The 54,839-nt window shown below is 65.7% G+C and carries 53 protein-coding genes and 1 tRNA gene (1 of these 54 cut by a window edge); 20 read left to right on the top strand and 34 right to left on the bottom strand.

Features of this window, described 5'->3' with window-relative positions:
* The 8 genes from pheT to BLP95_RS05730 all read right to left on the bottom strand — a co-directional run.
* On the bottom strand, positions 1 to 2,154 hold the 5' portion of the coding sequence (gene pheT, locus BLP95_RS05765) for a phenylalanine--tRNA ligase subunit beta (RefSeq protein ID WP_089677449.1). The gene continues 228 nt to the left of window position 1, outside the view; 2,154 of the gene's 2,382 nt are visible here — the first part of the coding sequence; the start codon lies at positions 2,152 to 2,154; the stop codon falls past the left edge of the window.
* A gap of 39 nt (positions 2,155 to 2,193) precedes the next feature.
* Positions 2,194 to 3,213: a phenylalanine--tRNA ligase subunit alpha gene (gene pheS, locus BLP95_RS05760; protein ID WP_089677448.1), complete on the bottom strand. Its 1,020-nt coding sequence runs from the start codon at positions 3,211 to 3,213 to the stop codon at positions 2,194 to 2,196.
* 126 nt (positions 3,214 to 3,339) lie between these two features.
* Positions 3,340 to 3,693 carry a 50S ribosomal protein L20 gene (gene rplT, locus BLP95_RS05755; RefSeq protein ID WP_089677447.1) on the bottom strand — a complete coding sequence of 118 codons (354 nt, stop codon included), beginning with the start codon at positions 3,691 to 3,693 and terminating at the stop codon, positions 3,340 to 3,342.
* 37 nt (positions 3,694 to 3,730) lie between these two features.
* Complete coding sequence (gene rpmI, locus BLP95_RS05750; RefSeq protein ID WP_023006837.1) at positions 3,731 to 3,925, bottom strand: 50S ribosomal protein L35; 195 nt, start codon at positions 3,923 to 3,925, stop codon at positions 3,731 to 3,733.
* A gap of 121 nt (positions 3,926 to 4,046) precedes the next feature.
* Positions 4,047 to 4,589 (bottom strand): translation initiation factor IF-3, encoded by a 543-nt coding sequence (infC, locus tag BLP95_RS05745; RefSeq protein WP_281187373.1) that lies wholly within the window; start codon positions 4,587 to 4,589, stop codon positions 4,047 to 4,049.
* Positions 4,590 to 4,601: 12 nt separating this feature from the next.
* On the bottom strand, positions 4,602 to 6,521 hold the full coding sequence (thrS, locus tag BLP95_RS05740; RefSeq protein WP_089677445.1) for a threonine--tRNA ligase: 1,920 nt from the start codon (positions 6,519 to 6,521) through the stop codon (positions 4,602 to 4,604).
* Positions 6,522 to 6,820: 299 nt separating this feature from the next.
* On the bottom strand, positions 6,821 to 7,477 hold the full coding sequence (locus BLP95_RS05735) for an OmpA family protein (RefSeq protein ID WP_089677444.1): 657 nt from the start codon (positions 7,475 to 7,477) through the stop codon (positions 6,821 to 6,823).
* Positions 7,478 to 7,732: 255 nt separating this feature from the next.
* The gene (locus tag BLP95_RS05730; RefSeq protein WP_089677443.1) at positions 7,733 to 8,200 is read right to left on the bottom strand and encodes a DUF2489 domain-containing protein; all 468 of its coding nucleotides are present in this window, start codon (positions 8,198 to 8,200) and stop codon (positions 7,733 to 7,735) included.
* Between the two features lie 128 nt (positions 8,201 to 8,328).
* Between BLP95_RS05730 and BLP95_RS05725 the strand changes: the two genes are divergently transcribed.
* Positions 8,329 to 9,789: an SLC13 family permease gene (locus BLP95_RS05725; protein WP_089677442.1), complete on the top strand. Its 1,461-nt coding sequence runs from the start codon at positions 8,329 to 8,331 to the stop codon at positions 9,787 to 9,789.
* Between the two features lie 70 nt (positions 9,790 to 9,859).
* On the opposite strand, the gene cyoE is transcribed toward BLP95_RS05725, so the two are convergent.
* From cyoE to BLP95_RS05705, 4 genes are read right to left on the bottom strand one after another with little or no spacing between them, the layout of a single operon-like run.
* The gene (gene cyoE, locus BLP95_RS05720) at positions 9,860 to 10,789 is read right to left on the bottom strand and encodes a heme o synthase (RefSeq protein ID WP_089677657.1); all 930 of its coding nucleotides are present in this window, start codon (positions 10,787 to 10,789) and stop codon (positions 9,860 to 9,862) included.
* Positions 10,790 to 10,805: 16 nt separating this feature from the next.
* Entirely contained in the window at positions 10,806 to 11,867 is a 1,062-nt protein-coding gene (locus BLP95_RS05715; protein WP_089677441.1) for a COX15/CtaA family protein, read from the bottom strand.
* A 23-nt stretch (positions 11,868 to 11,890) separates the two neighbouring features.
* Positions 11,891 to 12,439, bottom strand: a complete 549-nt coding sequence (locus tag BLP95_RS05710) for a hypothetical protein (protein WP_089677440.1) — start codon at positions 12,437 to 12,439, stop codon at positions 11,891 to 11,893.
* Positions 12,436 to 13,143, bottom strand: coding sequence for an SURF1 family protein (locus BLP95_RS05705; protein ID WP_245678693.1), 708 nt, complete (start codon positions 13,141 to 13,143; stop codon positions 12,436 to 12,438). The genes BLP95_RS05710 and BLP95_RS05705 overlap by 4 nt, the downstream gene beginning before the upstream one ends.
* 10 nt (positions 13,144 to 13,153) lie before the next feature.
* On the opposite strand from BLP95_RS05705, the gene BLP95_RS05700 reads away from it, so the two are divergent.
* The gene (locus BLP95_RS05700) at positions 13,154 to 13,345 is read left to right on the top strand and encodes a DUF2909 family protein (protein ID WP_089677438.1); all 192 of its coding nucleotides are present in this window, start codon (positions 13,154 to 13,156) and stop codon (positions 13,343 to 13,345) included.
* A 23-nt stretch (positions 13,346 to 13,368) separates the two neighbouring features.
* Here the strand turns inward: BLP95_RS05700 and BLP95_RS05695 are convergent, their stop codons facing one another.
* From BLP95_RS05695 to BLP95_RS05675, 5 genes are all read right to left on the bottom strand, one after another.
* Positions 13,369 to 14,226 (bottom strand): cytochrome c oxidase subunit 3, encoded by an 858-nt coding sequence (locus BLP95_RS05695; RefSeq protein WP_089677437.1) that lies wholly within the window; start codon positions 14,224 to 14,226, stop codon positions 13,369 to 13,371.
* Positions 14,223 to 14,816, bottom strand: coding sequence for a cytochrome c oxidase assembly protein (locus BLP95_RS05690; RefSeq protein WP_089677436.1), 594 nt, complete (start codon positions 14,814 to 14,816; stop codon positions 14,223 to 14,225). Before BLP95_RS05690 ends, BLP95_RS05695 begins: the two co-directional genes overlap by 4 nt.
* A gap of 24 nt (positions 14,817 to 14,840) precedes the next feature.
* A complete protein-coding gene (gene ctaD / locus BLP95_RS05685) occupies positions 14,841 to 16,475 on the bottom strand; it encodes a cytochrome c oxidase subunit I (protein WP_089677435.1) in 1,635 nt (544 codons plus the stop codon).
* A 68-nt stretch (positions 16,476 to 16,543) separates the two neighbouring features.
* A complete protein-coding gene (coxB, locus tag BLP95_RS05680; RefSeq protein ID WP_089677434.1) occupies positions 16,544 to 17,662 on the bottom strand; it encodes a cytochrome c oxidase subunit II in 1,119 nt (372 codons plus the stop codon).
* Between the two features lie 158 nt (positions 17,663 to 17,820).
* Positions 17,821 to 17,994 (bottom strand): DUF2970 domain-containing protein, encoded by a 174-nt coding sequence (locus BLP95_RS05675; RefSeq protein WP_089677433.1) that lies wholly within the window; start codon positions 17,992 to 17,994, stop codon positions 17,821 to 17,823.
* 135 nt (positions 17,995 to 18,129) lie between these two features.
* Between BLP95_RS05675 and BLP95_RS05670 the strand changes: the two genes are divergently transcribed.
* The gene (locus BLP95_RS05670; protein WP_089677432.1) at positions 18,130 to 18,459 is read left to right on the top strand and encodes a hypothetical protein; all 330 of its coding nucleotides are present in this window, start codon (positions 18,130 to 18,132) and stop codon (positions 18,457 to 18,459) included.
* 58 nt (positions 18,460 to 18,517) lie between these two features.
* Here BLP95_RS05670 and BLP95_RS05665 read toward each other — a convergent pair whose 3' ends face one another.
* The 3 genes from BLP95_RS05665 to BLP95_RS05655 form a co-directional block, all read right to left on the bottom strand.
* Positions 18,518 to 19,252, bottom strand: coding sequence for an LrgB family protein (locus BLP95_RS05665; RefSeq protein ID WP_089677431.1), 735 nt, complete (start codon positions 19,250 to 19,252; stop codon positions 18,518 to 18,520).
* On the bottom strand, positions 19,249 to 19,608 hold the full coding sequence (locus BLP95_RS05660) for a CidA/LrgA family protein (protein WP_089677430.1): 360 nt from the start codon (positions 19,606 to 19,608) through the stop codon (positions 19,249 to 19,251). Before BLP95_RS05660 ends, BLP95_RS05665 begins: the two co-directional genes overlap by 4 nt.
* 127 nt (positions 19,609 to 19,735) lie before the next feature.
* Positions 19,736 to 20,002 carry a DksA/TraR family C4-type zinc finger protein gene (locus BLP95_RS05655; RefSeq protein WP_089677429.1) on the bottom strand — a complete coding sequence of 89 codons (267 nt, stop codon included), beginning with the start codon at positions 20,000 to 20,002 and terminating at the stop codon, positions 19,736 to 19,738.
* 275 nt (positions 20,003 to 20,277) lie between these two features.
* On the opposite strand from BLP95_RS05655, the gene BLP95_RS05650 reads away from it, so the two are divergent.
* From BLP95_RS05650 to BLP95_RS05645, 3 genes are all read left to right on the top strand, one after another.
* Positions 20,278 to 20,354, top strand: a tRNA-Pro gene (locus BLP95_RS05650).
* A gap of 184 nt (positions 20,355 to 20,538) precedes the next feature.
* The gene (locus BLP95_RS16690) at positions 20,539 to 20,733 is read left to right on the top strand and encodes a hypothetical protein (RefSeq protein WP_143004409.1); all 195 of its coding nucleotides are present in this window, start codon (positions 20,539 to 20,541) and stop codon (positions 20,731 to 20,733) included.
* On the top strand, positions 20,730 to 21,338 hold the full coding sequence (locus BLP95_RS05645) for a DUF2335 domain-containing protein (RefSeq protein ID WP_176760232.1): 609 nt from the start codon (positions 20,730 to 20,732) through the stop codon (positions 21,336 to 21,338). Before BLP95_RS16690 ends, BLP95_RS05645 begins: the two co-directional genes overlap by 4 nt.
* Positions 21,339 to 21,409: 71 nt before the next feature.
* Here BLP95_RS05645 and BLP95_RS16685 read toward each other — a convergent pair whose 3' ends face one another.
* The 7 genes from BLP95_RS16685 to BLP95_RS05615 form a co-directional block, all read right to left on the bottom strand.
* The gene (locus tag BLP95_RS16685; protein ID WP_143004408.1) at positions 21,410 to 21,601 is read right to left on the bottom strand and encodes a hypothetical protein; all 192 of its coding nucleotides are present in this window, start codon (positions 21,599 to 21,601) and stop codon (positions 21,410 to 21,412) included.
* Between the two features lie 212 nt (positions 21,602 to 21,813).
* Positions 21,814 to 23,028: a DUF4236 domain-containing protein gene (locus BLP95_RS05640; RefSeq protein ID WP_089677428.1), complete on the bottom strand. Its 1,215-nt coding sequence runs from the start codon at positions 23,026 to 23,028 to the stop codon at positions 21,814 to 21,816.
* Between the two features lie 108 nt (positions 23,029 to 23,136).
* Positions 23,137 to 24,591 carry a DNA recombination protein RmuC gene (locus BLP95_RS05635; RefSeq protein WP_089677427.1) on the bottom strand — a complete coding sequence of 485 codons (1,455 nt, stop codon included), beginning with the start codon at positions 24,589 to 24,591 and terminating at the stop codon, positions 23,137 to 23,139.
* A complete protein-coding gene (locus tag BLP95_RS05630; protein WP_089677426.1) occupies positions 24,591 to 25,481 on the bottom strand; it encodes a DUF7281 domain-containing protein in 891 nt (296 codons plus the stop codon). The genes BLP95_RS05635 and BLP95_RS05630 overlap by 1 nt, the downstream gene beginning before the upstream one ends.
* 6 nt (positions 25,482 to 25,487) lie before the next feature.
* Positions 25,488 to 26,723, bottom strand: a complete 1,236-nt coding sequence (locus BLP95_RS05625; RefSeq protein WP_089677425.1) for a hypothetical protein — start codon at positions 26,721 to 26,723, stop codon at positions 25,488 to 25,490.
* Positions 26,720 to 27,346, bottom strand: a complete 627-nt coding sequence (locus tag BLP95_RS05620) for a condensin complex protein MksE (RefSeq protein ID WP_089677656.1) — start codon at positions 27,344 to 27,346, stop codon at positions 26,720 to 26,722. The genes BLP95_RS05625 and BLP95_RS05620 overlap by 4 nt, the downstream gene beginning before the upstream one ends.
* Positions 27,347 to 27,372: 26 nt before the next feature.
* Complete coding sequence (locus BLP95_RS05615) at positions 27,373 to 31,062, bottom strand: ATP-binding protein (protein WP_089677424.1); 3,690 nt, start codon at positions 31,060 to 31,062, stop codon at positions 27,373 to 27,375.
* Between the two features lie 492 nt (positions 31,063 to 31,554).
* Between BLP95_RS05615 and BLP95_RS05610 the strand changes: the two genes are divergently transcribed.
* Complete coding sequence (locus BLP95_RS05610) at positions 31,555 to 32,517, top strand: zinc metalloprotease HtpX (protein ID WP_089677423.1); 963 nt, start codon at positions 31,555 to 31,557, stop codon at positions 32,515 to 32,517.
* A 97-nt stretch (positions 32,518 to 32,614) separates the two neighbouring features.
* Here the strand turns inward: BLP95_RS05610 and BLP95_RS05605 are convergent, their stop codons facing one another.
* On the bottom strand, positions 32,615 to 33,085 hold the full coding sequence (locus tag BLP95_RS05605; protein WP_089677422.1) for a hypothetical protein: 471 nt from the start codon (positions 33,083 to 33,085) through the stop codon (positions 32,615 to 32,617).
* Between the two features lie 157 nt (positions 33,086 to 33,242).
* On the opposite strand from BLP95_RS05605, the gene nfo reads away from it, so the two are divergent.
* From nfo to BLP95_RS05560, 9 genes are all read left to right on the top strand, one after another.
* A complete protein-coding gene (gene nfo / locus BLP95_RS05600) occupies positions 33,243 to 34,094 on the top strand; it encodes a deoxyribonuclease IV (RefSeq protein ID WP_089677421.1) in 852 nt (283 codons plus the stop codon).
* A 105-nt stretch (positions 34,095 to 34,199) separates the two neighbouring features.
* Positions 34,200 to 35,195 carry a TRAP transporter substrate-binding protein gene (locus tag BLP95_RS05595; protein ID WP_089677420.1) on the top strand — a complete coding sequence of 332 codons (996 nt, stop codon included), beginning with the start codon at positions 34,200 to 34,202 and terminating at the stop codon, positions 35,193 to 35,195.
* Positions 35,196 to 35,717, top strand: a complete 522-nt coding sequence (locus BLP95_RS05590; RefSeq protein ID WP_245678691.1) for a TRAP transporter small permease — start codon at positions 35,196 to 35,198, stop codon at positions 35,715 to 35,717.
* Entirely contained in the window at positions 35,714 to 36,973 is a 1,260-nt protein-coding gene (locus BLP95_RS05585) for a TRAP transporter large permease (protein WP_089677419.1), read from the top strand. Before BLP95_RS05590 ends, BLP95_RS05585 begins: the two co-directional genes overlap by 4 nt.
* Positions 36,974 to 37,052: 79 nt before the next feature.
* Positions 37,053 to 37,247: a hypothetical protein gene (locus BLP95_RS05580; RefSeq protein WP_089677418.1), complete on the top strand. Its 195-nt coding sequence runs from the start codon at positions 37,053 to 37,055 to the stop codon at positions 37,245 to 37,247.
* A 120-nt stretch (positions 37,248 to 37,367) separates the two neighbouring features.
* The gene (locus tag BLP95_RS05575; RefSeq protein ID WP_089677417.1) at positions 37,368 to 40,079 is read left to right on the top strand and encodes a cation-translocating P-type ATPase; all 2,712 of its coding nucleotides are present in this window, start codon (positions 37,368 to 37,370) and stop codon (positions 40,077 to 40,079) included.
* Positions 40,080 to 40,169: 90 nt separating this feature from the next.
* The gene (locus BLP95_RS05570) at positions 40,170 to 42,869 is read left to right on the top strand and encodes a DUF2339 domain-containing protein (protein WP_089677416.1); all 2,700 of its coding nucleotides are present in this window, start codon (positions 40,170 to 40,172) and stop codon (positions 42,867 to 42,869) included.
* Positions 42,866 to 44,215, top strand: coding sequence for a DUF3999 domain-containing protein (locus tag BLP95_RS05565; protein ID WP_089677415.1), 1,350 nt, complete (start codon positions 42,866 to 42,868; stop codon positions 44,213 to 44,215). Before BLP95_RS05570 ends, BLP95_RS05565 begins: the two co-directional genes overlap by 4 nt.
* Before the next feature lie 1,054 nt (positions 44,216 to 45,269).
* On the top strand, positions 45,270 to 45,644 hold the full coding sequence (locus BLP95_RS05560; RefSeq protein WP_089677414.1) for a histone-like nucleoid-structuring protein, MvaT/MvaU family: 375 nt from the start codon (positions 45,270 to 45,272) through the stop codon (positions 45,642 to 45,644).
* A gap of 140 nt (positions 45,645 to 45,784) precedes the next feature.
* Here BLP95_RS05560 and BLP95_RS16680 read toward each other — a convergent pair whose 3' ends face one another.
* The 6 genes from BLP95_RS16680 to BLP95_RS05535 all read right to left on the bottom strand — a co-directional run bounded on the left by BLP95_RS16680 (position 45,785) and on the right by BLP95_RS05535 (position 51,887).
* Positions 45,785 to 46,372 (bottom strand): hypothetical protein, encoded by a 588-nt coding sequence (locus BLP95_RS16680; RefSeq protein ID WP_143004407.1) that lies wholly within the window; start codon positions 46,370 to 46,372, stop codon positions 45,785 to 45,787.
* Between the two features lie 495 nt (positions 46,373 to 46,867).
* On the bottom strand, positions 46,868 to 47,725 hold the full coding sequence (locus tag BLP95_RS05555) for a DUF3800 domain-containing protein (RefSeq protein ID WP_089677413.1): 858 nt from the start codon (positions 47,723 to 47,725) through the stop codon (positions 46,868 to 46,870).
* Positions 47,726 to 47,808: 83 nt separating this feature from the next.
* The gene (locus tag BLP95_RS05550) at positions 47,809 to 48,267 is read right to left on the bottom strand and encodes a hypothetical protein (protein WP_089677412.1); all 459 of its coding nucleotides are present in this window, start codon (positions 48,265 to 48,267) and stop codon (positions 47,809 to 47,811) included.
* Between the two features lie 85 nt (positions 48,268 to 48,352).
* Positions 48,353 to 48,976: a pPIWI-associating nuclease domain-containing protein gene (locus BLP95_RS05545; RefSeq protein ID WP_245678690.1), complete on the bottom strand. Its 624-nt coding sequence runs from the start codon at positions 48,974 to 48,976 to the stop codon at positions 48,353 to 48,355.
* A 352-nt stretch (positions 48,977 to 49,328) separates the two neighbouring features.
* Positions 49,329 to 50,252 carry a phage exclusion protein Lit family protein gene (locus BLP95_RS05540; RefSeq protein ID WP_218118523.1) on the bottom strand — a complete coding sequence of 308 codons (924 nt, stop codon included), beginning with the start codon at positions 50,250 to 50,252 and terminating at the stop codon, positions 49,329 to 49,331.
* 438 nt (positions 50,253 to 50,690) lie between these two features.
* Positions 50,691 to 51,887, bottom strand: a complete 1,197-nt coding sequence (locus BLP95_RS05535) for a Shedu anti-phage system protein SduA domain-containing protein (RefSeq protein WP_089677409.1) — start codon at positions 51,885 to 51,887, stop codon at positions 50,691 to 50,693.
* A 312-nt stretch (positions 51,888 to 52,199) separates the two neighbouring features.
* Here BLP95_RS05535 and BLP95_RS05530 point away from each other — a divergent pair, with 312 nt between their 5' ends.
* The 4 genes from BLP95_RS05530 (at position 52,200) to BLP95_RS05515 (ending at position 54,805) form a co-directional block, all read left to right on the top strand.
* A complete protein-coding gene (locus BLP95_RS05530; protein ID WP_089677408.1) occupies positions 52,200 to 52,649 on the top strand; it encodes a tyrosine-type recombinase/integrase in 450 nt (149 codons plus the stop codon).
* Positions 52,650 to 53,559: 910 nt separating this feature from the next.
* On the top strand, positions 53,560 to 53,913 hold the full coding sequence (locus BLP95_RS05525; protein WP_089677407.1) for a YHS domain-containing protein: 354 nt from the start codon (positions 53,560 to 53,562) through the stop codon (positions 53,911 to 53,913).
* Complete coding sequence (locus BLP95_RS05520; RefSeq protein WP_083970599.1) at positions 53,906 to 54,232, top strand: DUF5676 family membrane protein; 327 nt, start codon at positions 53,906 to 53,908, stop codon at positions 54,230 to 54,232. Before BLP95_RS05525 ends, BLP95_RS05520 begins: the two co-directional genes overlap by 8 nt.
* Positions 54,233 to 54,550: 318 nt before the next feature.
* Entirely contained in the window at positions 54,551 to 54,805 is a 255-nt protein-coding gene (locus BLP95_RS05515) for an SHOCT domain-containing protein (protein WP_023004667.1), read from the top strand.
* Positions 54,806 to 54,839 lie beyond the last annotated feature (34 nt).

The following is a 54,839-nucleotide window of genomic DNA, read 5'->3' as shown; positions in this document are numbered from 1 at the left end:
TACCGGCAGGTCCTCGTCGACCAGGAAGGCCAGGTCGCGGCGCACCTCGGGGTAGCGCGACAGCGGGGTGAAGGCCGGCACCCGCCCCTGGGTCAGGGCGTCGAGACGCACCTCGAACAGAACGGCGTCGACCTTGAGGCCCAGCTCGGCGCGCACCGCCGGGTGCAGGGTACCGATCCAGCCGGCCTCCTCGCCGCGATGCAGCAGGCGGGCAGACTGCCCCGGGTGCAGGGCCGGATGCTGGGCCGGCTCGAAACGCCAGGCGTCGGCCTCGCCACCCATGGTCAGCAGGCTCTCCAGGTCGCCCTTGAGGTCGAAGAAGTCGACCCGTTCGCGGCCGGCCGCCCAGCCCTCGGGATCCCGGGCGCCGCAGGCCAGGGCGCCGAGCATCGGCACCTGGGCCAGGTCATCGAGCTCGCCCCGGAACACCAGGCCGGTCTCGAACAGGCGCACGCGGCTCTGCTGACGGTTGAGGTTGTGCTGCAGAGCGCGCACCAGCCCCGGGAAGAGGCTGGCGCGCATCACCGAGAGGTCGCTGGAGATCGGGTTGGCCAGCACCGGCGACACCGCCTCGGGGAGCAGGGCCTTCTGCAGCTCCGGCGCGACGAAGCTGTAGGTCACCGCCTCCTGGTAGCCACGCGCCACCATCTGGCGACGCAGCCGCCCGAGCGGGGTGCGTGCCTCGTGGTCCGGCCGCAGCCCGAGGCGCGCCTGGGGGCGACGCACCGGCAGGCGGTTGTAGCCGTGGATGCGCGCCACCTCCTCGATCAGGTCCTCCTCGATGGCGAGGTCGAAACGCCAGCTGGGGACCGCTGCCTCCCAGCCAGACTCGCCCGCCTCGACCACCAGGCCCAGGCGCTCGAGGATCTCGCCGACCTCGGCGGCGGGCAACGCCTTGCCCAGCGCCTGCTCCAGGCGGGCGGCGCGCAGCGTGACGCGGCGCGCTGCCGGCAGGTGCTCGGCATGCGCCACCTCCACCAGGGGACCCGCCTCGCCGCCGACGATCTCGAGCAGCAGCGCGGTGGCCCGCTCGGCGGCCTCGCGGGCCAGCAACGGATCCACGCCGCGCTCGAAGCGATGGGAGGCATCGGTGTGCAGGCCGTAGGTGCGCGCCTGGCCGGCCACCGCCAGGGGCGTGAAGAAGGCCGACTCCAGGAAGATGTCGCGGGTCTCGGCACTCACGCCGGAGTGCTCGCCGCCCATCACGCCGGCGATGGCCAGAGGACCGCGCTCGTCGGCGATCACCAGGGTCGAGGCATCGAGGCTCACCTCCTGGCCGTCGAGGAGCACCAGGCGCTCCCCTTCCCGGGCCAGGCGCACGATCACCGCCCCGTGCAGGTTGGCGCGGTCGAAGGCGTGGAGCGGCTGGCCCAGCTCCAGCATCACGTAGTTGGTGACGTCCACCACCGGGTCGATGCTGCGCACCCCGCCGCGGCGCAGGCGCTCCACCATCCACAACGGCGTCTCGGCGGCGACGTCGACGCCCTTGATCAGCCGGCCGAGATAGCGCGGGCAGCGCTCGCCATCCTCGACGCGTACCGGGAAGGTCTCGTCATGGGTTGCCGGCACCGCGACGACCTCCGGCCCCGTCACCGGCAGGCGGTTAAGCACGCCGACCTCGCGGGCCAGCCCCTTGAGGCTCAGGCAGTCGCCGCGGTTGGGGGTGAGGTCCACCTCGATGGTGTGGTCGTCGAGCCCCAGCCAGGCGCGGAAGTCCTCGCCCACCGGCGCCGAGCCGGGCAGCTCCAGGATCCCCGGCGAGGTCTCCTCCTCCAGGCCCAGCTCGGAGGCGGAGCAGATCATGCCCCGGGACTCCTGGCCACGCAGCTTGGCCTTCTTGATCTTGAAGTCGCCGGGCAGCACGGCGCCGACCCGGGCGAAGGGCACCCGCTGCCCCGCGGCCACGTTGGGCGCCCCGCATACCACCTGCACCGGCTCGCCGCTGCCGTCATCGACCCGGCACAGGCTCAGCTTGTCGGCATCGGGATGCGGGGTGCGTTCCAGCACCTCGGCCACCACCACCCCTGCGAAGGTGGCGGCGACGGGGGCCACCGCATCCACCTCGAGGCCGGCCATGGTGATCTGGTCGGCCAGCGCCTGGGTCCCGAGCTGCGGGGAGACCCACTCGCGCAGCCACTGTTCGGAAAATTTCATGACGTATCCTATCGCTGTGTTCTGCGTTGCGGTGGTCGATCAGGCGAACTGGCGCAGGAAGCGCAGGTCGTTGTCGAAGAACAGGCGCAGGTCATTGACCCCATAGCGCAACATGGCCAGGCGCTCGGCGCCCATGCCGAAGGCGAAGCCGGTGTAGCGCTCGGCATCGATGCCGGAGTGGCGGAACACCTCCGGATGCACCATGCCGCAACCCATCACCTCCAGCCAGCCGCTGTGGCCGCAGACGCGGCAGCCGTCGCCGCTGCACATCACGCACTGGATGTCGACCTCGGCGGAGGGTTCGGTGAAGGGGAAGTAGGAGGGCCGGAAGCGCACCGAGAGGTCGTCGCGCTCGAAGAAGGCGTGGAGGAAGTCCTCGATGGTGCCCTTGAGGTCGGCGAAGCTGACATCCTCGTCCACCAGCAGCCCCTCCACCTGGTGGAACATCGGGGTGTGGGTCAGGTCCGAGTCGCTGCGATAGACGCGCCCAGGGCAGACGATGCGGATCGGCGGCTCGGCTTCCTTCATGGTGCGCACCTGCACCGGCGAGGTGTGGGTGCGCAGCAGGCGGGTGGCATCGAAGTAGAAGGTGTCGGCCATGCCCCGAGCGGGATGGTGGGCGGGGATGTTGAGCGCCTCGAAGTTGTGGTAGTCATCCTCGATCTCGGGCCCCACCGCCACGTCGTAGCCGATCCGCGTGAACAGCCCCTCGATGCGCTCCAGGGTGCGGGTCACCGGGTGCAGGCCGCCGCTGGGCTGGCCGCGGCCGGGAAGGGTCACGTCGATGCGCTCGGCGGCGAGGCGCGCCTCCAGGGCCGCCTTCTCGAGGGTCGCCTTGCGCCCCTCCAGCTCCTCGCTGAGAGCCTGCTTGGCCTGGTTGATGCGTTCGCCGGCGGCCGGGCGCTCGGCGGCGGGCAGCTTGCCCAGCCCCTTGAGCTGCGCGGTGATCTCGCCCTTCTTGCCGAGGTAGCGCACGCGCAGCTCCTCCAGGGCCGGAATGGTCTCGGCGGCCTGGATCGCCTGGCGGGCCTCGCTGACCAGTTGAGGAAGGTGGTCCATCCGTTGCGCTCCGAATTCGATACGTAAGTCACAGGGCTAAAAAAACAGGGGAAGAGCGGCTGCTCTTCCCCTGCGACGTCGGCGACCACGCGGCGGTTGCCGCGCGATCGGAAGTGACGCTGTCTCTTACTGGGCAGCCTTGGCCTTCTCGACGATAGCCGCGAAGGCGGCCTTCTCGTTGACGGCCAGGTCCGCCAGGACCTTGCGGTCGATCTTGATGCCGGCCTTCTTCAGACCGCCGACGAAGCGGCTGTAGGAGAGGCCGTGCTGACGAGCACCGGCGTTGATACGCTGGATCCACAACGCACGGAACTGACGCTTGCGCTGGCGACGGTCGCGGTAGGCGTACTGACCGGCCTTGATGACCGCCTGCTTGGCGACGCGAAAGACGCGGCTGCGGGCACCGTAGTAGCCCTTGGCCTGCTTGAGGATCTTCTTGTGACGGCGACGGGCGACGACGCCCCGCTTGACACGAGTCATGGCTTACTCCTGACGTAAAGTGTGGTCTTCCAAGGGGTTAGAGGTTGGGCAGCATCCGCTGGATGAGCGCCTTGTCCGCGTCGTGGATCTGCTTCATGCCGCGCAGATGACGCTTCCGCTTGGTGGACTTCTTGGTCAGGATGTGGCTACGGAACGACTGCTTGTGCTTGAAGCCGTTGGCCGTCTTCTTGAAGCGCTTGGCGGCGCCACTGTTGCTCTTGATCTTCGGCATGAGGAAAACTCCGCTCGAGGTTCTTGAGAAAACCCGCGGCCGACGCATGGCAGCTGCCATGCGCCCGTTGAACCGGCCATCGGATCACTTTTTCGGGGTACCGCTTGCCGGGCGGTACCGGTTACTGCTTCTTCTTGGGGGCGATGATCATGATCATCTGCCGCCCTTCCATCTTGGGGAAGGACTCCACGGTCCCGAGGTCCTCGAGATCGGCGGCGATCCGCTCCATCAGCTTGCGGCCGATGTCCTGGTGCGCCATCTCGCGGCCGCGGAAACGCAGCGTGACCTTGCCCTTGTCACCGTTCTCGAGGAAGCGTGTCAGGTTCTTCATCTTGACCTGATAGTCGCCCTCGTCGGTGCCAGGCCGGAACTTCACTTCCTTGACCTGAATCTGCTTCGTCTTCTTCTTCTGAGCAGCCTTCTGCTTCTTCTGCTCGAAGACGAACTTGCCGTAATCCATGATCTTGCAGACGATCGGATCGGCATTGGAAATCTGCACGAGGTCCATTCCGGCCGCTTCGGCGCGCTCCAGCGCTTCGCTGGTGGGCACGATGCCCAGCTGCTCGCCGTCGCTGTCGATCAGGCGGACCTGATCCTCGGTGATACGCTCGTTCATCGGGGGGCGCTTATCCTGGACACGCCCTCTTGGGTTGCTTCGCTTGATCGCTCAGTCTCCTTAAGACGATTGACGATGTCGTTGGCCGAGTTCGGCGCTGAAGCGCTCGATGAGGTCATCGACCCGCAGGGTACCCAGATCCTCACCGGTACGCGAGCGCACGGACACCGAGTCGGCCTCGACTTCCTTATCTCCTACGACCAGGAGATAGGGAACCTTCTGCAACGTATGCTCCCGGATTTTAAAGCCGATCTTCTCGTTCCTCAAGTCCGCCTTGACGCGCAGGCCGATTTTCTGCAGCCGACGCTCCAGATCCAGCACGTAGTCACGCTGGGCATCGGTGATATTGAGGATCGCCGCCTGCTGGGGCGCCAGCCACAGCGGCATGGCCCCGGCGTAGTGCTCGATGAGGATGCCCAGGAAGCGCTCGAAGGAGCCGAGGATCGCCCGGTGGAGCATCACCGGCGTCTTGCGGGCGCCATCCTCGTCGACGAACTGGGCACCGAGGCGGCCCGGCAGGTTGAAGTCGAGCTGCAGGGTACCGCACTGCCAGACGCGGTTGAGGCAGTCGCGCAGGGAGAACTCGATCTTGGGGCCATAGAAGGCACCCTCCCCCGGCTGCAGTTCCCAGTCGAGGCCGGTGGCGTTCAGCGCCGCCTCGAGGCCGGCCTCGGCGCGGTCCCACAGCGCGGGCTCGCCCATGTAGTCGTCCGGGCGGGTGGAGAGCTTGAGCTCCACGTCCTCGAAGCCGAGGTCACGATAGACCTTCAGCGTCAAGGCGATGAACGCCTCGGCCTCGGACTGGATCTGCTTCTCGCTGCAGAAGATGTGGGCGTCGTCCTGGGTGAAGCCGCGCACCCGCATCAGGCCATGCAGCGAGCCGGAGGGCTCGTTGCGATGGCAGCTGCCGAACTCCGCCAGGCGCAGGGGCAGGTCGCGATAGCTCTTCAGCCCCTGGTTGAACACCTGCACGTGGCAGGGACAGTTCATCGGCTTGATGGCGTAGTCGCGCTTCTCCGACTCGGTGGTGAACATCAGCTCGCTGTAATGGCCCCAGTGGCCGGACTTCTTCCACAGCGAGAGATCCACCACCTGGGGCGTCTTGATCTCCTGATAGCCGTTCTCCACCTGCACCCGACGCATGTACTGCTCCAGGGCCTGGTACATGGTCCAGCCGTTGGGATGCCAGAACACCATGCCCGGCGCCTCCTCCTGGAGGTGGAAGAGGTCCATCTTGCGCGCCAGCTTGCGGTGGTCACGCTTCTCGGCCTCCTCCAGGCGCTTCAGGTAGGCCTTGAGCTGCTTCTTGTCGGGCCAGGCGGTGCCGTAGATGCGGGTCAGCATCGGCTTCTCGGCGTCGCCGCGCCAGTAGGCGCCGGCCAGCTTGGTCAGCTTGAACGCCTTCAGGTGCCGGGTGTTGGGCACATGGGGCCCCCGGCACATGTCGGTGTACTCCTCGTGATGGTAGAGCCGGATGGTCTCGCCTTCCGGGATCTCCCGCACGATCTCCTGCTTGTAGGGCTCGTCGCGATGCAGGAAGGTGAGCATCGCCTTGTCACGATCGACGTACTCGCGGACCACCTCGTAGCCCGTGTCGATCAGCGCCTTCATGCGCGCCTCGATCGCCTCGAGGTCCTCCGGGGTCGCCGAGCGCCCGAAGTCGATGTCGTAGTAGAAGCCATCCTCGATGACCGGGCCGATGGCCATCTTCGCCTCGGGATATAGCTGCTTGACGGCATGACCGATCAGGTGGGCGCAGGAGTGGCGCACCACCTCCAGGCCTTCGGGATCCTTGGCGGTGAGGATGGCGACCTCGGCATCGCGCTCGATGACATCGGCGGCGTCCACCGGCACGCCGTCGATCTTGCCGGCCACGCAGGCCTTGGCGAGACCGGGCCCGATGTCCTCGGCCAGCTGCATCACGGTGAGCGGTTCGTCGTAGCGTCTCTGGCTGCCGTCCGGCAGGGTAACGATGGGCATGAAGGGGTCCTTTAGCGCAGTGGTGGCCCATACGAAAGACCACATGTCGCGATGAACGGGAGTGAATGGCACAAGCGCACTCGGCGAGCCGGTGACGCCAGCTCGGCAGGGCTCTCAGACATGGCCGAGCCGGTGAGAACCGAGTAGCACACCGCGCCGAATGACGCGCCACGATAGCAAAGCGGGACAACGGGCGCCAGCGACCTGGAACGAAACCGGGGCGGCCCATAACGCAGCAGGGGCGCCCGAAGGCGCCCCTGCCGGCGAGCCCGTCAGGGCTCGTCGCGATCGAACCAGGCTTACTGGCTCATGATCTCCACGCGACGATTCATGGCGCGGCCTTCGTCGGTCTCGTTGGTGGCGACCGGACGCTCCTCGCCATAGCCCACGGTACGCATGCGATCACCGGCGACGCCCTGGCTCATCAGGTAGTCGGCCACGGAATCGGCACGATCCTGAGAGAGGTCGAGGTTGTACTCGTTGCTGCCGATGGCGTCGGTGTGACCGGCGATGGTCACGCGAATCTCCGGGTTGTCGTTCAGGGTCGCCGCCACCTCGTTGAGCTCGTACTCGGCGCCGGGACGCAGCTCGGCGGAGTCGAAGGCGAAGGTGACGTCGCTCTGCAGGGTCACCGGCTCGAACTCGGGCTCCGGCTCGGGCTCGGGTTCCGGCATCGGCTCGGGCTCAGGCTGCGGCTCCGGGCTGTCGGCACACAGCATGGCACCGATGGTGGCACCCGCCGTGGCACCGATGGCGGCGCCGTCGTCCTCATCGGATTCGCCGCTGCTGGCATAGCCGATGCCACCACCGATGACGCCACCCGCCAGGCCGCAGACCATCGGGTGCTGGTACCAGGGCTTGTCGGAGGAGGTGGTGCTGGTGTTGGAGGTGGCACAGCCGGAGAGGCCGACCACCAGAGCAGAACCGAGCAGCAAGCCAGTCGTGGACTTCTTCATGGGGAAACTCCTTCTCTTTTCTTAGTCGCTCCAGGGCAGGCAACCGCTTACCGCCTTCCCAGATGATCCCGACGATCGGGCGCCGCGTTCGCACGTCGCGGCTACCATGTCGCGGCCCCGGCTCGTGATGGCTCGAGTGCCTGGCGACACGCCGCCAAGCTTGCAGCAGCATGACGGCGGTTTCAATCGCCTATCAGCAATTTAGCAGAATCGTGGCGAAAGCGCACAGTGTTCGATAAACCGCCAGTCGACCGGTCAGTGGAGGCTGGCCGGCCAGTCGCGACGGAATACCAGCACGGCCTGTGCCGCCTCGAGCACCGCCTGGCGGTGCGCCTCCTCTACCGCATGGCGCTCCTTGTCCTCCCGGAAGCGCTCCTTGGGACTGAGCGCCTGGCGGGCCTGGTGGGTATGCAGGTGGCGGGTCAGCGCATGCACCTCGCCGAAGGGGCGGAAGCTCTCCCGCTCCATCAGGCGCGGGTCGAGGATCTCGAGCAGCACCTTGCAGCGCCAGGCCCCCTCGGTGACGTCCACCTGCTCCTGGAGCAGCGCCGAGGCGACCAGCTCGAGGTTCTCCAGGCAGTTGTCGTGGGCACGACGCAGCTCCGCCTCCTGGCGCTCCTGGCGCCGGCGCACCTCGCGCCACAGGGTGAAGGCGTAGGCACCGAGGCCGGCGATGATCACCAGGCCCAGGCCGGCCAGGATCACGGCAGTGGTCGTCGTCATGGGGATTCCCCTAGTCGGAATGAGTCGCCTGGGATTCTACCCGCTCATGGAGAGTGACCCCAACGCCGAACGCTTGCATGCGGCCGGGTGCGGACTAGAATGCCGCCACCCGACGACAAGGAGCGATCATGGCCACCCCCGACCCTCATCCCGCCGACGACCCCTCGACACCGCCCCTCGCCTCACGCATCGGCCTGTGGCTTGGCCCCGCGCTGCTCGCCGCCACCCTGCTGCTGCCGCCACCCGGCGGCATGGCCTCCGCGGCCTGGGCCTGCATGGGCATGGCGCTGCTGATGGCCACCTGGTGGTCCACCGAGGCGATCCCGATTCCCGCTACCTCGCTGCTGCCCATGGTGCTGGTGCCGGCCCTCGGGCTCGGCAGCATGGGCGAGGCCACCGGCAGCTACGCCAACCCCATCATCTACCTCTTCCTGGGGGGCTTCCTGCTGGGCATCGCCATGCAGCGTTGGCAGCTGCACCGCCGCCTCGCCCTGCATGTCCTGAAGCTGGTCGGTCACCAGCCCCGCCGGCAGATCGCCGGCTTCATGGTCGCCACCGGCTTTCTCAGCATGTGGGTCTCCAACACCGCCACGGCGATCATGATGCTGCCCATCGGCATGTCGGTGATCAGTCTGCTCGATGACAGCGACCCCAAGGAGCTCAGGCGCTACGCCACCGCCCTGCTGCTGGCCATCGCCTACTCCGCCAGTATCGGCGGGGTCGCCACCCTGATCGGCACCCCGCCCAACGCCCTGCTGGCGGGCTACCTGGCCGAGGATCGCGGCATCGACCTAGGCTTCGCCCAGTGGATGCTGGTGGGGCTGCCGATCAGCATCGCCATGATGGTGGCCGCCTGGTGGTGGCTGACGCGCCGCGGCTTCGCCCTGAACGCCGCCGAGCAGAGCGGCACCCTGGTCGAGGACGAGCTGGGGCGACTCGGCCCCATGACCGCCCCGGAGCGGCGCGTCGCGTTGGTCTTCGGCCTGGCCGCCTTGACCTGGGTCGCTCGCCCGCTGCTCAACGACCTGGGCCTTGGCTGGCTGACCGACACCGGCGTCGCCATCGCCGCCGGCATCGCGCTCTTCCTGCTGCCCAGCGGCCAGGCGAGAGGCGAGCGCCTGCTGGCCTGGGAGGATGCCCACCAGGTGCCCTGGGGCATCCTGCTGCTGTTCGGCGGCGGCCTGGCGCTCGCCGGCACCATCACCCGCACCGGCCTGGCCGAGTGGATCGCCGAACAGCTCGGCGTCTTCGGCGCCCTGCCGCTGCTGGCCATGGTCGGCGTCGTGGTGCTGGTGATCATCTTCCTCACCGAGGTCACCTCCAACACCGCCACCGCCGCGGCCTTCCTGCCCCTACTGGGGGCCCTGGCCCTGTCGCTGGAGATCTCGCCGCTGCTGATCACCGTGCCCGCGGCCATCGCCGCCAGCTGCGCCTTCATGATGCCGGTGGCGACCCCGCCGAACGCCATCGTCTTCGGCACCGGGCACATGAAGATACAGTCGATGATACGCGCGGGCTTCGTACTCAACCTGATCAGCACCGTGCTGGTGACGCTGATGGCCTACGGGTTGATCCAGTTGCTCTGGTGACACCCTTCCCACCAATGACACGGGCCCGGCGATCGCCGGGCCCGTGTCATTGGTATCCCCACGCTTTTGCTTACGGCAGGGCCGGCGCCACCCACAGCGCCCAGGCCTGGGCGTAGTGGTCCAACAGCAGCACGCCGAAGAGCCCCAGGATATAGCGGATCGAGAACCAGAAGGCCGCCAGCGGGGCCTTCGGGTCGGCCCCCCGCCAGACCCGGAAGTTCCACACCATGAAGCGCAGGTTCAGCGCCATCACCCCCACCAGGTAGACGGCGCCGCTCATGCCGATCACGAAGGGCAACAGGGTCACCGCCACGGTGAGCCAGCCGTAGAGCCACACCTGCAGGCGGGTGAAGGCCTCGCCGTGGGTCACCGGCAGCATCGGCACCCCGGCCCGGGCGTACTCGTCGCGCTTGTGCAGCGCCAGCGCCCAGAAGTGCGGCGGGGTCCAGGCGAAGATGATCAGCACCAGCAGCAGCGGCTCGGGGCCGGCCTGGCCGGCTACCGCCGTCCAGCCCAGCAACGGCGGCGCCGCCCCGGCGACCCCGCCGATGACGATGTTCTGGGGCGTGGCGTGCTTGAGGAAGGCGGTGTAGACCAGCGCATAGCCGATCAGCGACCCCAGGGTGAGCCAGGCGGTCAGGGCGTTCACCTGCCACAGCAGCAGGCCGATGCCGGCCACCGAGAGCAGCGTGGCCCAACCCAGGGCGATGGGACTCGGCATGCGCTGTGCCGCCAGCGGACGACGCGAGGTGCGCAGCATCATGGCATCCAGCCGCCGGTCCACCACATGGTTGAAGGCCGCCGCCCCGCTGGCCGCCAGGCCGATCCCCAGCAGGCCGAAGAGCACCACAGCGGGGGAAGGCAGGGTCGGCGTGGCCAGCGCCATCCCCACCAGGGCACACACCAGCATCACCGCCACCACCCGTGGCTTGCCCAGGGTCACCAGGTCTCGCCAGCCCCAGGCGGTCGGTGCCACGACGGGGAGCTCGGCGACTCGCATCTCGCCGGTCAGCGCTTCAGACATGGGCCCACTCCTTCTCGGTCGGTTGTCGTATCGTGTCGGCCTGGGGCGGCAAGGCCCGCCATGCCCAGGCCGCGAGCGCCAGGCCGAGCACCAGGGCCACGGCACCGGCGGTGTGCAGCAGGGCCAACCACAGCGGCAGCCACAGCAGCACGTTGGCCACCCCCAGCAGGAACTGCATGCCATAGGCGAGCCCCAGGCCCGCCAGCCAGGGGCGCATGGCCCGCTCCCGCCAGGCGCTCAGCACCAGCGCCAGCAATGCCACCCCCAGCGCCAGGGCCCCCAGGCGGTGGCCCACCTGGATGGCGGCGCGCGCCTCGGCATGCAGCTGGCCATGCAGGTAGTTGGGCCCCACCGCCTGGGTCAGGTGGTACCCCTCGCTCCAGTCCAGGGCCGGCCACCACTCGCCGTTGCAGGTGGGGAAGCCCTGGCAGGCGATGCCGGCGTAGTTGCTCGACACCCAGCCCCCCAGCGCCAGCTGCATCACCAGCAGGGCCGCGGCGACGCCCCACAGCGGGGTGAGGCGGCGGCGAGGCGGCGCCACGCCCCCCAGGGTCAGGCGCCCGGAGGCGCAGCGGCGCAGGCGCAGGTGCAGCCACAGGAACATCAGCATCACCGAGAGCCCGCCGAGCAGGTGCAGGGTGACCACCTGGGGCCACAGCTTGAGGGTCACGGTGAAGGCACCGAAGGCCCCCTGGAGCAGGATCAGCGCCAGCAGCCCCAGGCTCACTCCCCACGGGTAGTCGGGGCGCCGGCGCAGCGGCCGACCCAGCACCACCAGGACGATCACCAGCAGTCCCAGGGCCGAGGCCACATAGCGATGGATCATCTCCATCCACGCCTTGGCGCCCTCCAGCGGCGTGTCGGGGCTATGTGCCAGGGCTCGCGCCTCGTCCGGCACCACCAGGGCACCGTAGCAGCCGGGCCAGTCCGGGCAACCGAGCCCGGCATCCACCAGGCGCGTCCAGGCGCCCACCAGGATCACCACCACCGTAGCCGCCACCCCCACCAGGCTGAGGGCCTTGAGCAGCGCCAGTCGTCCCTGTTGCTCGTGCATCGTCGTCTCTCCCTCCGCGGGCCTCAGCGCCCGGCCAGCTCCTGGCCACCCTGCCAGGGAGCCTCCGGATTCATGCGCAGCAGTTTTCCCAGGTCATCCTTCACCGCATAGGGGTCGACGTCCGCCGCATAGCCCAGCACCGGCAACCCCCGGGGGTCGAGCAGCCACAGGCGCTCCCCCTCGGCCCAGTCAGGCCGCTTGCGCCATTGCGCCACCACCTCGCCGGGCAGGGCCGACTCGCTGCCCCCGACCCGCAGCCGGCTGACCCGGGGCGCCTCGCGCCCCAGGGCCCGGTGCAGCCGCCACCAGAGATCGCCACGCTCGGCGCAACGCTCGCGACAGTCGAAGGCCAGCACCCAGTCGCCGGCCAGTGCCTCGTCGACCGGGGCATCCAGCGGCCACTGCGCCAGGCTCGGCACCCCGGGCCCCAGCTCGCCGTGCGCCGTGCGCCCCTCGGGGATCCCCACCCGGGTCAGCGCCATCACGGTGGCCACCAGCACCGGCAGCGAGAGGAAAAGCAGCAGGGCCGCCAGCTTCAGGCGCCCTCGGGACGCGGGGGATGCAGCGCTCATCGAGGCTCCTCCTTCGAGATGTCACGGCCCAGGTGGCGCCCACCCAGGATCATCACCGCCAGGGCCGCCAGGGCGAGACCCCACCACTGGATGGCATAGCCGACATGACGGCTCGGTGGCAGCACGTTGGGGGTCCACCAGGCAGGCAGCGCCCCGGGCCCTTCCTCCAGGTGCAGCCAGCCGGCATGGGCGAAGTCGAGCGGCCAGACCTCCAGCGCGATGCGCTGCAGCCGCGCGCCCTCGCGGTTGGGCCCGAACAGCGGCGCCCCCTCCCCCGCCGCCTGCCAGCGACCGCGCAGGGTCACCCGCCCCTGCGGGGTGTCGACGACGGGGTCGGCGCGGCTGGTACCGGTCTCCAGGAAGCCACGCTGGACCAGCCACAGCCGGCCGTCGTCGCCGCGCAGCGGGGTCAGCGGGGCCACCCCCAGGCGGCCATCATGGGTGCGGTTGTCCAGGAACAGGGTGTGATCCGCCAGGTACTCGCCGGAGAGGGTCAGCCGGCTGCCCTCGGGGGGCGCCTCTCGAGGAGCCGTCAGGGTCGGGGCACCGGCCAGGCGCGCCAGGTAGGCACGCTTCTCCGCGGCGCGTTCCCACTGCCACAGGCCGAGCGCCAGCCCCAGCACCACCAGCAGCGACCACAGCGCATACCACAGGCGTTGCCGCCATCGGCCGCGGCGGGCATGCTGAGAGGACGTGATACTCAAGGTGCTTGCCATGCTGCTCAAGATCCTGATCGCTATGGTGTTCCTGGCCATGCTGACGAGCCTGGCCGCCGGCGCCGGCTTCCTGCTGCGCGACGGCGGCGCCTCGCGGCGCCTGCTCGTCTCCCTCAAGCTGCGGGTGGCGCTGGCGGCCACCCTGCTCGCCCTGCTGCTCTACGGCTTCTACGCCGGCAACCTGGCCTGATTTTTTTCTCTGGAGCCCAGGCCTCAGAAGACATAGACGAACAGGAAGAGGCCGATCCACACCACATCCACGAAGTGCCAGTACCAGGCGGCCGCCTCGAAGCCGAAGTGGTGCTCGGGGGCGAAGTGCCCGCGCAGGATGCGGATCAGCATCACCGTGAGGATGGTGGCCCCGATGATCACGTGGGCACCGTGGAAGCCGGTAAGCAGGAAGAAGGTCGCCCCGTAGATCCCCGCCTGCAGGGTGATCCCGTAGTGGTGGTAGGCCTCGTAGTACTCCACCCCCTGGATGACGATGAAGGTGAAGCCCAGCAGCACCGTCACCAGCAGCCAGTTGCGGGTGGTGTCGCGCATGCCTTCCTTGAGCCCCTCGTGGGCCACGGTGAGGGTGATGCTCGAGCCCACCAGGATCAGGGTGTTGACCAGCGGCAGCTGCCAGGGGCTGAAGGTGTCGCGCGGCCCGGCGACGTCGCCCGGCGGCTCCAGCAGCGGCCAGCTGGCGGTGAAGTCCGGCCACAGCAGCGCCGCCACGCCCTTGGCACCCTCGCCGTCGAGCCATGGCAGCGCGAAGGTACGCACGTAGAAGAGCGCGCCGAAGAAGGCCGCGAAGAACATCACCTCCGAGAAGATGAACCAGGCCATGCCCTGGCGGAAGGAGCGGTCCATCTGGGCGTCGTAGAGGCCGCTGCGCGACTCCTTCACTACGTCGCGGAACCACAGCCCCATCACCGCCAGCACCGCCAGGATCCCGAGCCCCATCAGCGCGCTGCCGCTGCCGTGCACCAGCACCATGCCGGTGCCGATCATCATGGTCCCCAGCGCCAGCGAGCCCAGTATCGGCCACTTGCTGGTTGCGGGGACGTAGTAGCTGCCACCACTCATGCCTCATCTCCTTTGCCGGCAGTCGCCCGCGCCTGAAGCGGCGCCTCGTCACGGGTGACCGGATACAGGGTGTAGACCAGGGTTACGGTATTGACGTCCTCGGGCAGGTCGCGGGTCAGCTGGAACACCAGCGGCGCCGAGAGCCTCTCTCCCGCCTCGAGGCGCTGCTCCTGGAAGCAGAAGCAGGCCAGCTTGCGCAGGTGCGGGGTCGCCCGGGGCGGCGTCACGCTGGGCACCGCCCGACCCCTGAGCGCCGTCTCGGCCCGGTTGTGGAAGGCGAACTCGACCTCGGCGCTCTGGCCGGGATGGACGCGTACCTGGCGTGTCTCGACCTCGAAGTTCCAGGGCAGCCCGGCGCTGCCACGGGTCACGAACTGCACCGTCACCATGCGCGAGGCGTCGACCTCCTCGTGCACCAGGGCCTGGGCCGAGCCGCTGGTCTTGCCGTTGAGCCCGGTCACCTCGCAGAAGACGTCGTAGAGTGGCACCAGGGCGAAGGCGAAGAGGAACATCCCGGCCAGGGCGAACAGCGTCTTGGCGACGGTGCGACGCACGCCCTGACGGCTGGCGGCTTCCCGGGCATCGGACATGGCGGTCTCCTCCTGGCGCGGGCCTCACTCGCCATCGCGGCGGAAGGTGGGCGGATGCTCGAAGGTGTGCAGCGGCGCCGGGCTCGGCACGCTCCACTCCAGGTCCTCGGCGCCCTCCCAGGCCTTGGCCGGGGCCTTCTCGCCGCCGCGCACGCACTTGATGATCAGCAGCACGAACAGCAGCTGCGAGGCGCCGAACAGGAAGGCGCCGAGGCTCGAGGCCACGTTGAAGTCGGCGAACTGCAGCGCGTAGTCGGGGATGCGGCGCGGCATCCCCGCCAGCCCCGAGAAGTGCATGGGGAAGAAGGTCAGGTTGACACCGATCACAGAGAGCCAGAAGTGCCACTGGGCCAGCTTCACGTTGGGGTAGTGGCCGGTCCACTTGGGCAGCCAGTAGTAGGCGGCGGCGAGGATCGCGAAGAGCGCGCCGGGCACCAGCACGTAGTGGAAGTGGGCTACCACGAAGTAGGTGTCGTGGTACTGGAAGTCCGCCGGCGAGATCGCCAGCATCAGCCCCGAGAAGCCACCGATGGTGAACTGCACCACGAAGGCCAGCGCGAACAGCATCGGCGGCTCGAAGCTGATCGAGCCACGGAACATGGTGGCGATCCAGTTGAACACCTTCACCCCGGTGGGCACCGCGATCAGCATGGTGGTGTACATGAAGAACAGCTCGGCGGCCAGCGGTAGGCCCACGGTGAACATGTGGTGGGCCCAGACCAGGAAGGAGAGGATGGCGATGGAGGCCGTGGCGTAGACCATGGAGGCGTAACCGAACAGCCGCTTGCGCGAGAAGGTCGGGATGATCGCCGAGACGATGCCGAACGCCGGCAGGATCATGATGTAGACCTCGGGGTGCCCGAAGAACCAGAACAGGTGCTGGAAGAGCACCGGATCGCCGCCACCGGCGGCATTGAAGAAGCTGGTGCCGAAGTTGATGTCCATCAGCATCATGGTGACCACCCCGGCCAGTACCGGCATCACCGCGATCAGCAGGAAGGCGGTGATCAGCCAGGTCCAGCAGAACAGCGGCATGTCCATCAGGCGCATGCCCGGGGCACGCAGGTTGAGGATGGTAGCAATGATATTGATGGCACCGAGGATCGAGCTGATGCCGGCGATATGCAGCGAGAGGATGAAGAAGGTGGTGGACGGCGGCGCATAGGTGGTGGAGAGCGGCGCGTAGAAGGTCCAGCCGAAGTTGGGCCCGCCCCCCGGCATCAGCAGGGTGCTGAGCAACAGGGTGAAGGCCACCGGCAACAGCCAGAAGCTGAAGTTGTTGAGCCGCGGCAGGGCCATGTCCGGCGCCCCGATCTGCAGCGGCACCATCCAGTTGGCCAGCCCCACGAAGGCCGGCATGATCGCCCCGAACACCATGATCAGCCCGTGCATGGTGGTCATCTGGTTGAAGAACTCCGGCACCACCAGCTGCAGGCCAGGCTGGAACAGCTCGGCACGCACCACCAGGGCGAAGATCCCGCCGATGAAGAACATCGTCAGCGAGAAGATCAGGTAGAGGCTGCCGATCTCCTTGTGATTGGTGGTGAGCAGCCAGCGCATCAGCCCGCGGGGTGGCGCGGCGTGGGCACTCGCCTGGCCGCCGGCACTGGCGGTGGAGCTCTGCTCGACGGGGTGATGCAAGGGCAGCTTCGGCGCCATGGTCAATCTCCCTGATCTTCGCGGTTCTTGTGTCGTCGCTGGGGACGGGGGAAGCCCCGAGGGCCGGCCTAGTCGGCCAGCCGCTCGGCGATCTCCGCAGGCTGCACCAGGTCACCGGTGTCGTTGCCCCAGGCGTTGCGTTCGTAGGTGATCACGGCGGCGATCTCCACCGGGTTCAGGGTGCTGCGGAAGGCCGGCATGGCCGCGCCCGACACACCGTTGACCACCGTATCGATGTGCCGCTCGCGGTCATCCATCAGCGCCTGGTTGCCGGCCAGCGCCGGGAAGGCGGGCGGGTTGCCGCTGCCGTCGGGTTGGTGGCAGGAGGCACAGACGGCGTTGTAGCTCTGCTCGCCGCGCGCCATCAGCTCCTCCATGGACCACTCGCGATCGACGCCCTGGGCCTCCTGGGCCGCCGCCTCCTTGCGCTCGGCCAGCCAGGCGTCGAACTCCTCGCCCTCCATGGCGTGCACCACGATGGGCATGAAGCCGTGATCCATGCCGCACAGCTCGGCGCACTGGCCGCGGTAGATGCCCGGCTCGTTGATGCGCACCCAGTTCTCGTTGACGAACCCCGGGATGGTGTCCTGCTTGACGGCGAGGTCCGGCACCCACCAGGAGTGGATGACGTCATCCGAGGTGAGCAGGAAGCGCACCTTGCGACCCACGGGCAGCACCAGCGGCTCGTCGACCTCCAGCAGGTAGTGCTCGCCGCGCTCCTCGGCGCCGCTGATCGCTTCGCGGGAGGTGCCCAGGTTGGAGGTAAAGGCGACATCCTCGCCCAGGTACTCGTAGCGCCAGCGCCACTGCTGGCCGGTGATCATCACGTCGAGGTCGGCGTCGGAGGGGTCGTACATCTTCTTGAGGGTGGCGGTGGCCGGCACCGCCATGCCCACCAGGATCAGCAGGGGCACCGCCGTCCACAGCACCTCCACCAAGGTGTTCTCGTGGAAATGGGCAGGCTTGGCCCCCTTGGAGTGGCGGAAGCGGAACAGGGAGTAGAACATCACCCCGAACACCACCACGCCGATGACCACGCAGATCCAGAAGATGGTCATGTGCAGCGAGTGGACCTCGCGACTCACGTCGGTCACGCCCACCGGCATGTTCCAGCCGTTGGCCATGGCCAGCGTCGTCATCAGGGGGACGACCAGGCAACCTGCCATCCACACGATGAACGTGCGCATCGGCGCCTCCTCCTTGCTTGTTGTTGTCGTCACACGCGTGGTGACCTGGCGGCAACCACGCGCGGCGTGTCGGAAAAGTTCAGCGACCTCTCATGAAGGAGTGTAGACGGCCTGCCCGTGACCGGCTGTCGCAGCCGCCGCCGCAGCCAACGCCAGTTTCAACGGGCCACGGCCATGGCCACCAGGGCCACCACCACCACCAGCACCAGCGCCATGAGGATGCCTACCACGATGAACATCAGGGGGCGTCCCTGCTCGAAGTCTTCCCGCCGCCGCACCTCCTTCTGCACCCCGAAGAAGGCCGCCAGCACCGACTTGACCACGCTCCACATCGCCATTCTCCCGTGACATGAATCAAACAACCCATGACCGCCCCAGGCCCATCACGGGCGGCTCTCCTATACTCTAGACACACATCCCGGGCCCGAGGCGACAGCGGCCCAAACGACGTTCAACGGGAGGTCATCATGGCCCAGAATGCATTCACCAACCCGATGTTCGACTGGTGGCAACAGCAGTGGATGAAGGGCGCCAACCCCATGGCCAAGGCCCAACTCGCCTGGATGGAGAGCCTCGCCGAGGCGCTGCAGTTCGAGGCCCAGTTCGTCAGGGCGATCGCCGAGAGCGGCGAGCGCATGGCCAGGTGCTTCGATGGCGAGCAGCCCACCACCCCCGAGGAGGTGCAGGCGTGCTACGAGAAGTTGGTCAAGGAGGTCGGAGACGCCCAGATGAAGCGGCTAGAACAGGCCACCCAGCTCACCCACGATTTCCGCAAGCGGCTCTGGGAAGAGATCTGACGGCCCGAGCGAGAAGACAGCGACCGAGCGACGCCCCCCCGCCGGGGGCGTCGTCGTTTCAGCTCCCCAGCCCCAGCAGGCGGGTGATCAGCGGCAGCAGGAAGGCCGTCAGCAGGCCGGTCAGCCCCATGGCGAGGCCCGAGAAGGCCCCCGCCACCGCGCCGATACGGGCGAATGCCTGGGCGGTACCGAAACCATGGGCCGAGAGGCCCAGCGCGAAGCCCTTGACCGCCGGGTCCTCGATCCTCAGCAGCCGGAACACCCAGGGCGAGAGCGCACAGCCGATGGAGCCCGTGAGCAGCACCAGCCCCGCCGCGAGCGACGGAATGCCGCCGATCTGCTCGGCGATGCCCATGGCGATGGGCGAGGTCACCGAGCGCGGCGCCAGGGAGAGCACCGTCTCGAGGCGTGCCCCCAGCGCCAGCGACAGCCCCACGGTGCTGGTCACCGCCACCGCTATGCCCACCAGGCAGGCCAGCAGCAGCGGTACCAGCAGGCGCCGGATCCGCTCACGATGGTCGTAGAGGGGGATCGCCAGCGCCACGGTAGCCGGCCCCAGCAGGAAGTGAATGAACTGCGCCCCCTCGAAGTAGGTGGCGTAGTCCATGTCCGCCAGCAACAGCAGCCCGATCAGCATGGCGATGGAGAGCGTCACCGGATGCACCAGGGGCGTGCCCCCCAGCGCCTTGTTGATGCGAACCGCCAGGGCGAACACCACCAGGGTGCCCAGCAGCCACAGCAGCGGATTGCCCGAGAGGTAGACCCACAGCTGGTCGAGGCTCGCCAGGTTCATCGCCCCTGCCCTCCCCGCCGCCGGTTGAGGCGATCCAGTACCCAGGCGGTGGCGGCCAGGGTCAGGCCGGTGGAGACCATCAGGGTCACCAGGATCGGCACCAGATCGCGTCCGATCAGGGCGAAGTGCACCATCAACCCCACCCCAGCCGGCACGAACAGCAGCGTCAGGTAGCATAGAAGCCCCTCGCCGGTAAGCCGCAGGCTTCTGGGCACCTTGCCCCTGACCATCAGCCCTGCCAGCAGGATCACCATGCCGATGACCGGCCCCGGGATGGGCAGCGTCAGTCCCCGGGCGATCACCTCGCCCAGGAACTGACAGGTAAGCAGCACACTCATCCCCATGATCAACGGCATTGTGCACCTCCGGTGGTCGACACCCCCCACGACGGCGTCACGCGGACGATGGCGCCGCACGTCAGCCACTCACCCACTCGCCTGGTCTTGCACCTGACGGGACTGCTCTCCAGGAAGCCGGTGTGTCTCATCGCAGCTGGCTGTCCTTGCTACCCCTGCGGTTGTAACCCGCTGTGGCGCCCTGCCGCCTGTCGCGCTCGGCCTGGCAGGCGACACACAGGCGAACCCCGGGGATCGCCTCGCGCCGCGCCCGGGGTATCTCCTCATCGCACTCCTCGCAGCGCGCCAGGCCCTCGCCATGGGGAAGCCGGCTGCGAGCCCGCTCGACCGCGTCCTCGACACTGGCATCGATCTGATCCTGAACCGCTCCATCCCTGCTCCATCCACCCGCCATGTCATCTTCCTCCTCGCCCTTGCGGCCGACTCTGCCGAGGCACCCCACGCGGCCACGCACCGCCTCGGCGCCTGGGCTTTCGACAGAACCCCTGCGCGCTACACCATCACTGCCTGGGCCATAGCATAGTGCATCGCGCTGGCCGGCCACAGCGCCCAAGGGCCAAGCAATTGAAAAGAAAGTGCTAAAGGGGCTTTTCATTTGCCGAGGAAAGCGCTAGTATACGCCTCGTTCTCGGGGCACAGGCCGAACGGCCAGGAACCGGGAAACAGAGTCGGAGCGTGGCGCAGCTTGGTAGCGCGTTGCAATGGGGTTGCAAAGGTCGCAGGTTCGAATCCTGTCGCTCCGACCAGAAACATCAAGAGAAACCGCCACTTACGGGTCATGCCGGGTGGCGGTTTTTCGTTTGGGCCTTGCGCAGCAATACCCGGATGAGAGTCCAGCTGGAGGTTGAGTCATCCCTAACGCATAATGAAACGCGACATCGCAGTGCATATGCTTTCAGAGAGCATTGTCGAGAATTCAGGAGTTACCTTATGAAAGTTCGCACCAGGCCGTATCGCAAGATCCGCACGGCGGGATCTGTCATGGAGATCTGGCCGGCGAGCAACTACCTCGAGCATATGCCCAAGGGTACGCCCCAGCAGCGAATGGGGCAGTATTGGCAAAACGTGGGTAATCAGCTTTGCAAATCTATCAAGGCTTATGAACAGCTGAGTCATAAACCATGAGTGATGAGGTGCCACAGGGGCACAGCGATGAGGATACTTCGTCGCCACGCGAGAAGCACCCGCCAGAACAAGATCCCGTCGGTGAGTACCTTGATCCGGAGATAGACACCGACGCGCTACTTCAAGGCCTCAAGAGCGGCCAGCTGACCCCAGGCCAACAGGAGGCCTTGGCCGGCATGCTCGTTGAGGATGAACCCCACCAGCATGTCATGGCCATTCAACAGCAAACGACCATGTACAGCGGCTCCCTGCCTCACCCCGACCACTTCAACTCATACGACGAGCATACGCGCCGCACAATCCTGCAGATGGCCGTGGAGGATCAGAAGCATACCCACGATATGCAGAAAACTGGCCTGAACGGTGCCATCGAAAAGGACAAGCGTGGCCAGCGTTACGGACTGACAATCGCCCTTGGAGGCTTTGTAACCGCTGCCATCATCGCGCCATTCAGCCCTGCCGTGGCCGGTCTCATCGGTGCGCTGGACCTGTTTGGCATGGTCGCCCTGTTCGTCGCTCCAAGAGTACTGGAGGGACGAGCAGCCAAGCAGCAGGCTCGCAACCAGGAGTCCGCTGAGCCGGACCGGTCCGCCGAATCAGAATAAGCCTCACTGCCACCCCGCAACCGCGAGGCATTAAGCGTCTTGCTCCGTGCCCTGCCATCCTGCCCTGCTGCTTAAAACCACTCGCTCATCTGCCCGTAGCCGAAGACGAACGCCAGCTTGCGAGCGCGGGTAAGGCTGACGTAGAGCAGCGCGCGCTCCTCGTTCTCGCGCTGGCGGCGGGTCACGGCGTCGGCGGCGGAATTGACCACCGGCGCCAGTGGCTCACCAGGCTGGGCGCTGCCGGCGAAGTTCTCGGCAAGCAAGCCACTTGGCCTGGTGCATGGCCACCACCGTCTTGCCGGTGCCGCCCAGCACGCTCACCGGCCCATTCTTCTTCCCTTTGGCCAGGCTCCGCTGGGCCGGGTGCATCTACCTTTTCTCGATCTGGCGAGGACCGGCAGGCCAGCCGCCACATGATGGAGGATGTCTTTTCCGAGCTTCCGACTCGATGGCATCCAGCACCTCGTCGGGCACTCTACACCAGCTTCAGCGGCTCGATGTCGCGGAAGATGCCGGTCTTGGTCATGTCGCGGCGCAGGGTGAAGGCCTCCAAGGCGGCCACCGGGTCGACCTGGTCGAGGCGGTCGAAACGGATCGCCTGCCACTGGGTGCGGGTGACCTTGACGCTGTAGAGGTACTGGTCGCGCTCGGCGCCGGTGGCGGGGTCGACCACCTGGCGGTAGCCGGAGACCCGCGCCTCCTTGATCCCCGGCAGGCGGGCGAACACCGCCCCCAGCACGCGGAAGGCGATGCCGTGGACATGGTCGCGGTAGAGCTTGCGCTGGCGGGTATCGCTCAACCGGCGTGGCGAGAGCTTGAGCTGCTTGGGGGGCATACCCCAATAGCGATCGGGCACCTCCTCCTCGCCGGGCAGGTCGATGTCCACGGCGATGGTCGAGATATCGCTGCCCAGGTCGAAGTCGATCAGCGTCTCCCGGGGCCAGTCGATCTCCTCCAGCCGCTCACGCAGGGTCGCCTCCATCGCCTCCGGATCGTCCCAGACGCCCTCGCTCTCGCGGCGATGGCGGGCGAACTCGGCGGCATCGTGCTCCGCCTTGCGCCACTCCCAGGCGCGGTAGCGCTCGTCGAACTCGGCGCGCTGCCGGCGGTTCTGCGCCTCCCGGGCGCGGTTCGCCGGCGGCCACAGCGCATGCCACCAGGCCGGGGGCTGCGGCTCGAACGGCGGCGGAGGCGGCTCGGCGAAGTCGCGCATCGCGTAGCCCGAGGCCTCGGGCGCCGGCGTCTCCTCGTGGAGGCGCCCCAGGCGATCGAGATCGGCGTTGAGGCGCTCGCAGTGGGCCTGGAGCTGCTCGCGCAGGCTCGCCTCGGCATGTCGACGCACCGCCCGCGCCTCGGCGTCCGACAGGGGCGTGCCGTCGGCATGGAAGTAGCGGAGCTGGCCGCTCTGTTCGACCTCGAGGGTCAGCGCCAGGCTCTCGCCCTCGGCCAGCCGCTGAGCCAGAGCCGAGGCCGCGGCGTCGCGGGTACCACGTCGCTGCCGATCGGCGCCGGAGAGCTTCTGCCGATAGGAAAGGCCGGTGCCGGGAATCCCGGCATGGCCATGCACGCCGCTCGGCCCCAGGCTAAGGCTGGCACCGCGCGGGCCCAGCGAGAGGCCGAGGCCGCGCTTGCTGAGGTTGAGGCGCACCCCGGGCGCCAGGCGGATGCGACGCTGGAAACGAAAGGCCATCTCGACTCCCTGTCCTGTGGGCTGTCAGCGCTCATGGCGACGCCGGGAAACCACCGGCTACCCCCAGCTGACCAGAAAAGCGCCCGTTTTCCAACGCCGGCCGAGGCGTCAGCCTTGTTGCCGATCATCGCTCCGCTCATCACCCGGCGTGGCGGTTCCCACCTCGAGCCGGGCGCGCTCCAACACCTCGGCGGGCAGTTCCTTCTTCACCGCCACGCCGAGCTCGCGGAACTCGCTGGCCTGCTTGACCAGGTTGCCGCGGCCGTTGACCAGCTGGCCCAGCGCCCGGTCGTAGCTCTCCCGCGCGCCGTCGAGCTTGCGCCCCACGTCCTGCATGCTGTCCAAGAAGGTGGCGAGCTTGCTGTGGAAGCGCTCGGCCTTGCGCGCCAGCTCGGCGCTGTGGCGGCTCTGGTTCTCGAAGCGCCACAGCTGGCCGACGATATTCAGGCTGGTGAGCAGCGTGGTCGGGGTGGCCACCAGCACGTTGCGCTCGACGGCGCGCTGATAGAGGATGGCGTCGTGGCGCAACGCCTCGATATAGGCGGACTCCACCGGGATGAACATGATCACCACCTCCGGCGAGTTGAGCCCCGGCAGGTCGTAGTAGTGCTTGTCGGCCAGCTCCTCGATGCGCTCACCCACCGCCCGGGCGTGATCGGCCAGCGCCCGCCGGCGGGTCGCCTCGTCCTCGGCGTTGACGTATTCCAGGTAGGCGGCAAGCGAGGTCTTGGCGTCGATCACCAGGTGGCGCCCCTCGGGCAGATAGACCAGCGCATCGGGACGGCGCTTGCCGGCCTCGGTGGTGAAGCTCTTCTCGCGCTGGTAGTCCTCACCGGGGCGCAGGCCGGCGCTGTCCAGCACGTTCTCCAGCATCAGCTCGCCCCAGTTGCCCTGCACCTTCTTCTGCCCCTTGAGCGCCTCGGTGAGCCGGGCGGCCTGGTCGGTGATGTCGCGATTGAGCTGCTGCAGGTGCCTGAGCTCGGTGGTCAGGCTGGCACGCTGGGCGGTCTCCTGGTGGTGCAGGGTCTCGACCTTCTCGCGGAAACCCTTGATCTCCTCCTGGAAGGGCCTGAGCAGGCCCTGCAGGTTGCGCTCGGAGAGCGACGAGAAGGCCTTGCCCTTCTGCTCCAGCAGCTCGTTGGCCAGGTTCTCGAACTCCACCTTGAGCTGGCCCTTGCTCTCCTCCATCCACTCTAGCTGGCGGGCGAAGTGCGCCTCCTTATCCTCCAGGCGGGTGGTCAGCTCGCCGTGGGCCTGACGCAGCGCATAGTAGGCCTCGCGCAGGCGCTGCACCTCGCCCTGCTGCTCGCGGTTCGCCTCGCGCTGGGTCTCCACCTCGCCCTCGGCCACCTGCAGGGCCACCACCTGCTCGCGCGCCTCCAGCTGCTGGGCATGCAGCTCGCCACGCAGGTCGTCCCGCTCACGGCGCGTGGCAGCGATGCGGCGCTGCTGGAGGGCGAAGGCGATCGCCAGGCCGGCGGCGAAGGTGGCCAGGCCCAGGATCAGGTGGGTCGTATCGAGCGTCTGCAGGAGTTCCACGGTGGCGTCGTCCGGTTGGGGCATCAGGAATTAGTGCGAGCATGCAGCGGCACCACGACCCAGTCGTCGCCGCTGCCGAACCACTGCTGCAGCAGGCCGCGCTGCTCGCCGAGCAGCAGCGCGAGATAGCCGGCCAGGGGGTGCCCGGCGGGCAGCGTGGCGGCATGGTCGCGCAGCGCCGCCTGGTAGGCCTGCTGCTCGGCAGGCAGCTGCTGCGGGTTGGCACGCGCCGCCACCACCGCCAGTGGCGGCAGCAGCAGGTGGCTGGCAGCGCCGGCGAGCGCGATGCTCACCCCCTTGGCATCGAAGTCGCCCAGGTAGAGATGGGGCCGGTGGCTTGCCGACCAGGCCCTGGCGAGGTCGGCGAAGCCGCCGCCGTAGTGGCGATCGCCACGGTAGAGCACCAGCGGGCGCGGCCAGGGCGACAGCGCCGGCGGCTCGCCTTGCAGCGCGTAGAAGCTGTCGAGGTTCTCGACCTGTACCAGGACATCGAAGGCGGCGAGGTCAAGCTCATGCCAGTCGAGGTCGAGGTGGTCACGCCCCCGGCAAGCGACCCCGGGACGGTTTACCGCCGGCAGGCTGGCCAGCACTCGCCGCTCGCGGGGCGCCGACCGTACGCCCTTCGCCTCGCGGTTGCCGAGGGCAGCCTGCTCGACGCTGGTCAGGCCGCCGAGCTCGGCGGCGATGGCGGGCTCACCCAGGGCGGCCAGGGCCTCGTCGATGTGGGCCAGCAAGTCACGGTCCAGCACCAGGCGGCCATGGCTGAGCCGCGAGCCGAGCTCGATATCCTGCGCCTGGCACCAGGCAACCACCTCTTCCACGGCCTTGCCGCGGGGCTTCTCCACCCGGGAGGTGCTGCGAAGCGCCAGGTCGGTATCGCGAAGCAGGCGGCGGGCGCGGGACGATAGCGGCATGGGACCTCAGGCGAGCTCAAGGACGACGTCGTGGATCAGCCGCACATCATTGTAGCGGCCGGCCTGGCTCTCCTGCGGCCGCAGGCGAAAGGCACGCTGCTCGCTGCGGGGCAGGCCCTGGAACTCGGCGATCACCTGGAAGAGCCAGATCTCCTCGCCCCAGGCGAACGCGCCCTGGGCCAGGAACTCGAGGGCGCTGAGCGGCTCGCCGCCATCCACCACGGCCAGGTAGAAGCGCTCCACGTCCTCCTTGAGGGCCTGCTGGCGCGCGGCCACCAGCGCGTCCTCCTGGGGCGCGGCGACGCCGGCGGCGCTCACCGGCTCCGGGCGATGGACGGGGGGCGGCAGGTGCTTGAGCAGCTCGCCGAGCACGCGGCCGTCGGGGTGGTGGTCCAGGGCGGCGGCGCCGGCGGCGACCAGCGGGGCGGCGCGGTTGACCAGCCCCGGCACCTCGCTGCGCCGGGCGTAGTTGCCGGGCACGAAGCCCGGGTGCTCGCGCAGGAAGCCGGCCATGCCGGCCACCAGGCGGCTACGCGACTGCTGCTGGCGGAAGCGCGCCATCAGCTCCACTAGGCGCCGCTGCACCTCGCGCAGGCTGGTGTAGTGCTGGGTGAGCTGCTGCTGCAGGCCGCTGACCAGCAGCTTGCGCAGGGCCCCGTCGCTGCCCACCAGGGTGATCAGCTCGTCGAAGTCGATCAGCGCCAGGCCGTCGAGCAGGCGCACGATCTGCTTCTGGGCGCGCTCGTTCTCGCGGATCTTGTCGGCCAGACGGCTGACGAAGCCGAAGTCGCCGTTGAGGCGCCGCCACAGGCTGTCGATGGCGTCGGCGAAGCGGCCGTTGAGGTCATCCACCTCCTGGCGCAGGCGCAGCAGCTGCTGCTCCTGGCGCCAGTACTCCCCCGCGTCGCGCGCCTCGCGGTAGCTCTGCACCAGGCCGCGCAACAGCTCCAGGGTCTCGGCGACGTCGGCGTTGACGTGGCGGCGGCTCTCGTCGGCGAGCATCTCGGCGATCAGCTCGCGCACCTTGGGGGCGAGCTTGACCCCGCCCTGCTCGTCCGGCCGCCACAGGATGCGCGCCGCCAGCAACCGGTTGAGGGCGGTGGTGGTGAGCCCCTCCAGGGGCACCTCGTTCCGGGCATAGCCGGCCATCAGCGCCTCGGCGTGCTTGCCGAGCAGCGCCAGGCGCTCGACGCCGGTGGCGATCAGGCGACTCTCCAGGGCATGGGCCGGCGCCTGGCTCACAGCAGGCGCTCCTGGGCGCTCGGCGCCTGGTCGTCCACGGGCAGGTTCTCCTCGTCGCGGATGAAACGCACCAGGTCGAGGAGGTAGTCGATCTTGGCGGTGACCAGGTAGTACTGGCGGTCGGCGTGGGGCTGGAGCAGGTAGCCGTGCTCCTTGAGCCGCTTGAAGACCTGCTTGAGCTGGGCGTCGAGCTGGTCGCTCTGGGAACCGAAGAAAGGGTCGGTGGCCAGGCGCTCGAGGCGCTCGCGCAGCCCCAGGTGATCCTCGCAGCGCGAGCTGAAGTCGGCAGGCTTGAGCACGTCGCCGGGGGCCGGCGGCCCGTCGCGCCCGAGCGCCTCCTGCACCAGCTGCAACCACTCCAGCAGCGGCAACAGGCTCGCAACGGTCTCGCCCAGCTGGCGGGAGAGCTGCTCCCGGGCGGCCTCGTCCAAGGTGTGCCAGGCCAGGAAGTAGACCGTGCCCTCATCGTTGGTAGCCAGCCGCCGGTTGAGCGGGCGCAGGTAGGCGTCGAGCCGTTCCCGGACCTCCTCGTCCTGCAGGCGGCGGAAGGCGCCCTCGTCGCTCACCGCGCAGATGAACTCGCCGGCCAGCAGCCGCTCCAGCAGGGGACCGAAGGCCACCATGGAGGGCGTCGTCATCGTGGGCTCACTCATGACGCCGCCTCCTCGGCGCGGGCCTGCAGGCGCTGGGCCAGGCGCGACAGGCGCGGCTCGATGCGCTTGAGGCGCCGCTTGGCCGGGGCGGCCTCGTCTCGGTCGATCAGATAGCGGTGGTGGAACAGCAGCAGCACGTCCGACTCCGGGTTGGGGAAGGCGCCGACGATATGGATGCGGTTGTTGTCGCAGGCGTCGAACAGCTTCTCGACGTTGTGGTAGGCCAGGGTGCCGATCTCGTCGATGGGCCAGTGGATGGTGATCCCGGCCTGGCCACGCAGCAGCCGGGTGAAGGCGAGCAGGAACTTGCACAGGATCAGGTAGGCCATGCCGTGGCTGGAGGATTCCAGCAACTGGCGGTCGCTGCGGATCACCAGGTCGGTGCCGCCCTCGTTGAGGTGCAGCTCCAGGCGCAGCAGGCTCTCGAAGCTGTACTGCTGGTCGCTGCGCAACAGCTCCACCACGTCTGCCAGGGCGTCGAGGTAGTCGTCGCCGGGCAGCGGCTGGCCGGAGTCGCGCCACTCGCGATAGCGGCGGGAGAAGCGCTTGAGCGGCTCCCAGAAGCCCAGCTCGTCGATGGTGGACTGGATCCTCACCTCGGCGCGGCCGATGCCCTCGAGCGCCAGGTCGTCGGCCACCTCCTCGGAGAGGCGCCGGCTCTGGGCGCTGATGCGCCGGTTGAGGTCGCTGAACACGGTGAAGAACTTGTCGAGGTCGTCGGAGAGGTTGCGTCCCTCCTGCAGCAGCTGCTGCTGCTGCCCCTCGAGGAGCTGGAGCATGCCGGCGATCACCGGCAGCAGGCGGCGCGGGCTCTCGCCCTCGAGCCGGGCTCGCTCGGCGGCCAGGGTCGCCTCGAAGTCGGCGCTGGCGCCCTTGATCAGCTCCGCCTCGAGCCGCTCACAGCCGCGGCGCAGGGCCTCGAGCTCGCGGGCGTGGTCGGCCAGCGCCTGGCGCAGGCGCTCGATGCGCTCCTCCACGTCGCCCGGCGCCTCGCCGCTGGCCTCGGGGGCCGGCGCCAGGGCCAGTCCCTCGAGGGTATCGAGCAGCGGCGCCAGGGTCTCCACCAGTGCCCGGGCGGCATCGCGCCGGGCCTTGAGCTCGGCGAGCGCCGCCTGATGCTCTCCCCGGGCGGCCTGGAAGTCGGCCCGCCGCTGCTCGCGCTCCCGCTCCAGGGCGTCGCGCTCACGGGAAAGCTCGGCCTCGCGGGCCACCAGGCGCGGCTTGCGCTCGCCCCACTCCACGCGCATGAAGCGGGTGTAGGCGTCGAGCTCCTCGCGGCGCGCCTCGGTCTCGCGCAGGCGCTTGCCCAGCGCCTCCAGGCGTGAGCGGGTCTCGCGCACGGTCGCCGGGTCGACGCCCTGCTCCGCCAGCTCGCGGTCGAAGGCGGCGGTGAGCTCGTCGCGCTGGCGGCGGTGCTCCTCCTTGTGCTCGGCGAGCTGGCGGCGGTGCTGGGCGATCCGCTGCTCGAGGGTCTCTACCTTCCCCTGATGGTCGGCGGCGAGCTCCAGGCGCTGGGCATGGTGGCCGTCGGCGAGCGCCTCCAGCGCCCGGCGCTGCTCCTCCTGCAGCGCCTCCCGGGCGGCCTCCTGCTCGGCCAGCGCCTGGCGGCAGGCGGCCTGGCGCGCCTGGCGCGCCTCGGCATGGCGCTGCTGGCACTGGCTGCGCGCCTGCAGGGCATAGTCCACCTCCTCGGCGGCGCGACGCCGGGTGCGGCGCGCCTCGTCGAGACGGGCGTCCGCCTCCTGAACCTTCTGGTGCCGACCCCGCAGGGCCTTCTCGGCGGCCCTCTCCTCCTCGCGGGCCGCCTCCAGCGCCGCCTCGGCGGCGGCGATCTCGGCCAGCAGGTCCGCCTCCTCGCGGGCATGGTCGGGCGGGGCGATGGCGGCGAGATCCAGCGCCAGGCCGTAGAGGTCGTCGCTGGCGGCATCGTTGAGCTGCGGGGCCAGGTCACGCCGCGCCAGCAGCTCGGGGGCGATCACCTTGCCCAGCCGCTGCTCCCAGCCCGGGCGATGGTGGCGCAGGAAGTGGCGCAGGCTGCCCTGGGCGGGGTCGCGCTGGGCCTCGAGCGCCTCGAGGCGCGCATCGGCGCGGCCGCGCTGGGTGCGGACGGTCTGCAACTCGTCCTCGGCGGCTTCACGCTCCTCCTTGCGGGCGTCGAGTTCACCGCGCAGCTGCTCCAGGGCGGCCGCGGCGGCACCCTGCTCGCTCTGGGCCTGGTCGACCCGGGCCTGGGCCTGCTCGGCCTCGCGGACCTCCTCGGGGCTCTGGGCATGATGCTCGAGCCGTGCCCGGAGCTCGGCGAGCCGCGTGGTCACCGCCTCCAGCCGCGTGCGGTAGTCGTCGTCGAGCGCCTGGCGACGCGCCTGGTGGTCGGCCTCCAGGCGGCTCTCGGCCTCGCGCTGGGCCTCGCGGCACGCCTCACGCTCCTCGCCCAGGGCGTCGATCCGCGCCTGGAGCTCGTCGCGGCGCGCCTCTAGCAGGTCGCCGAGCTCCACCAGGCGCGCCTCCAGCCTGGCCTTGCTCTCCTTCACTACCTGCTGCAGCTGCTCCAGGTGGTCGCGCAGCTGTTGCTGCTGCTCGCGCCACTGGGGCAGTGCCTGCAGGTCCTGCTCCAGGGCCGGCATGTCGGCCGCCTCGAAGGCCTCATAGCGATGCTGCAGGTCGTCGAGGTCGGCGCGGGTCTGGGCCAGCTCGCTGTCGAGGCGGCTGGCACGCTCGTTGAGGGCGTCACGCTTCTCCTGGTAGGCCGCCTCCAGGGCCTGGACATAGCGCTGGCGGCGCTGGATCTCGGCGTCGTGGTCGGCCTGCTCACGCTCGGCGCGGTGACGGTCGGCGGTGAGCTGGGGGCCCAGCTGCCACAGCGTGGCCTCGAGCTCGCCGATCTCGCCATCCAGGCGCTCGAGCTCGGCAAGCGAGCGCTGCAGCGGCGCCAGGCGCATGGACTGGCGCATACGGGCGATCCACTCCCGCGCCTTGGTGTTGCGGATGCGGGTCACCGGCAGCTCGACGCCATCCTCCTCGAAGATCGCCGCCAGCATGGTCTTGAGGGTGTCCATCTTGCCCTCCTTGGCGTGCACCGCCGAGACCAGCTTCTCCATGTGGCGGATGCGCTGACCGGGGCGCACCAGGCTGAAGCGGGCCGCCACCTGGCGCAGGCGCAGCGCCTCCTTGCGGCTGCCCCGGGGCTGGGTCCCGGTCTGGGTCCCGGTCTGGGTGAAGTCGTTCTGGACCACCGCGCGATACTCGGAGGTGGCCCCCAGCTTGGGCGAGACCGATACACCCCGCCGGCGCAGGCCGTTGGCCCACTGGGCGTAGTCCAGGGCCACCACCCCGGCCTCGCTCTCCACCAGGTAGTCCTCGGGGCGGTAGGCGTCGCCGACGAAGCGGTACTCGACCCCGCCCTCGCCGCGCCGGGTCAGCACCGCCTGGCAGACGTCACCCTCCTCGCGGCGATACTCGTAGACCAGGTAGCTGTTGCGGTGCGGCAGGTAGAAGGCGTCGAACTTGAGGCGGGTGCGCGGCACCACCCGGTTGGGCAGCTCGCCATAGAAGACCGGCACCAGGCGCTGCAGGGTGGTCTTGCCCGAGGCGTTGGTACCGCAGATGTTGGTGTGGCCCTCCACACTCAGCTCGACCACGCCCTCGAGGTGGCCGTGGATCATCACGATGCGTAGCAGCTGGCCCATGTCGCGTCCCTGGTCGTTTGGCATGGCGATACCGACTCATCATCGGCGAGCGCACATAGTGCCGGAGCGGCGAAGCCTTCTCAATCGACAGGGGTCGCCCGCGGGACAGGACGCCGGCAATCGGGCCGGCCGCGGCGCGAAGCGCGGGAACGCGGGGAGGAGAGAAAAGAGGAAGGGGGTGGCCATCCCTGGCCGGGGGAGAATTTCAGCCGATGTAGGCAGCGATCGCCTCGCGGGCGGCCTTGACGGCCTCGGCCTTCTGCAGCAGGTATTCCATGACTTCGGGGGTGTGGATGGGCAGTGACATGGCGTGTCTCCGTGTTGGTTACCCGTCTAATAAAGCGCACCGCCGCACAGATTTCAATATCCGGCATGCATTTCCATAATTGTTTGCACGGTGAGACCAATCGTTACAGACGCGGTGGCGTCGCTGCGCCTTGGCTGTCATGGCAGGCGCCGGCGGGTTAGGCTGGTGTGGACAGGAGGCTCGCCATGCTCTCTCGCTTCGCCGCCCAGCGACTTCACAACACCCTCCAGCACCTGCTGATCCTGGGCGGCATGTCGCTGCTGCTCTCGGTGCCCGCCTGGCTGCTGGCCGGGGGCACCGGTGTGGTCTGGGCCTTCGGCCTGGTGCTGCTGACCCTCTACCTCAGCGGCCGGGTGCCGGCACGCCTGGTGCTGGCCAACGCCGGGGCCGGGGTGCTGCACCGCCACCACGCCCCGCAGCTCTACCGGGTGATGGACCTGCTCTACCGCCGCGCCGGCCTTTCCCAGCCGCCATGGCTCTTCTACGTGCCCTCGAAGGACCTCAACGCCTTCGCCGTGGGGGACGCCCGGGACGGCGGCATCGCGGTGACCGAAGGGCTGCTGCGCCGCCTCTCGCTGCGCCAGCTGGCCGGGGTGCTGGCCCACGAGGTGAGCCACCTGCGCCATGGCGACACCCGGGTGATGTCCATGGCCGCGACCATGACGCGGCTGACGGTGTGGGGCGCCTTCCTGGTACAGCTGGCGCTGATCGCCATGCTGCCCATGGTGATGGCCGGCGAAATCCGCCTGCCCTGGCTGGAGCTGCTGGCGGTGGGCCTGGCGCCCACCGCCAGCACCCTGCTGCAGCTGGCGCTGTCGCGCAATCGCGAGTTCACCGCCGACATGGAGGCCGCCGCGCTGACCCGCGACCCGGAGGGACTGGCCGATGCGCTCGGGGTGCTCGAGGCACACAACGGGCTATGGCTGACCACCCTCTTCGGGCGCCGTCAGCTGCCAGGCTGGCTGCGCTTCCTGCAGACCCACCCGGCCACCGAGGAGCGGGTCGGACGCCTGATGGCCCTGGCGCGACGCCAGGGGCCGCGTCCGCCCTCCTCGCGCCCCTACCGGCCGCGGGAGCCGCTGGTGGAGGCCCGCCCCGAGCGCCGCGGCCATCGCTACTGGCTGGGCCGCCCCGACGACCGGCGCTGAGCGACCCGCAATTCGCCCGCCACGACGCAGGACGGCACCCCGCAGGGTGCCGTCCTTATCGCGCCTCGGGTCCGCCAGGCGGGCCGCGCCACCCGGCTTACTGGGCCGGCGCCTGCTGCTGTTGCTGCATCTGCTGCTGCATCTGGCGCATCTGCTGCTGGCGCTGGGCGATCTGGCGCTCCAGCTCGTCGCGCTGCTCGGCGGTCAAGGCGGCCTGCATGCGCGACTGCATCAGCACGCTCTCGGCGGTCATCTCACCGGAGAGGTCGCCCAGCAGCTCGGCATCCTGGCGGATGGCGGCCTCGTCATACTCCGGGCCGGCGTTCTGCTGCAGGCGCATCTGCACGCTCCGGGCCTCGGCCTGCAGCGACTGGATGCGCTCGCGGGAGTCGCTGAGCAGGGTCACCAGCTCCTGCTCCTGCTGCTGGTCGAGGTCGACCAGCTGGTCGAGCTGGGCCACCTGCTCCTCGGCGCTGGGCGGCTGCCCCTGGGGCATCTGCTGGGCGAAGGCCGGCACGGCCATGGCCAGGCTCAGCGAGGAAACGGCGAGGGACTTGCGCAGGGTCATGGGATCTCCTGGTTGATCGAGGTGGCCCCCGACCCTAGCGGACCGGCGCGGGTGACGTCCACCGTCGCCACGAATGGACGCCCTGGGGTTCGCCGGCCGGATCGGCGACAATCCCGGGATCCGCCACCCCGGACCACCCGACAAGAGAGCACACAGGATGAAGTACATCGGAGCCCACGTCAGCGCCGCCGGCGGCGTCGACCAGGCGGTGGAGCGCGCCGTGGCCATCGGCGCCAACGCCTTCGCGCTCTTCACCAAGAGCCAGCGCCAGTGGAAGGCCAAGCCCCTCGACGAGAAGGTCATCAAGGCCTTCCGCGACGCCTGCCGGCGCCACGGCTTCGGCCCCGGCCAGATCCTTCCCCACGACAGCTACCTGATCAACCTGGGCCACCCCGAGGCCGAGGGGCTCGCCAAGTCGCGGGCCGCCTTCCTCGACGAGATGCGCCGCTGCGAACAGCTGGGCATCGACCGCCTCAACTTCCACCCCGGCAGCCACCTGCGCAAGAGCAGCGAGAGCGACTGCCTGGCGCGCATCGCCGAGTCGATCAACCAGGTGCTGGCCGAGACCCGCGGCGTCACCGCGGTGCTCGAGAACACCGCCGGCCAGGGCAGCAACCTGGGCTGGCGCTTCGAGCAGCTGGCCGAGATCATCGCCCAGGTGGAGGACCGCACGCGGGTCGGCGTCTGCCTCGACACCTGCCACGCCTTCGCCGCCGGCTACGACCTGCGCAGCGGGGACGCCACCCGCGCCATGCTCGACGAGTTCGACGCCGTGGTGGGCATCGACTACCTCAAGGGGATGCACCTCAACGACGCCAAGAGCGAGCTCGGCAGCCGGGTGGACCGCCACCACAGCCTCGGCCGCGGCAACATCGGCACGGCCTGCTTCACCGCCCTGATGCAGGACCCGCGCACCGACGACATGCCGCTGGTGCTGGAGACCATCGAGCCCGACATCTGGGCCGAGGAGATCGCCTGGCTGCGTGAGCAGGCCGGCGCCCAGGCGTAGGCGCACACCACCCGGCGCGAGCGTGAAATTGACCGACCTCCCCGCCACAGGGCATGCTTTCCGGCGCTGGATTCGCAACTCGCTGACACACAAAGGAAACGAATAATGAACGGTTTTCTCCGCAGCACGCTGGCTCTCTCCGTCTCGCTCGCCATGGCCGCCACCGCCCAGGCCAACGAGTTCGCCGACATGGACCCGGTCACCCTGCGCCTGGCCCATGTGGTCAACGAGCAGGACGGCTTCCATATCGCCGCCATGAAGTTCGAGGAGCTGGTGGAGGAGCGCACCGAGGGCAAGGTGGACATCGAGCTCTACCCCAATGCCAGCCTGGGTGACGAGCGTACCCTGCTCGAGGGCATGCAGATCGGCACCGTGGACATGGGCGTGATCACCAACGGCCCGGTGGCCAACTTCCTCGAGGAGATGGCGGTGTTCGAGCTGCCCTTCCTCTTCCCGAGCCCCGAGGCCGCCTATGCGGTGCTTGACGGCGAGATCGGCCAGGAGCTGCTGGACCGCCTTTCCGAAGTCAACCTCAAGGGGCTGGCCTACGCCGAACGCGGCTTCCGCAACCTCACCAACAGCGAGCGCCCGGTGGAGGCCCCGGCGGACATCGACGGCCTGCGCATCCGCGTGATGGAGAACCCGGTCTACGTCGACACCTTCCGCGAGCTCGGTGCCAACGCCGTGCCCATGGCCTGGACCGAGGCGCTCACCGCCATGCAGCAGGGCACCATCGACGGCCAGGAGAACCCGGTCAACGTCATCCACTCCTTCAAGCTCTTTGAAACCCAGGACCACATGACGCTGTCGCGCCACACTTATGCGCCGGCGCTCTTCGTGATGGGCATGCCGGTGTGGAACCAGCTGCCGGAGGCCGCCCAGTCCGTGATCGAGCAGGCCGCCCAGGAGGCCGCCGAGCATGAGCGCCGGGTCAACGCCGACATGGAGGCCGAACAGCTGGCCGAGCTGCGCGAGGCGGGCATGGAGATCGTCGAGGAACCCGACATCGCCGCCTTCCAGGAGGCCGTCGCCCCGGTCTACGAGCAGTACGGCGAGCAGTTCGGCGACTACCTGCCGCGCATACAGGAGGCCCTGAAGTAAGTGCCCGACCTTGCCCATTCCCTGCTGCGACCGCTGCGGTGGAGTGAGCGCACCCTCGACGCCGTCATCGCGCCCGTGGTCGTCACGGCGATGGCGGCGTTGATCGGTGTGATCACCCTGCAGATCGTCTCGCGCGTCTTCTTCACCGCGGTGGGCTGGACCGAGGAAGTGGCCCGCTTCCTGCTGGTGTGGATCACCTTCCTCGCCGCCACCCTCGCCTTCCGTCGCGGCCGGCATATCGCCGTGACCTTCGTGGTGGACGCCCTGCCCGGGCTGCCCCGGCGCCTGGCGCGCATCGCCGCCCTGCTGGTGGCGCTGGGCTTTCTGCTCGGTCTGGTGGTCATCGGCTGGGAGTACATGCAGGTACAGAGCTTCCAGAAGTCCGCCTCGCTGCGCCTCTCCATGACCTGGGTCTATGCGGTGATCCCGCTCTCGGCAGCGATCATGGCCTGGTACGCCCTGGTGGACGTCATCGGCCTGGTGCTGGGCGAGGCGCACGAGCCCGAGGAGGAGGCCCCATGACCGCCCTGCTCTTCGCGCTGTTCCTTATCTTCATGCTGCTGGGGGTGCCCATCGCGCTGGCCATCGGCGCCAGCACCCTGGTGGCGCTCCATGCCCAGGGGGTGCCGCTGATGGTGGTCACCCAGCAGATGTTCCAAGGCATCAACTCCTTCGCCCTGGTGGCGGTGCCCATGTTCATCCTCGCCGGCGACCTGATGGCCCAGGGCCGGGTCAGCGAGCGGCTGGTGGCCTTCGCCGACTCGCTGTTCGGCTTCCTCAAGGGCGGGCTCTCCATCGTCTCGGTGGGTGCCGGCATGTTCTTCGCCGCCATCTCCGGCTCCGGGGCGGCGACCACCGCCGCGGTGGGCTCGAGCCTGGTACCCGAGCTGCGCAAGAAGGGCTACGAGCCCGCCTCGGCGGCCAGCCTGATCGCCGCCAGCGGCACCATCGGCGTGGTGATCCCCCCCTCGGTGCCGATGATCATCTACGCGGTGATCGCCCAGCAGTCGGTCTCGCAGCTGTTCCTCAGCGGCATCCTGCCGGGCATCGCCATGGGCGTGGGGCTCTCGGCCATCGCCATCGTCCAGGCCTACCGCCGCCACTACCCCCGCGGCACCGCCCTCTCCGCGGCCACCATCTGGCGCACCTTCAAAAGCGCCAGCTGGGGCCTGATGACCCCGGTGATCATCCTCGGCGGCATCTTCTCGGGGGTGTTCACCCCCAGCGAGGCGGCGGTGGTGGCGGTCAACTACGCCCTGCTGGTGTCGCTGTTCGTCTACCGTGACCTGACGCTCAAGGATGTCTACGCCATCCTGATGCGCTCGGCCATCACTACCTCGGTGATCATGCTGGTGATCGCCACCTCGGCGGTGCTCAGCTGGACCCTCTCCAGCGCTCAGGTGCCCGGCGCCATCGCCCAGGCGGTGCTGTCGCTCTCCACCGACCCGCTGGTGATCATGCTGCTGGTGGTGGCGGTCATCCTGCTCACCGGGGTGTTCATCGAGACCGCCAGTGCTCTGATCATCCTCACCCCGGTGCTGCTGCCGCTGGTCACCCAGCTGGGCATCGACCCCATCCACTTCGGGCTGATCATCGTCATGGGGCTGGCCATCGGCATGATCACCCCGCCGGTGGCGATCAACCTCTATGTGGCCTCCTCGGTGACCCGCCTGCCGCTGGAGCGGATCACCCGGGCGATCGTCCCCTACCTGCTGGGCCTGATCGCGGTGCTGCTGCTGGTGGTCTACGTGCCGATCCTCGCCGGCTGGTCCGGGTAGGCCCGCCGGGAGACGCCTGACGCCCTGCCGGCCGGCGGCGACGCCGGCCGTCGCTTCTCATCCCCTCTGGAGAGCCCCCATGTTCATCGCTCGCCCGCTAATCGCCGCCCTCGCCCTGACGCTGCTCGCCGGCTGCACCACCTACACCTATCCGGACCGCGAGAGCGAGACGGTGTGGGGCGTGCCCGCCGAGGACGAGACCCTGACCTCGGAGGAGCGCCAGAACGCCCCGACCCGCTACCGTGTGCCCGGCGAGCTGCCCGAGACGCGCTGACGCCTCTCACGGCCGGCGTTTCAGCGGCTTGGGCACGGAACCCTGTCCCGTGTCACTGCAGCGCAGCATGAGATGTGATACATCTGCCGGCATGGACCATGACCGGCCGGAGATCACGGGATGAGCGAATCACAGCAGGAGGCGGGCGCCTGGCACGCCCTGACCGGCGAGGAGGCCCTGGCACGCCTGGAGGCGTCCGCCGACGGGCTTGCCGAGGACGAGGCCGAGGCCCGTCTCGAGCGATACGGCCCCAACCAGTTGCAGCAGGCCGAGGCACGCCCGGCATGGAAGCGCTTCCTCGAGCAGCTCGCCAACGTGCTGATGCTGGTGCTGATCGGCGCCGCGGTGGCGAGCCTGGGGCTCGGCCACACCCTGGACGCCATCGCCATCTTCGGGGTGGTGCTGATCATCGCCCTGATCGGCTTCCTGCAGGAGGGCAAGGCCGAGCAGGCCCTGGAGAGCATCCGCAACATGCTCTCGCCCCAGGCCCAGGTGCTGCGCGACGGCCGGCGCCAGACGATCCCCGCCGAGGCGCTGGTGCCGGGGGACATCGTGCTGGTGGAGAGCGGCGACCGGGTGCCGGCGGACCTGCGCCTGCTCACCGCCAGGCGACTACGCACCGAGGAGGCCTCGCTGACCGGCGAGTCCACCGCGGTGGACAAGGAAACCGCGACGGTGGAGGCCGAGGCCGAGCTGGGCGACCGGACCGGCATGGCCTACGCCGGCACCATCGTGGTCCAGGGCACCGCCCGGGGGCTGGTGGTGGCCACCGGCACCCACACCGAGATCGGTCGCATCTCCGAGCTGCTGCGCGGGGTGGAGAAGCTCAAGACCCCGCTGCTGCGCCAGATCGACCGCGCCGGCCGGGTGCTGGCGATGATCATCCTGGCGATCGCCGCCCTCACCGCCGCCTTCGGCGTACTGGTCCACGGCGAGCCGGCAAGCGACATGTTCATGGCCGCGGTGGGCCTGGCCGTGGCGGCGATCCCCGAGGGGATGCCGGCCATCGTCACCATCGGCCTGGCGCTGGGGGTGCAGGCCATGGCGCGGCGCCACGCCATCATCCGGCGCCTGCCGGCGGTGGAGACCCTGGGCTCCATCTCCACCATCTTCTCCGACAAGACCGGCACCCTGACCCGCAACGAGATGACCGCCCGGGCGATCTGGCTGCCTGAGGGCGAGGTCCGCGTCGAGGGCACCGGGTTCGCCCCCGAGGGGCGCTTCCACGCCGTGGCCGACGACGGCCGGACGGGCGCGACACTCGACCTCGATGACCACCACGCCCTGCGCCACTTCCTCAAGGTGGGGGTGCTGTGCAACGACGCCGAGCTGGCCCGCGAGGAGGGGCACTGGCGCATCCACGGCGATCCCACCGAGGGGGCGCTGGTGGTCGCCGCCGCCAAGGCGGGGCTCGAGGCCCGCACCCTGCGCGGCGATCATGGCCGCCAGGACGCCATCCCCTTCGAGTCCGAGCGCAAGTACATGGCCACCCTCCACAAGGTTGACGGCAGGCACTGCCTGCTGGTCAAGGGGGCACCGGACCGCCTGCTGGAGATGTGCCACCGCGTGCGCCTGGAGGATGGCGAGGACGGCGAGCTCGATCACGATGCCTGGGAGGCGCGCATCCATGCCCTCTCCGAGCAGGGGCTGCGGGTGCTGGCGCTGGCCGAGAAGCCGCTCGATGAGGTCGCCTCGCTGGAGGATCACCACGCCGAGGACGGCCTGACACTGCTGGGCCTGGTGGGCCTACTCGACCCGCCCCGGGACGAGGCGATCGCCGCGGTGGCGGAGTGCCTGGCCGCCGGCATCCGCCCGGTGATGATCACCGGCGACCACGCGGTGACGGCGCTGGCCATCGCCCGCCAGCTGGGCTTCGCCCATACCGAGCGGGCGATCAGCGGCCGCGAGATCGAGGCGATGTCCGACGCCGAGCTCGCCGAGGTGATCCTCGAGGTGGATGTCTTCGCCCGGGCCGCACCGGAGCACAAGCTGCGCCTGGTGCAGGCGATGCAGTCCCACGGCGGCATCTGCGCCATGACCGGCGACGGGGTCAACGACGGCCCGGCACTCAAGCGCGCCGACGTCGGCGTGGCCATGGGCATCCAGGGCACCGAGGCGGCCAAGGAGGCCGCCGAGATGGTGCTCGCCGACGACAACTTCGCCACCATCGTCGGGGCCATCCGCGAGGGCCGCAAGGTCTACGACAACATCCGCAAGACCATCACCTACCTGCTGCCCACCAACGGTGCCCAGGGCCTGGCGATCCTGCTCGCCGTGCTGGCCGGCAGCCAGTTGCCGGTGACCCCGGTGCAGGCGCTGTGGGTCAACATGGTGGTGGCGGTGACCCTGGGCCTGGCGCTGGCCTTCGAGAAGGGCGAGGCGGACCTGATGCGCCGCCGCCCGCGTGACCCCGGCGCCGCCCTGCTCGACCTCTTCCTGCTGTGGCGGGTGGGCTTCGTCTCGCTGCTGCTGCTGCTCGGCGTGTTCGGGGTCTTCTCCTGGATCCTCAACGCCCAGGGCGGCAGCATCGAGCTCGCCCGTGCCGGCGCGGTGAACATGCTGGTGGTGGGCAGCGCCGCCTACCTGATCAACAGCCGCTTCCTCACCGCCAGCACCCTCTCCCTACAGGGGATCTTCGGCAGCCGCCCGGTGTGGGGCTCCATCGGCGCGGTGGCGGTGCTGCAGCTGGGCTGGACCTACCTGCCCTTCATGCAGCTGGTGTTCGGCGCCGAGGGACTGGCCGCGAGCCACTGGTTGGCGATCCTCGCGGTCGGCGTGGCCATCTACCTGGTGATCGAGGCGGAGAAGTGGGTGCTGCGGCGGCGCCACTGAGCCAGCGGGAACAGGCGACAGCCGGGCGCGGGTGACCCATGCTGGGAAGGTCCCGGGCATCCACCGACACGCCGGCGAGGGAGGGAAGCCATGCCGCTGCTGATGACACTGCTGGTGATCCTGCTGGGGCTGCCAAGCCTGGTGGCCGTGGTCGCCCTGGTGCGGCTGTCGCGGCTGAGCCGTCGCGTGGCGGCGCTTGAGGCGGCCCTGTCCCGCCCCGCCGCCGACGGCGCGTCGAGCGAACGGGCCGAGGCGGCGCCTCGAGACCGAGCGGATCGACCGGGGCCCATGGCGCCGGCGCAAGAGGCACAAGAAGCGCGCGAGGCGAGAGAGACGAAAGGGGCGAGAGAGGCGCTGACCATGGATGCCTGGCGCGAGGCCGAGGCTACCGAGCGCCCACCTGGCGAGGGCCGGCGACGCGTCTGGCGAGGTGGGCCCGCCCGTCGGCTCGCCGCCGCCACTCGCCGGGCGCGTGGCGCCGCGGCGCGCTGGCTCAGCGAGGGCAACCTGCCGGTCAAGATCGGCATCCTGGTGCTCTTCGCGGGGCTCGCGGCGCTGATCCGCCACGCCTCCACCCAGGGCTGGCTGACCCTCTCCGTCGAGCTGCGCCTGGCCGGCATCGCCGCCCTGGCCGTGGCCGCCCTGGGGCTCGGCTGGCACCAGCACCAGGCACGGCGCGCCTTCGCCCTGAGCCTGCAGGGTGGCGCCATCGGCGTGCTGCTGATGGTGATCTTCGCCGCCGCCCAGCGCTTCGCGCTGCTGCCCCTGCCGCTCGCCTTCCTGCTCAGCGCGGTGCTGGTGGCGGGGCTCGGGGTGCTCGGCGTGCTGCAGAATGCGCTCTCGCTCGCCGTGCTGGGCAGCCTGGCCGGCTTCCTGGCCCCACTGTGGCTGGCCCGCGGGCCCGGCGATCCGCTGGTGCTGTTCGGCTACTACGCCCTGCTCAACCTCGGCATCTTCGCCATCGCCTGGGTGCGCCACTGGCGTCTGCTCGAGCTGCTGGGCTTCGTCGCCACCTTCGCCATCGCCACGGCCTGGGGCGTGCTGGAGTACGCTCCCGCGCACTTCGCCGTGGCCCAGCCCTTTTTGGCGCTGTTCTTCCTGCTCTACCTGGCGATCCCGATCCTCCACGCCCGACGCGGGGCGGAGACGCCGTCCCCCCGCGCCGCGGTCAGGCGGCTCGATGGCACCCTGGTCTTCGGCACCCCGCTGCTGGCCTTCGGCCTGCAGGCCGCGCTGCTGGAGGGCGAACGGTTGCCGCTGGCCCTGTGTGCCCTGGGGGTCGCCCTGCTCTATGCCCTGCTCGCCGCCAGGCTCATCCGCCGCGCCCCCACCCGGCCGCTCGGCGAGGCCCATGCCGCCCTGGCGCTGGGTTTCGCCACCCTGGCGATCCCGCTGGCGCTCTCGGCCCGGGTCAGCGCCGGCCTGCTGGCCGTGGAGGGCGCCGCCCTGGTGTGGCTGGGCCTGCGCCAATGCCGCCTGCTGCCGCGCCTCGCCGGCCTCGCCCTGCAGCTGGTGGCGGGCCTCACGCTGCTCGCCAGCCTGCTCTTCGCCTGGACCACCGATACCCCGGTGGCCAACGCCGCCTTCATGGCCGGCGTGCTGATCGCCGCCGCCGGGCTGGTCAGCGCCGAGCTGCTGTGGCGTGACGGCCGACGGCGTTGGGCCATAGGCGCCTTCGCCTGGGGCCTGGCCGGGTGGTTCGGCATCGCCGCCCGGGAGATCGAGCGCCACGCCCCGCCGAGCCTGGCGGACGACTGGCGCCTGGCGCTGCTGGCGTTCACCGGGCTGGCCCTGGCCGAGTGCCATCGCCGCCGGCCGGCCGCGGCGCTGGCCTGGGGCGTGGCCGGCGGGCTGCTGCTCGCGGCGCTACTGCTCGGCGGTGCCCTCGAGCAGGCCCTTATGGCACCGCTCGCCGGCGGCCCCCTCGCCCCCTGGGGCTTCGCCCTGGTGATGGCGCTCGGCTATCACCAGCTCCAGGGGCTGGCGCGACACCCCGAGGCGCTTATCGGGGAGCCCCTGCCGCCCGCCGCCTGGGCCCAGGGGGCCTGGCTCGCCGCCACGCCACTCTTCCTCAGCACCCTGCTGCTGCAGCCGCTGCCCCTGAACCTGGCGCCGGCCTGGCAGCTCGCCGCCGCGCTACTGCCCTGGCTGACGCTCGCCGTCCTGCTCTGCCGCCGCCCCGACTGGGTGCTGCGCCCCCTGGTCGAGCCGGCCAGGGCCTGGCGCGTGTCGCTCGCCACCGGCGTGCTGCTGGCGCTGGCACTCGCCTGGGTGGCGCTGCTGCCGCGCCCCGGCGATCCCTATCCGCTGCCCTGGCTGCCGCTGGCCAATCCCCTGGCCCTGGCGCAGTGGACGACCCTGCTGGTGGCCTTCCAGCTGTGGCGAGGCGGCCTCTGGCCCGCGGCGCCGGCACGTCACGCCACGGCCCTGCTGGGGGGCGCGGCCTTCCTGCTGCTCACCGTGGAGCTGCTGCGCGGGGCGCACCTGGCGGGCGGCGCGCCCTGGTCGCCGGCGATGCTGGAACTCGGCCTGGTGCAGACCGGCCTCACCCTGCTGTGGAGCCTACTGGGGGTGATCGGCTGGGTGCTGGGCTCGCGGCGCCGGCAACGCACCCTGTGGCGACTCGCCGCGCTGCTGATGGCGGTGGTGCTGGTCAAGCTGGTGGTGGTGGATCGCCAGCACCTGGGCAACCTGCTGGGCATCGCCTCCTTCATCGGCTACGGGCTGCTGTGCATCGGTGTGGGCTACCTCGCCCCGGCGCCGCCGCGGCGGCAGGAGGAGACGCCATGAGACGCCTCGGCTATCTGGCACTGCTGGCCTGGCCCACGCTGCTTGGGGCCGGAACGCTCGAGGAGGAGTGGCGCCATGCCTGGCCCCTCGAGGTGGAGGCGCCGGCGGCGGCCTACCGCCTCACCCTGACCCCGGAGGTCTACCGCTCGCTGCATACCCCGGCCCTCGCCGACCTCCAGGTGGTCGACGCCCGCGGCCGGGCGGTCCCCACCCGGGTTGAGGAGGAACCCGCCCCGGCGCCGAGCGAACGCCTGCAGCCGGTGGCCTGGTTCCCGCTGCCGCCCCCACCGAGCGATACCTCGCGCTGGGAGCTGATCGGCGAGACCGATGCCTCGGGACGGCTGCGGCGCATCGAGAGCCGCGGCTCGGCGGGCGATGACGCCGCGCGCCGTGACCGAGACGCCTCCGGCGCCGCCCTGGTCGACCTGAGCGGCCTTGACGGGCCCGTCGCCGCCCTCTCCCTGCACTGGGACGCCGAGGCCCCGGTGGACAGCCTCTACCGCGTGGAGGCCAGCGACGACCTCGAGGAATGGCGGCCCCTGCTGGCCCGGGGCCGGCTGCTGGAGGTCGCCCACGACGGCCAGCGGCTCGTCCGTCGCCGCCTGGAGCTCGGCGCCACCTCGGCCCGCTATCTGCGCCTGCGCCCGCTGCCGGGCCAGCCGCCGATCGCTTTCGATGGCGTCGAGGCGGTCATGCCGGCATCCCCGGCGGCCCGGGAATCGGCCTGGGCGCTCCTCGACGGCGAGCGCCTCGCCGATGGGGAGTTCCACTACCGGCTGGCGGGGCGGCCGCCGGTCAGCCTCGCCGATGTGGTGAGCGACACCCCCTACGCCGCGCGCTGGCGGCTGGAGAGCCGCGAGGCGCCGGACGCCCCCTGGCGGACGGCGACTCGCCCCTGGACGGGCTATCGCCTAGGGGAACCCCCGGGGGAGCTGCGTTCCCTGCCCCAGGCGCTTGACGAAACCCGCCGCGACCGCCACTGGCGGCTGCTTACCGATACCACGCGCCCGGGTCCGCCACCCCGGCTGCGCCTGGGCTACACGCCGGAGCGGGTGGTGTTCCTGGCCGAGGGCGAGGCCCCCTGGCGGCTGGTGGCCGGCAGCGCCCAGGCGGTACGCCAGCCGGCCGCGGTGGCAGCGGTGCTCGAGTCGCTGCGGGCCCGCCACGGCGAGGCGTGGCAGCCGGCCGGCGCCTGCCTGGGGGCGCGCGAGACCCTGGCCGGCGAGACCGCCCTGACCCCGCCCCGGGACTGGACCCGCTGGCTGCTGTGGGGGGTGCTGATCGCCGGTACGCTGCTGGTGGGCGGCCTGGCGCTGCGGCTACTGCGTCGAAGCGACGCCACCTAACGCCGCTTGGTGCGGGCGGTGGCCTCGGCGGTGGCGGGATCCTCGGGCCAGGGGTGATTTGTATCGAATAACATCACCCTCGTTGACACTGTGATAAATACGAGATGAATCTTTACAAAACAGCATGTTATGCATCGACCAGTGCTGCTAGGCGGTATCTGTCAACAGAGTGACCAAATATGGGGCTTCAGGTAAATAAATTGGCCATTCGTTGACACCTGACTGACCACAACACGCTGCTCATCAGGCATCACTGGCATGCGGTAGAGGCTGGTTGTATTGGTGCAGCTAGGTCGGCGGCGGCCAGAGGCACCCTCGAACCGGCCTTTACCGCTCGGCGTCATGTCTTATTCTCTGACAATTGACGTCCGGACATGACATAAATTGAAGAAAGCTGTATATCGTCAGGTCAGATGGGTGCCTGAGGCCGCATTTGTTCGGGCCAGGCCAGACTGGGAGTTTTACCAGGCGCTTCAGCGAGTATATGCACTTAGTTGGTTTGGTGGGTGCTTAAGATCGCATTTCCGAATCAGACCTCTCCTGAGCCTGCAGCCCGGGGAGTCCACGAGTGTAAGCACCTAGCTAGCTGTCCAGGTCGGTTGGGGGTTTGAAGTCGCGCTTCTACGTGCGAAGCGGCCTATGGCTGGCGAGGCACTTGTATGTTGATGTCGAGCTTATCGCCAGCAAAAAACGATTGGTGCTGCCTGGAAGTATGTCCACATCGCGGATTCTGCTTCATTCAGGTTTTGAAAAAATCGATTCATTATAATAATTGTTAGCATCGCGAAAGTTTGCGCTGCACACGGTCCTACGAAACATTCGTGAAACTCATTCGATCATTGCCTAGCTAGGTTGCACTCTCATAAAAAGAGATCAGGAAATGAATAGTCTGTTTGTTAGAAACAACCTATGACTTTAATCAAAATAATTCGACGGCATTCACCTGCTGTATCAAAACTGAACATTTTCTGGATGTAGGTGGTGAGGTCTATTGAATCATATAGAAAATACTACCATACTACTTACCTCCATCCAGCCCATAGAGAGGAAGCCCATGTCAATTCTCACCACCTACATACAGAAAGAACAGCAGCTGAAGCAGCTCCAGGAGGAGCTGGACAGGCTGAAAAACGACGATCGCCTGAAGACAGAGCTGGAGTTCAAGAACCACCTTGAAGACCTAATGCGCGAGTTCGATAAGTCAGCCACTGAGGTTATCAAACTACTGAATCCGGCATCGATTTCTGACAAGGGATCCAACAGCACCAGGAGTACCGGCCGCGCCAAGCGCAAGCTGAAGATCTACAAGAACCCTAACACCGGTGAAGTCGTCGAGACCCGCGGCGGTAACCAGAAGACACTGAAGCAGTGGAAGGATGAATATGGCGCTGAGGTGGTGGAAGGTTGGCTGGTGAGGACTGAGAATTAAAATCTCATAGCCTGCCTGCCAACGTGTTGGCAGGCAGCTTTTGGCCAGAAGCGGCCATTGAGATTATCCTAACTTACAACGCCACCAGCAGAGGCGATGGCAGCCCCCTCCACCTCTGACTGACTTTGTTATGCAATTAACTATGTAGCGACGTTATTGCTGTAATCTTCCGAACACGCTCTAACCAGATCCATGTTCACTTCTTCGCAGACAAGCCTTTTTCTGTCAAATTTTTCTGAGAAATATTTCTTCGCTAACTTTTCAGGTATTAATGCAGTGCCATACCAGTCATATAGCCAGCTTATAAGCTGTTTGTCATTTTCCACCACATAGACAGGGGTTTCAAACAACTCTCTTAGGCCATCAATGCTCCTTTTGCCACAATATGGACGCGGTTCTCTAACTTCTCTCCCTAGCTTGTCCCACCCGATCCATTGGCTATAGAACGCAACTTGAATAGCTTGTATACCTTGAGAAGCATAAAACTCAACATAATTTTCATCCAAGCTGGGCTTTGCCGCTTGGCAATATTTCCGCATTAATTTTAGAGAAACTTTACCAAATCGATCTTCAGGTAATTTATGTAGAGTACTTTTTAAATGATGGTAGTTATTGAAGCCGAATTCTTGGCTACAGAGGTCAAGCTTCTGGCAATGAGACTTGTCTTCGAAAGTGGATACCTTTGCAATATATTTAAGACTATCTAAGCACTCTTTATATGCAAACATCTTTTTACTCCGACAGCCCTATGTTAATCATAGTTAGCATGCTGCTTGCTTGGCTTCAAAGTAAATTTTGGAAGGTCAATTAGGTATTTCCCAACGCAGCAGGGAGGCTACCTATGCCTACTCAAATTATTAGGAAACAGCTTGGATTTGTCAATACTTTTAAGGTCCCGCATGCTCGATATTCGACTTGAGCGCGCACGCGCTTTCAAGAATGCTTTTCCACTCACTCAGTCATCTCTTATCTCACCGAAAAACAAGCGTGTTAAGCCTAGACTGTTAATATCGCATCGCCTATATTGCATATCCCATAGAAACGGGATCGTGACTGGTTCCACTATAACCATGTCGGCTTTGGGTCGTCAGTGACTGCCCGATCAAGGCAGCCTAAAGATCAGCTTCCGGCCAGAAGCAGCCGTTGAGATCATTCTGATATATAACGACCAAGCTCAGCCGAGGAAGGCCGCAGCGCGGCCTGACGTCGGCTGGAGCGCCATGTTAGTTGCGCTGTATGCCATATGCTCTTCGCCACTGAACTCTTGGCTTGCATTGTGACGCCTCCAAGTGGGAGTTCAACTGGCCTAAATTTCGTCCCTTCCGCTCAATCAGCCTCCGCCCTTTAACTCTTGAATCAATGATGTCAAAACATTCGGCATAGAACTGGACCACCGCAGCCGGCATGTTTTCTTTGTATCCCTTTTCTATTTCTAAAAATCGTCTTATACACAGCACGACCAAATCAGAGAGCTGAATCATAGGATTCTTTCGGGAATCTACCGGGTAGCTGAACTCTACAATCCACTTAACCTTTTGGTTAACCGGAACTTCGAACCTGCGATTATGGATTATTGCCTCGACGCTATCGTGATGTTCTTCTTTCTCGTCCATGACAATCATTCCACGTGCTGATTGCCCAAGATTCTCCTTCACATGCCAATTCATGTATGTTATCAAGTAATCGAAGGAAAGGAGATATGGGTGATTGCTGTTGTATACGGTCGGGAACTGGCATTCAACATTGATCAGGGCAGTTTTTTCAATGGCGAAGTAGTGAGCGTGATGACCCAGCTCGCCCATAAGGCCAAGTAAATCCTTTGCGAGCTGCAAGCGTTCGCTGATTGGGTGACCCGCAAATGGCCCTTCACCATTCGGTGAAAGCAACTCATTCGAGTGGACCTCGAAGCCGGCGGGTACTTCGCCATCGAAATAGGCCGTTATTATTTGATCGAGGCGTTCCTTTGTGTTGTTCCATTTCTTATCGGCGACACTGAGTCCGCCCAGTACGAATATTGACTGCTGAGGATCTTCGAGATTTTCCCCAGTATCGCCACTTTCATCCAAGTAAAAGAAGTGCATCTACTCCTCCATGAAGCAACCAGCTCCTGTGGTAATGGGCACCAACGGAGCGCAGCGTAGTTGACGTCCCGTTGACCACAGTGTTAACCATTTTTCGGACTTTTGCGCATTTTCGCCAGCATTTGGCGATTAATTTCGAGTTTTTTCGCTCTCTGCTTCGGAGTAAGGTTTCGTTTCCGCAAGTTGTCAAAATAGAAGTTCTTCTCCCACTCGTTGATCCACCCGCTGCGATACGCATGGTCAATCGCCTCAGCGTTTAGCGATTTCTCCTGATCCTTTCGGACCCGTTTCACGGCCTGGAAAATTTTGTCTGACGGGAGGCCGATAAACTTTTTTACGCAGCAATTTCCGACTGTTGCAGAGCTGCGATTCAGCTTGTTCGACAACACGCAGCACTCAATTATGGGATAGTGGCCACAAAGGCAGGTCTCGGACTCGTCAGCCTCATAGACCTCACTCAGCTCCCATTCCAACTTTGCCTCATCCCAGTTGGATGACACGGAACGGTCAATGATTTCCTTTGTCAGCCTATACTCAGACATGATCTGCCTTCTTGGTTAACGCCCGCCATCACCGGTGGCAAAACCAGAGCGAAGCGGAAGTTTTGGCATCCGGTACATGGCTTGGTTATGCATGACGACAGACTGAAAACAGGTAAGCGATTCCATCCTCTACCCTATTTTTGATCGATAGCAACTTTGTGATGCCGAATTTCCCGGATGATCCATGAGTGCCATCATTGAAAACACGAAAAAGGCTGAGCACATTTTTGACATCCGCATCCACAAAATCGACTGCTTCTTCTGTGAGTATTCCTGAACGCCCTAGCAGGTACTTAATTTTCTCTTTCCGCGTTGGTTGGCCTTGATGATTCTTATCGCACTCAGGTGCTTTCTCTATCACTTTTTCATCAGGCGCGTTGATTTCTAAAATTTGAACAAAGACTTCTCGGGCACTTGTGCAGAAATGTCTAGCCGCATCGGGGTTTTCTGGATTCAAAGAGAACAAGGCTCCTTTCCAACGATTGCTCAATTCGGGTGACAGCTCTTGCAGCATGTCGTCGATCTCAGTGCGAAGGAGATCGGATTGGTGCCCTTCGTCATCCTCGGCGTTAGATTCGAGTACGTTTGAAAGAGCTAGACTATTCGCATTTTCTTTCTCAGATCTGTCTAAGAAGTCATAGCCAAAGCTGGCCTGTTCAAAATCGTTCTCTCTGGCATCTAGACGCTCATAGTAGGTATTGAGCGTCATGGCGGAACTTCTAACGACCTGGTATTGAGACGAGCTAGACGACCTCATTTTTCGGAGTTCAGAATCGATTTTTTGTCGATTGGCCCTGACCCTCGCATTGTGTTTTCTTACTTCGCTGTTGTATCTATTTACTACCTTTTTAACTTTTTGATTATGCTGCCTGACCTCACGGTTATACTTGGCTTCTGCCTGTTTTTGTTTATTCTGGACCTGCCTCAACTTGCTCCGCATCTGCGCGGGACTTATTCTTCTTGGCATGCAAGCCTCCTATTGATTTCCTGCATAACGCCCGCAATAAACGGCGCGAGGAACGAGCGTCCGGCGACCGAAGGGAGCGAATTTGATTGCTTTGTTATATGCCATTTTCAAGATCTGCGATTAGGTCCAAGCATAGCGATTTATAATCCTTCACGACCTTCGGCTGAATATTTATTGAATAATATTTTAGCAGCGCAAGGGCGAATGAGGAAAAATACAGCCAGAACCAGTCATCTTCCGGTAAGTTGACATCTTTCACAGTCGCAGACCAACGCCCGTAAATAGGAGGATGAGTCGCTGAACCCGCGAGACGGCTTCTTCCTGTTGCGAAAAGGATAAAGGCCGATGCTAGAGCGATCCCCATCATACGCTTCATCCTAACCTTTTCCGGGGGATACCCACTGCTTGCGGCGTACTGATCGATCCTGGTTATCATCATATCCTTCGCGAACTGATCACACCGATATTCTTCGTCCCTCGGGTCTTCCGGTGCATTTCCTTCAGCTGAGAAAATAACGTGCTTTAGTTCGTGCAAAAATACATATGCCGTCGCCATGCACGTGAGATCATATACTGCAGCGCGCTCTGCATCTGACGGCCTACCCTTCTCTGGTTCAGGAATACCCACAGGCCATTCAAAGTCATCTTCATGAAATGCAGTGCTCAGGTCTTTCACTGCATCAAGTATCGACTTGAAAGCCTCATCTTCTGCTGCCTGATCTGGAATCTTGTTAATTTCGTTGATGTCGAGAGTGGCGCCCCATGATTTGAGCAATACGATCAACGAAGCATAACAGTGTAACGCCTGCCTTCCCGCATAACCGAAAAGCCACATTTGACGCGTTGATCTGCTGGTGTACTGGATCGCGGAGAACCCTCCAGCATCTAAGTTAAATCCTTCGCGGTCACCAATCAGGCGGAACTGGGCCTCATAATCGTTAGCGATAGACTCAATCTCTGATGCTCTCTCAGGAACAACACCGTCAAAAAGTTTGCGAACAATGTCTGTCGTTTCCACTAGCCCTCCTATGGCATATAACAGGTGTTAGACCGCGTGCTTGATATTCCACTTGAACGCGCACGCTCGTTCAATAATGTTATGCTGCGCGCTTGCCCACCTCTTATCTTATTGAAAAATCTAGGAATTAATTATAGCTTGGCAGCATAACACCGATCCTCGTGCATGCTGCAGATCCCCAATGAACGAGCATGCAGCCATTGACTGCATGGCCGCTTTGGGTCGTCAACCGACGACCCTTGTCATGAGCGTAGCCTAAACTTCCCCATCCGGCCAGGAGCAGACGCTGAGAACATTCTAATATACGTATTCATGAATTACTTTTATCCATGCGGCGAAAAGCTTATCCTTTGGAGTCATTATCCATATTCCTGATTGCCAAACCTTTCTTGATTAACGACGGAATTAAATGTTCCCCAGCGATCTCAAAAACATATGTTAACTGCACGCCGTTGGCCTGCAATCGTCGTTCCTTTGAACCATGTTGGTCGAGAGTTTTTGGCCGGGATCAAAGTAGGGATGCCCTTCGCTATACATAAACTGGCTTGGAGAAAATCTTACTCCCTTGATGGTTTTATCTCGCCCTCCCCGGTAGTTATAAAGATTTTCTCGCATATAACCTCTAAGTTTTTCCCTTTCACTCATGGAAAGAGTTGGTGTGCGAGTCATAAACATCCCATTTACAAAGCAGGCAGAACCGGATTCTTCAAAATCATTCCCCAAAATTGAGGGAGAAGGCATTGGAAGATCTACATCCATGATCGAGCTCCTTATGTCGACAATCTGCAGCCCATCAGCTTCTAGCACTATTCTTAAAATATCATTTACCGGAAAAGCGCTTATCATTAATGGTACAGACCTGCCTACAGCTCGGTCCGGAGAAATAAAATCATGACTCATGCTTAGACCATTATTATCAAGTATGCGAAGTTCAAGCACTTCTTCTGACTTCCGGCGCAAAGAGATTCTATTTCTACCCTTCTCCCAACCAACATCAAAAACACATCCATTTTCAATATTAAATGGATCTAGCTGATAGAGTAATGCAATTGTAAACCCTGACCAATGCTCGGCTTGCGGATATTTACCTGAGTACCACGCCTGCATAGAGACCAATGCCTGATCGAAGGTCGCCAACGATAGATTAGCCTTAAAACGATCTAGCATTCTTGTAACTTGGAGCTGATTAAGATACTCAGATTGTCCGGCAATAATTGTCGCTGGGAAACCCTGATGCATAGTGACGCCATAACGTCGCTCGAACCTGGCGCACACAGATTGATCCCTTAGCTGGTCTATATAGTCCATACACTGTGAAAGGTAGCCTTGCATTTCCGCGTACCAAGCGTCTCGACGCGCACTATTCTTTAGTACTTTAGTGTTTGGCCGCTTTAGTTCAAGCAGCTGCCATAACCCATCGTCTCGCTGGACAATAAAATCAGGGATATATTTTCCCTGAGTTCGACTCTCAATTATTGGGTGTGGTATTGCATTTGAATATCCCAGCGCCTGGAACAGAGTTATATTCTCTTCAAAGAACCTCTGAAACTTCTGCTCTGGCTCATCTGCATGAACAAGCCCAGAGAATTCTTCTATTCCATTTTCGATCAGGGTGCAAAGCTGAGCACTATTCATAAATTCAACCCTACTTATTCAGAATACCGAGTAACTATCAGGAATTAGACTGCGCACTATTATTTTATAATCGCTCCTGCATAATAGGCGACTGACGAAATATTTTCAGCTCCATACCTGAAACATTTTATTTTCTTGCATGTCGATTTAAATCATCACAAATTAAGCATATAATAAAGTACTGCATTCGACCAAAAGCGGACAATCATAATTTCCTAAAATAGGAATTCGGAAAACATCCATTACCCTTAATTAATAATGATAGAAGAATTTTGGGCCATCCTAGAGATTCTACCCTAGGAGAGCGGCCCCATGAACACTCCCTCTGAAAAACATCACTCCCCGTGGAACAAGAGCAAGCTGGTTGGCCAAAAGCACCCACTCCGATTGAAAGACGTTTGGGCTATTCGTGTCAGGCTTCAACTCAATAATAGACAACGTGACTTGGCGCTGTTTGAACTAGCCATTGATAGCAAGCTAAGAGCCTGCGATTTGGTCGCATTGCATGTCCGAGACGTCTCTCACGGAGATATGATATCTTCCCGAGCCATTGTAATGCAGAGAAAGACCCAAAGACCGGTCCAATTCGAGATAACCGAAAAGACTCGTAGCGCACTACGCCAGTGGATCAAGAACGAAAGCCTTGGAATGGATGATTTTTTATTTCCGAGTAGAAAATCGAGGCAGCTTCATTTATCTACCCGTCAGTATGCTCGGATAGTAAAGAACTGGGTGGCATCCATTGGCTTGGACTCATCCTAAAAAAACAGATACGCATGAGAGCGGTACAAAGGATTCAAGAAGTTAATACTGCGCTGGTGTCATGCCGAATAACCAACCAAGACCAAAGTTTTGAACATACATCCATGCCGAAACGGTATAACCTACGGTAAAAGTCATCCCAGCCATTCGCCCAGGTCACCACTTCAATGAGGCCACTGCAGCTTACGGCAAGCTCCATCTTGATCCATGTCAATGGACAGGATTCGATTCTGCGCTAGGGTAAGATGTACATCACTCTGCAGGAGCCCTGCCGCATGGCCAGGCACGCGTCATTTCCCAAGCAATCCTCGCGGTCTGCCACCGCGTGGCATCGCTTTGGTCTGGTCATCCTGCTGGGCATGGTGCTACTGCTCTCTAGCGCCGCCACAATGGCAGATGTCCCTTCCTCGGCAGATGCTCCCTCCTCTACTTTGTCTGGCCAGGTTGGCGTTGAGCCTCACGCCGATGCGCACTCGAACATCGAGTTCATCAACGCAGACTATCCTCAACCGCGATGCCACCATGGCCATGGCACTCGTAATGTCGGCAGCGCCCTGTTGCGCCTGGAGCGCCTGGACTTGGACTTCGAGCCTCTTCCTTTGAGCATGACGGCCCCAGCCATAGCGCCCCGGGTTGTCACCGCCAGCGGCAGGCCAAGCGCTCTCCTCTCCCCCTCTTCGGTTCCAGTCTACCTTTTGACCCAACGCTACAGAGTCTAAGTCGACTCGCTCCCTGATCCCGCGCTTCCAGACATGGCTGTGCGGGAGAAACCCGTGCCCGCCCCACATTGATCCAGGCAACTGCCGGAGTGGCCGCTGTGCGTGGAGAGTCTCTTTCGCATGCACATTCGTAAGCACGCCAGCGGGCTCGGTATCGGGTACAGCTTAGCGGAAGTCACGAGGAGGCATTTATGAACGCACTGTTTTACTTCCTGATCTGGGCAGCGATCCTCTTTCTGATGATGCGCTTTGGCTGTGGTGCCCACGTCATGGGGCACCGCCATGGCAGGAGCAACCATGGCGACGATAGTCGAGAGGATCCACACGCCACCGAGGGGCTGAAGTGGATTCCGCCAGCCGAGGACGTCGATCCCGTCTGCGGCAAGACCGTCAGAACCGAAAGGGCCAAGCCGAGCGTCCACGATGGCCACGTCTTTTACTTCTGCTCTCGTGACTGCCGGGAGCGCTTCGAGGCCGCGCCCGAACAATATCTCGCACCTGCAGCAAAGGACTTTACTACCCAACCGGAGAACGAAGATGCCTGATGCCGATGTTCCGTCGACAGCCAAGCCTCGCTCCGGAACCCGCTTGCCGGTCCAGGCTACGCCACGGATTCCCGTGATCACGCTCGGGATGAGCCTGGGGCTGTTTCTGGCCGTGACCTTCACCCTATGCGTCGGCTTCGACCTGCTGTTTCCCGACCAGGCGATGTATGAGAGCTGGCTTCGCCTGCTGCCTGGCTTCACCTGGTTGAGCTGGTCAAGCTTCTTCCTGGGCCTGGCTGAAAGCTTCGGCTACGGCTGGTACGTCGCCCTGGTCTTCGGCCCGCTCTACAACTTCTTTGCCACACGCTTTGGACGGTGAGAATCGGCGGGAGGCAGGCCCCATGGACAACACATGTAACGCTCCAAGCAGCCATTCAGGCTTGTTTCAGCTTTTTCGGCCATATTCGATGTTGCCAAGGAATTGGCAGCGACATCTCGCGCCTATCAGCGGCGAGTACCGATGTTTATTCCTCGCTGGGGACAGTGGCGGAAGCTAGCCGATACCTCACGCAATACTCACGATGAGCGGGATCAAGAGCCGCATGCTTTCACCTCTATTTTTCTTGATCCTTGGGTTACCCACAGGTTTTAGCCTGACATCAGGGCAGGGTAATTCAACATGAAAGGAGATCCGACCATGTGGGGCGACATGATGGCGTATATGGGGAATTACGGCTGGGGGCATATGCTCTTCGGCGGGCTCATGATGGTGTTGTTCTGGGGCGCCGTCATTGCCTTGGCCGTTCTCCTCGTGCGTGGCATGACCCGAGGCCGGGGCGAGGCCATGTCTCAACAGCGGCCAACGGCACTGGACCTTCTGCAAGAACGCTATGCCCGCGGCGAGATCGACCGCGAGGAATACGAGCAACGCAGGCGCGATCTTCTGCTTTGATCGCACCTCCTGATTATTGGATACGGCACTATTA

It is taken from the genome of Halomonas shengliensis, from assembly GCF_900104135.1.
Classification (GTDB): Bacteria; Pseudomonadota; Gammaproteobacteria; order Pseudomonadales; family Halomonadaceae; genus Halomonas; species Halomonas shengliensis.
Note: the sequence above shows the minus strand (reverse complement) of the source record. Positions and strands in the feature narration are given on the sequence as shown.

What these genes read in the sequence shown, in the direction of transcription:
- pheS (WP_089677448.1), bottom strand. Translation starts at nt 3,213, where the DNA reads ATGGACCACCTTCCTCAACTGGTCAGCGAGGCCCGCCAGGCGATCCAG.
- rplT (WP_089677447.1), bottom strand. Translation starts at nt 3,693, where the DNA reads ATGACTCGTGTCAAGCGGGGCGTCGTCGCCCGTCGCCGTCACAAGAAG.
- rpmI (WP_023006837.1), bottom strand. Translation starts at nt 3,925, where the DNA reads ATGCCGAAGATCAAGAGCAACAGTGGCGCCGCCAAGCGCTTCAAGAAG.
- thrS (WP_089677445.1), bottom strand. Translation starts at nt 6,521, where the DNA reads ATGCCCATCGTTACCCTGCCGGACGGCAGCCAGAGACGCTACGACGAA.
- BLP95_RS05735 (WP_089677444.1), bottom strand. Translation starts at nt 7,477, where the DNA reads ATGAAGAAGTCCACGACTGGCTTGCTGCTCGGTTCTGCTCTGGTGGTC.
- BLP95_RS05730 (WP_089677443.1), bottom strand. Translation starts at nt 8,200, where the DNA reads ATGACGACGACCACTGCCGTGATCCTGGCCGGCCTGGGCCTGGTGATC.
- BLP95_RS05725 (WP_089677442.1), top strand. Translation starts at nt 8,329, where the DNA reads ATGGCCACCCCCGACCCTCATCCCGCCGACGACCCCTCGACACCGCCC.
- cyoE (WP_089677657.1), bottom strand. Translation starts at nt 10,789, where the DNA reads ATGCGAGTCGCCGAGCTCCCCGTCGTGGCACCGACCGCCTGGGGCTGG.
- BLP95_RS05715 (WP_089677441.1), bottom strand. Translation starts at nt 11,867, where the DNA reads ATGCACGAGCAACAGGGACGACTGGCGCTGCTCAAGGCCCTCAGCCTG.
- BLP95_RS05710 (WP_089677440.1), bottom strand. Translation starts at nt 12,439, where the DNA reads ATGAGCGCTGCATCCCCCGCGTCCCGAGGGCGCCTGAAGCTGGCGGCC.
- BLP95_RS05700 (WP_089677438.1), top strand. Translation starts at nt 13,154, where the DNA reads ATGCTGCTCAAGATCCTGATCGCTATGGTGTTCCTGGCCATGCTGACG.
- BLP95_RS05695 (WP_089677437.1), bottom strand. Translation starts at nt 14,226, where the DNA reads ATGAGTGGTGGCAGCTACTACGTCCCCGCAACCAGCAAGTGGCCGATA.
- BLP95_RS05690 (WP_089677436.1), bottom strand. Translation starts at nt 14,816, where the DNA reads ATGTCCGATGCCCGGGAAGCCGCCAGCCGTCAGGGCGTGCGTCGCACC.
- ctaD (WP_089677435.1), bottom strand. Translation starts at nt 16,475, where the DNA reads ATGGCGCCGAAGCTGCCCTTGCATCACCCCGTCGAGCAGAGCTCCACC.
- coxB (WP_089677434.1), bottom strand. Translation starts at nt 17,662, where the DNA reads ATGCGCACGTTCATCGTGTGGATGGCAGGTTGCCTGGTCGTCCCCCTG.
- BLP95_RS05675 (WP_089677433.1), bottom strand. Translation starts at nt 17,994, where the DNA reads ATGTGGAGCGTGGTCAAGTCGGTGCTGGCGGCCTTCTTCGGGGTGCAG.
- BLP95_RS05670 (WP_089677432.1), top strand. Translation starts at nt 18,130, where the DNA reads ATGGCCCAGAATGCATTCACCAACCCGATGTTCGACTGGTGGCAACAG.
- BLP95_RS05665 (WP_089677431.1), bottom strand. Translation starts at nt 19,252, where the DNA reads ATGAACCTGGCGAGCCTCGACCAGCTGTGGGTCTACCTCTCGGGCAAT.
- BLP95_RS05660 (WP_089677430.1), bottom strand. Translation starts at nt 19,608, where the DNA reads ATGCCGTTGATCATGGGGATGAGTGTGCTGCTTACCTGTCAGTTCCTG.
- BLP95_RS05655 (WP_089677429.1), bottom strand. Translation starts at nt 20,002, where the DNA reads ATGGCGGGTGGATGGAGCAGGGATGGAGCGGTTCAGGATCAGATCGAT.
- BLP95_RS16690 (WP_143004409.1), top strand. Translation starts at nt 20,539, where the DNA reads ATGAAAGTTCGCACCAGGCCGTATCGCAAGATCCGCACGGCGGGATCT.
- BLP95_RS05645 (WP_176760232.1), top strand. Translation starts at nt 20,730, where the DNA reads ATGAGTGATGAGGTGCCACAGGGGCACAGCGATGAGGATACTTCGTCG.
- BLP95_RS05640 (WP_089677428.1), bottom strand. Translation starts at nt 23,028, where the DNA reads ATGGCCTTTCGTTTCCAGCGTCGCATCCGCCTGGCGCCCGGGGTGCGC.
- BLP95_RS05635 (WP_089677427.1), bottom strand. Translation starts at nt 24,591, where the DNA reads ATGCCCCAACCGGACGACGCCACCGTGGAACTCCTGCAGACGCTCGAT.
- BLP95_RS05630 (WP_089677426.1), bottom strand. Translation starts at nt 25,481, where the DNA reads ATGCCGCTATCGTCCCGCGCCCGCCGCCTGCTTCGCGATACCGACCTG.
- BLP95_RS05620 (WP_089677656.1), bottom strand. Translation starts at nt 27,346, where the DNA reads ATGGTGGCCTTCGGTCCCCTGCTGGAGCGGCTGCTGGCCGGCGAGTTC.
- BLP95_RS05615 (WP_089677424.1), bottom strand. Translation starts at nt 31,062, where the DNA reads ATGGGCCAGCTGCTACGCATCGTGATGATCCACGGCCACCTCGAGGGC.
- BLP95_RS05610 (WP_089677423.1), top strand. Translation starts at nt 31,555, where the DNA reads ATGCTCTCTCGCTTCGCCGCCCAGCGACTTCACAACACCCTCCAGCAC.
- BLP95_RS05605 (WP_089677422.1), bottom strand. Translation starts at nt 33,085, where the DNA reads ATGACCCTGCGCAAGTCCCTCGCCGTTTCCTCGCTGAGCCTGGCCATG.
- nfo (WP_089677421.1), top strand. Translation starts at nt 33,243, where the DNA reads ATGAAGTACATCGGAGCCCACGTCAGCGCCGCCGGCGGCGTCGACCAG.
- BLP95_RS05595 (WP_089677420.1), top strand. Translation starts at nt 34,200, where the DNA reads ATGAACGGTTTTCTCCGCAGCACGCTGGCTCTCTCCGTCTCGCTCGCC.
- BLP95_RS05585 (WP_089677419.1), top strand. Translation starts at nt 35,714, where the DNA reads ATGACCGCCCTGCTCTTCGCGCTGTTCCTTATCTTCATGCTGCTGGGG.
- BLP95_RS05580 (WP_089677418.1), top strand. Translation starts at nt 37,053, where the DNA reads ATGTTCATCGCTCGCCCGCTAATCGCCGCCCTCGCCCTGACGCTGCTC.
- BLP95_RS05575 (WP_089677417.1), top strand. Translation starts at nt 37,368, where the DNA reads ATGAGCGAATCACAGCAGGAGGCGGGCGCCTGGCACGCCCTGACCGGC.
- BLP95_RS05570 (WP_089677416.1), top strand. Translation starts at nt 40,170, where the DNA reads ATGCCGCTGCTGATGACACTGCTGGTGATCCTGCTGGGGCTGCCAAGC.
- BLP95_RS05565 (WP_089677415.1), top strand. Translation starts at nt 42,866, where the DNA reads ATGAGACGCCTCGGCTATCTGGCACTGCTGGCCTGGCCCACGCTGCTT.
- BLP95_RS05560 (WP_089677414.1), top strand. Translation starts at nt 45,270, where the DNA reads ATGTCAATTCTCACCACCTACATACAGAAAGAACAGCAGCTGAAGCAG.
- BLP95_RS16680 (WP_143004407.1), bottom strand. Translation starts at nt 46,372, where the DNA reads ATGTTTGCATATAAAGAGTGCTTAGATAGTCTTAAATATATTGCAAAG.
- BLP95_RS05555 (WP_089677413.1), bottom strand. Translation starts at nt 47,725, where the DNA reads ATGCACTTCTTTTACTTGGATGAAAGTGGCGATACTGGGGAAAATCTC.
- BLP95_RS05550 (WP_089677412.1), bottom strand. Translation starts at nt 48,267, where the DNA reads ATGTCTGAGTATAGGCTGACAAAGGAAATCATTGACCGTTCCGTGTCA.
- BLP95_RS05545 (WP_245678690.1), bottom strand. Translation starts at nt 48,976, where the DNA reads ATGACGCTCAATACCTACTATGAGCGTCTAGATGCCAGAGAGAACGAT.
- BLP95_RS05535 (WP_089677409.1), bottom strand. Translation starts at nt 51,887, where the DNA reads ATGAATAGTGCTCAGCTTTGCACCCTGATCGAAAATGGAATAGAAGAA.
- BLP95_RS05530 (WP_089677408.1), top strand. Translation starts at nt 52,200, where the DNA reads ATGAACACTCCCTCTGAAAAACATCACTCCCCGTGGAACAAGAGCAAG.
- BLP95_RS05525 (WP_089677407.1), top strand. Translation starts at nt 53,560, where the DNA reads ATGAACGCACTGTTTTACTTCCTGATCTGGGCAGCGATCCTCTTTCTG.
- BLP95_RS05520 (WP_083970599.1), top strand. Translation starts at nt 53,906, where the DNA reads ATGCCTGATGCCGATGTTCCGTCGACAGCCAAGCCTCGCTCCGGAACC.
- BLP95_RS05515 (WP_023004667.1), top strand. Translation starts at nt 54,551, where the DNA reads ATGTGGGGCGACATGATGGCGTATATGGGGAATTACGGCTGGGGGCAT.